Consider the following 56,537-nt stretch of genomic DNA (forward strand, 5'->3'; position numbering starts at 1 on the left):
CGAATTTAACATTAGCTGAGCCTTAAACTAACTGGACGAATGAGCCATCCCCTTGAGTAGCGTCAGATTAAGGTTAACCGATGAATGTCTAGTGGCCCTAAACAATAAGCCGTATCGACTGCTTTAGGCTGCGATGAGATCGCAATAAGAGACCCTCAATATGTGTTTGCCGTAAACGATTTTAACGGCTCACCGACATAGCGAAGTTGAATAGATTTAAGAATTTCCGATACAAATTAGCTGCTTTAAAGCAGCTAAAAAGAATCGTTATGCTTACTTGACCCAAGAAGGTTCATATGTGTTAGGTATACTTTTCCCAACAGCTATTACTTGCAATTTTTTGAGTGTGACAAGGATTATTCTTAATGAACTCTATTGTTTCAACTTTGGATTCAGGGAGAACGGGATCTGAATGATAACCGCTGCCACAGTACCTGAAGCCAGCCTCCCAAAGTAACCTTGCCGAATGCCACTTATTTTTATTAGGCTGTTTTGGTGCACGGAAATTTCGACCTAAAAAAGCCATCCTGCGACCACAATTAGGGCAATTATGTACGAGTTCTGAATCAGTTTGCCAAGCATTACCCATATTTGACTCTTCAGTTGCACGTCTTTTGAATGCCACTCTACAATCAAAACATGCAAATTTGTGCAGCAATTCCATGTATACCTAACAACTTATTAGCATAAATACCGATAAACACTCTGCCTTTATTTCATGCAGAGAAAATCAGAACTGCTAATTAATTTAATATATATTAGTAACTTAACACTTTTCCTTCAACACAACAATCATCTTTTCACACCTCATGAACCCGATAATTGACTTAACCGAGAACATATTTGACTCGTTATGTAAAATCCAAAAATTAAAAAATATAATAAATTCAACACTATTAAGACTTTACTTTTAGTTAACCGAGCGTAATCTCACTTTACATAACGAGAAGGAAAGCTGTAATGATTGAATAACCCTCTCCTTTCAGACCTCAAAAAATCACAGAGTAATTGCTTACCCTGTGATTGCCGTTTTGAGCCCAGAACTGGATACATATATAAAAGTTCAGCTCTGCTTACTCATGCTATTTACTTACTCACGCTATTTATTAACTGTTAACTGATAGCTTCCTGCGCCTGAATACGAATACACCAATATGCGGTAATAACCGCTGGCGGCATTGTAATTAATTGATTCCTGCGATGTCGGCGTTTCAGATATCGCGACTTGCTGCCAGCTGCCATTGGTCCATTTTTCAAGTTTTAAATCAAAGTCGGCGTTACTTGGGCCGGCAAGTTGTAAGCTGATGGTGCCTCCCGCATATTGAAACCAGCGGCCATCAGGGTGAACGTGCTGTTCTTTGTTTGCCAGCGTGCCTGTATACACATCACCCGTTGGGGGCGGTGTGCCTGTAACAAGCTCAAATGACATGGTGGCCGCAGCGTCTGAAATATTCTTAATCGACAAGCCAGAATCTTGGCCATTCCACCACAGTGCATTGGTGCCTTTATTGGTTAATGCATTGGGTAAAGTACTTGAAAACTCTCCTGCGGCTTTAAATAAGTCGCTATTATCACCGCGGTTAATGTTGTTTTCTGGATCTCGATTCGCGTCGGCGTGTTCCATTTGAATGTATGGTCGCCACTCATTCGAGTTACTACCTGCATTGTCTACGTGCCAAATTGCAAGCCCTGAGTCTAACTGCTCTGAATTTTGTCCTGCGCGATGAACCGCTTCAATGTAAAACGCTTCGTTTCGATTGGCTGGGTTGGTCCACTTATACGATGTGTTACTTGCCGACGTATGCGTTAACACCCCTTTAGGTGCATTGCTATTTATGGCAGGGTTTAGCTCTGTGACTGCATCCCACCCAGCAAGGTTGCGAAAGTGTGCCACCGGTGGCGTGGGTTTAAACTTATTGGTCGTGCCGATTGCGCCATAGCCCATCACGCCAAAGCTTGCGACAGAGCCTTCTGAGCTGCCATCATAGTCATACAAGTCAGGCCAATTGGTGATCAAGTGCCCTGATTCATGTACAAAGGTGCCAATCGCTAAGCTATCACGCATATCGGTGATCTGGTATCGGTCGGTACATACGCCGTCAGCACAAAATTGGGGGCTCAACCGTGCCATGTGTGGCCACAGCCCTTTTGACCAACTGCTGTCAGAATTACCCGCGTAAAAAATGTTTAAACCTTTTATTTGCTTACTGCTGTTGGTTGATAGCGTCGAAAAGTCAAAGCCTTGCTGTATTTCTAGCCAGTCTAAGGCTTCTTTTATCAGCTCTTGTGAGCGCACGGTAGAGCTATAACGGCTGTCGGCATAGTACGATTTGTTCTTTTTCGCGGTGTAGTACTGCGTAACGGTATTGGTATAATCTAACTTGCCCCCAGAGACCGACCTAAAGTACCCGCGTACCGACTGCGCATTACCAAATTCGGTGTAATTTACGTCATTTAAAAAAGACTCAATTTGGCTTTTATTGATGGTGCCTCGCTGATCAGGAAAATCAATAATGATGGTCAGGCCTTTTACATTACCCGCCGCCTCTTCGAGCGTAGTGACTTGATTTACATAGTGCGTTACATGAGGTTGGGTTTGATTGTTAACTAAAGTATGGCTGTGTAATTGTTCGGTACTTAACAACATGGCTTGCTGCGCTTGTGCTACTTTTGCACTGACAGCGGCGGGTGTTAATGTTTTCACATTTTGCACATGTTGTTGTGACGTGCTTTTTTGTGAAACGCTATCGCCTGATCCATTTTGCTGCCATTTATTCGCGGTGTCCGCCTTGGCTAACACCCCAGTCGAAATAAGCTCAGCCCCATCACTTGATACCTCAGCATAAGCTAAGCCATTTAATTGATTATCAAATATGACTAATCGCCCATCAAGTGTACGCTGATAAGCAAAGTAGTCGTTACCATCTAAGGAGATTGTCAGTACTTCTCCATTTGGCTGTGTATAATGATATTGTGCATTGTCATAGGGTATTGCCGCATTAGCAATCGTGCTCACTAAGGCTAATTTAGCCAAAAGTAATGTGTTAAACCGATACATGTTTGTTCCTCAAATAAGTTCAAGAAACATACAATTAACATTTAAAGAATAAAAAATCAACAATGCATTTAACAAATTAGGGGGGTTATTTATTCAATACGTTGATCAGTTCAGTACGTAGCGCCATTGATTGTACGGGGCTCATAGCAGCCAACCTGCCTTGCGCATCATTTGGAATATGAGTATGCTGGTCATCATTGTTAAAAATATAGTAATCAAATACGCTTTGCCAAGCCGCTTTTTCATGTGCAGGTAATTGTGCCAATGATAATAACGCATGATTTAACACATCATTGGGCATACCCAAATGTCGTGGGGCATCTCGCTATCAGCTGCGTTCATGTTATCTGAGCCTGAGGCTGCGAGGTTTAACTTATCTGCGGTGAAGATCATCATAACATTCCCAACATGGTGAACAGATGATGGTGCGATTTACCAATGTGATAATGTCCGTATCGCCTCGCAATAACGCACTCTGTCTGTGCAGTTCAAAATAAAACTCAAAAAATCAGAACCTTAAGAAAATAAACTTCTATTATGACAAGATAACACCCGTTATATATTTCAAAATACAATAAGATATAACTAAAAATATAAATTGAGTGATCTAGATAGAATAATCATCTACTTAACCCTACTTAGACACGATCTTATATTAATTTTTCATGACTGAATATTTGACTTAAATTTAAATACCATTGATATTTAGATCGTTCCAAAAGCAAACAATAAATAATCTACTTTATATTTTTATGGGTTACTAGCGTAGCCAAATATATCAAAAAATAAAAAGTGGAACGATACAACAAGTAAAGGGTATTATGATGATAAAACTTCACCAAGGTTATAAAAAGAAATACTTATTCTTAGCTATGTTAACTTGCACGAGCACAGGCTCATTCGCAACCACAGCTGCTAATGAAGACATTACACAACCCAATGCTGCAGCTATTACAGCATCGGCCCAAAATGGTACATATGAGTCGGCATATCATGCTTTTGATAACGATCAATATAGTAAATGGCTTACTTTTGACCCTCAGGGTTGGCTCAAATATACATTTTCAAAGGGTATGGTCATACAAGGTTACAGTATTACGTCAGCCAATGATGTACCAAGTAGAGACCCAAAAAGCTGGGTATTACAAGGCTCGAATGATGGGGTTAATTGGACATCTTTGAATGCCCAAAATGGTCAGAGTTTTAGTAGCCGCCATCAAACAAAAGAGTATAACTTCTTTAATAGTCAGCCATTTAACCAAATACGCTTAAATATTCAAAATAATAATGGTGCAGCTATTTTGCAATTAGCCGAGGTTCAGTTATTTGGCTACGCAAGTGGTGACAATGGTACAAACCCTCTGCCGGTCAATGAGCAACACAGGCTAACAACCGGACAATGGCAGCATTTTGGTCCGTATAATGTGGCCAATGAAGTCATCGCAACCACCTCAGGTACTGGCGATGCTGACTTATATTTAAATGTCGGTGCAGTCGCGACAACGAGTCAGCATATCTGCCAAAGTACTTCTCCTACAGCAAATGAACAATGCAGCGCCACCAGCAACGACTTATATGTTTCAGTGTATGGGTATTCAAATACGCAATTTAATATCACCATTGCAGAAAATGTGCCGACCGATCCGGGTAACGGACAATGGAAAAAGCCAGTGGTCGATTTTGTCGACCTAAACCCTGAAACGCAAGGATCGCAATTGCTTAAACGCATCATTCAAGACCCTGCGGCACATATGGCACAACGTTGCATCGACGTTGCAAAAGTTTTATATAAAGACGCGATAGAATCTAACCGCTTTAAAAAGCTCCGCTTTGAATTGCGTGCTAAAGATCATTGGGGCAAAGAATTCGTTGCGTATAAAATGGGGGAAGATGGATCAGGTGAGATGACCATTGTAGTGAGTACCACACATTTAGAAAAACTCTATCGTGAAGGCGGCAACTCAGATGCGGCTATTGCTGATGAAATTGATGGCATTTTATTTCATGAGGTGACCCATGGCTATAACAACTCCCCTTTAACGCATGATTCTTATGGTGATGGTCAAGCCTATTGGGCATTTACTGAAGGCTTAGCGGATGGTGTCCGCATTGGTGCTGGATTTCATAAAACCCGCCAACCTAATGTGAATGACCCCAAAAAATGGCTTGGTGGCTACACCACTACTGGCTTCTTTTTCCATTACGTGCAAAGCCGCCTCGATAATCAATTTATCTACAAATTTAACAAAGCCGCGAAAGACATGGGTAACTATACATGGTCATTTGACGCAGCATTCAGACAGACACTAGGTCGCGGAGTTGAAGATGTATGGAATGAATACGTTACATTCATAAATAACGGCGGACAACTAGAGTATTAGTCAGTGTAAATAACGGCGCAATAAAGCGAGTGTATTACGCTCGCTTTACGCAACGCCCTTACATTCATTGACTGCCGCTCTCATTTGAAATCAATAAAAATCAATCAAGTACAAATACACTCAAAGCCGTAAAGAAAAAACCACATTACCGACACACCTGAAACAGCTGTTGATTGAAATCTTCCAAAGCCGGTTGTGCAGCGCTAATCACATGTTTCGCATTTTTAATCGTGAGTTGTGTGCTCGTTGTGTTCACAACCGCTGAAAAAATGGGAAGTGTTCCCCAGCGCTCACATAACGCGGGGCTTTTTTTACAACCCTGCACCAGTGCGCGCTCTGCTTTGTTTATATCGTCATTAAGCATAAAGTAACTGCCAAGGATCAAATCTGATAATGCAATTTCATCATTAGGCAGTGCCAGCGCCAAAGGTTCATACTTGAGCAAATATTGTATGCGCTCATCTTGGTTATCAAAGGCTAATTGTGATTCAATCACGGCATTGGCTAACTTTATCACTGCATCTTGACTGAAGCTTGATGTCGCCTTAGTCATCAAGGATTGCGCTTGTTCTGCGTGATGTTTTTGTCCTATTGAGAGTTCAATGACCGCACTTAAAAATAGTGGTTCAAATAAACCGTTGTTTCCCAGCACACTAGAAGCATACCCTTGATACCAATTCGAATAAGTCGCTAATGTGTCAGCTGTCGCATAGTTTGCAAATGTCAGCCACGGAATACGCCAATCTCTCGCATTCACTTCATTTAACTGTGTCATCCAGCGCTCACTCCAGCGTACATCCCCTAAGGCGGAGTTCAGCATTGCTGCTGAACCGGTGAGATCATCATTGCAAGTGAGTTGATCTTGAAAACGAGTGAGTAGTGACATAGCGAGTTCAAATTTGCCATGCATGACATACCAATTGAAAAATATGTAATCGATATTGTTTGATAAATAACTTTTACTTTCTAACCACCCACTATACTGGCTCATTTGTGTATTTTGTTTGCTATACAATAGTTCTTGAAAATAAAAATAAGCATTATCTTCAAAACTTTGTTCGTGTCTAAAGACTTTTTCAAAATGGTGTAATGCGCGTTTATCTTCCCCTAACTCAAGATGAAATAGGCCTTGAATATACGTGAGAAAATGATCTTGTTCTAACTTTTCAACAAGCTGAAATGCAATATTTATTGCGCCTTGCTCAGCCAAATATAGCGCCGCGGATATGATCGAATAATTGCTTTGATGATACCGTGCAAGTAGATAATTTACGCCGGATAACAGGCGTTCATTATCAAAGTGATCTATTTGATAAAATGCCAGCAAGGTGTCGATAAACGCAAGTTTTGCTCTTTTTTGTTGCTCGTTTAAGCTATTCTCTTCAATTTCATCAAACAGTTTTTGTTTCGCCATTTCTAGCTGCTCACTGTTAGACAAAGATGCCAATGCTTTTAACTGTGTATTAGCCCTAACAAGTTCTGCAATGCCTGAATTACCCTGCTTCAACATCGGTGTCGTAACACGGCTTACTAAATTTGAAACAACTGCCTGATCAAGCTTCTCTAATGGTTGCATTTCAATATGAACTAAACGGGATGGTAACCCCATAAAAACCAGCCCCAACATCGCGTTTTTATCAGATATATACTCCAACACAATTTTTGTATCGCTACCGAGGCCGTTGATAGTCTCCAGCATATTACTATGTTCAGCGCGCTGAACTTGTGTGATGTGCAACGTTTTAGATAGATTGTCTACAAACTGACTAAACACCTCATTATTTTGTCCAGAAAACGGGTTAATAACCACTAAGTGTGCCGGTGTGTTCACCTTGAGTGCAATTTGGCTTTGGGTCTGATTAAAATATAACCATGTATAACGTGTCAGCACCATCACCGCCAAAAGCGTTACTAAAATCCCGCCTATCAACACAAATCGATTTTTTTCTCGCTCAGTTCTCGGCGCGACCGAGCGTGATACTTGTTTACTGTCATGTTGGGTTACCGGTGCGATAAGTTGATAGCCAAATCGAGGAACTGTCTTAATGTAGTCTTGTTCGTTTCCATCTTCGAGTGCCAGCCGAAGGTTACGAATGGTTTGATAAACCAAGTTATCAGTGGTAAATTCCGTTTGCCAAACCTGTTCCTTAATAGTCGCAATAGAGACCACTTTATCTTCATGTGAAATAAATAACTGTAAAAGCTTAAATGCTGTTGGACTTAACTCAACGTGTTTATCATTATTTCGAATACAGAATGTCCGTTCGTCTAATACCCACTGTCCAACCTTGAATTGCAAACTTTGCATCCTCTATTCCATTTTCTATATTCTTGCCACTAAAGCCTGTAACCAATTATAGCTGTGTCTTCTGGCCTGCAACATAAACCTTTTAAATTCGAGCTAAGGTTTATAACACAACTTTTTTTGACTATACACCTCTGCACGACAGTCTGAGTACTACTCAGACCAGCATATAAAATAGCGAGCTAAAAGAAACCGTAAATGCCGTAGTGAAGGTTACAAAAACCTCGATGATTTCTCGGAAAAAAAGCAACTTAAAAAGTCAGCCCCTTTATTTGCACAACCGTAAGAATCTCGTTAAGAAAAATTATAAGCATATACTTCAATAAATTAAAAAACGAAAACCAGTATTAAAAGGCATAAAAATAACTACTAAGAACTATTCAGAGTAAACAAAGCCAATACAGTGATAGTGTGCCCTCTTCTCAATAACGGATTGCTTACGGTTAAGTGTTTACTATCAGGTAATACCATCAGCAACATCACATGTTAGGAGTTTATACGAAATGATCAGTTCTCGCGTTTTATCTATTGCTTTACTCAGCTTAGTCAATTTGGGCTGCTCTGGTGATAATGACACAACGCCAACACAAGACAGTGGTTCAATCGCCGCGCTCATGCAAAATAGTGAAAATACAAAAACCACTAAATTCAACATTAATATTGAATTCGACAATGACGCTATATCCGCTGCCCCACAATCACTCAGCTTGAGTATAGGAGAGGTAGGTGACTTTACGCTGAATGCGCAATCTGGATACCGAGTCACCGATATCAAGGGCTGTGATGCCTCGTTTGACAAACATACACAAAAAATCCAAGTGATTGGCGGCAGTAAAGTTTGTACAATTTACGTCACGAGCAAAACAAATAGTAACTTGCTACCGATCACAAGCTCAGTCGAAGGGTATGGAAGGTTTATATCATTACCAAAGAGAGTCGAGCAAGGTAGCGACTTTAATATTGTAACCAAACCCCATACTGACCAAGTCCTCGACAGTATTCAAGGGTGCGGTGTCAAAAAAACATCTGGTGTATGGTCTGTAAAAAATGCCCAATCTCCCTGTCATATTACAGCTAAATTTAAATCTCAGTTCGACACCCCCAAAGCATTTTCCCACACCATTAGATTACCTATCGTGGTTCATGTCCTAGAAAATGAGAATTTCACTATCGATGATATTCAAATTGAAACCCAAATTGAATTGCTTAACTTACATTTCAGATCATCAGATTTGCTCGAAACTCTAAATATGTTAAGTGGTACAGCGAGGGTCGCTGTTGAGCATATCCCTTATATTGCAGATGTGGGCATTCAGTTTTACTTAGCGACACAGCAACCCAGTGGCGAAACATTTACGGGAATAAATCGTATAGCCGATCAGGGACATATAAGCACCGCAAGCATGCTAGGCTCGCTGTACCAACCGCATAAATACATCAATATTTGGGTTGGAGAAAAACCGTCTGAGCAGTCTCAGTACAGTATCACGTATCCCGCTGGAACATCAGTCGCCCCTGGGATCAGTCTTGATTATCGTGCTGTTGCAGACTATTCAAGTCGTACTTATGATCCTAAGCTAAATAAAACACTGACCCATCAACTTGGACATTTTCTAGGCTTAGTTGGCCACATAGCCGATGGCCCCAAAGGGAGTCACCATACACTATCGTGCGACGGCGTGATAAAACAAAGTCCAAGCTGCATTAATCAAGACCTACTCTTCAACTATATGCGTCACAACAATATAGCTGATGAGGACAAAAGGATGTTTTCATTGAGCCAAGCGCAAGTAATGCGCAACTGGGTAACAGCAGGCCCACTAAAACCACTCTATGATAATAATATTGACCAACAGTGATCCCATTTAGCCCTTGTTTTGCAAGGGCTGTCTAATTTTGTGAAAACCTATTTGTTAGGTCAACTCAATTAACATCACCCAAGCACCGGTGGCTTTGTTCAGCGATAAAACCATCCGTTACTTTTGACACCAATCGCATTCAGTTAGAATGATTAATCTGTTTGGCCACTCTCTAGCTCTCTCACATATGCACCAAAAACATCACGACTCATCAATTATAAGTAACTGAGGAAAGGCATGAAATATCTGACTGACATTAACGGCACTATGTGCTCTGTGTCAGCACTAAGTACATGCACAATTTGCTTCATCGAAACAATCGTAACCATGTTAGATGCTAGTGTGGGTTGTTTGACATACTAAAAGTAGGATATGTGAAATTTTCGCTATTACACAAATAAATATGATGAGTACACAAGCATATAACTTCAGAGTATATGTGAGAGACAAAATACACTTGTCTCCCACATACGTTTTATAAGTTAATGAACTTTATACTCTGGCCTATAAAATAAGTAGCCTTCTAAATTACTCTGAACCCCATTGACTGGGATAGTGTGAAGCTCAATTTGCATCGTCACTGCACCATCAGGGATGTCGATTGCACTCTCTAATAGCTCCCAATTATCAACTGTTGTCCAAAGAGACGTCGTAATTGCTTCTGCACCCCCAATAATTACTTTCTGCTCACTTTTCCCACCATCTAAATATGCTCTGCGCCTTTCGTGGGTCATACACGCGTACTTCAATTGTGCTGGGCTTAACTGAATTTCGCGTTCAGCTAACGCCGAAGATTGTGCCGAATAAAACGTGACTTTAATAGATGGTTGTTCAGAACATGTTAGAGCCTCAACGCTATCTTTAAAAGCCTCAGTCTCTAATAATCTAGCTCTGACCAGAGCTTTGACAGATACCTGATGTTTTCCAGTACCGGTGATATTTATACGTGGTGACTCTTTAGTTACACCTCTCGTTAGCTTCAACAACGGGCTATCAGGAAACAAATTGTTATCTCCTTTATAATTCGCCCCACCATTTCGAGTTGCAGATACAAATGAGTACAAAGAAGCAATATCACTTACCGATTCAATCAAATTATAACGAACGACCTTAGCGTTAAATACAGCGGCATAATCACATTGTTTGCTATCTGGCTTTTTAGCTAAATATGTTGCATAACAATAAACTAATCCACCGTTATCGTCATACGCATATGTTTTATTCCCGTTTCTAAACGATGCAGGAAACGCTGACATAATGTAATCAAAGTAATAGCTCATATCACCGTAATACCCTTTGCTTTCGTCAAGGCGACCATTAAATGACTCGTAAATATAGTTATTATGCGTTGGATTAACATGATTTGGGTTAATTAGTGATAACCCATACTCCATCGCTTGATCATTTACTTTACTTTCCCCACCGTGACGAGTGTACTCAATAAGCATTGAATATTTATCGAGCGAATCATCATGCTCTAGCTTTTGAAATATACCTTTGTTGTACCAATCTAATATTTCACGATCTACACCTTGGTAGTCTATATCCTGGCCAACTAAGGTTTCGACCTTGCGCTTTTGTGAATCAAAACGCTGTATTGCCGCATTTGGTTGTAACCAAATTTTATCAAAATGTTCTTCAAATCCTGAGGCTTTAATAGTCGTCAACTTATTTATGCATTCCCTTTGGTTATTATTTAATTGACAAGACATACTCGAGAACGTTTTATCACTTGCATATGCATAATCGTGTATTCTCGAATACGCAGACATAACCAGTTCTAGGTGCTCACTTCTATGTTTTATATGCGCCTTCACTGCGGCTAATACTTCATTCAACTCATTACCACAATACGCTATGTCTATTCTACACTTACCGGGATCTATTACTGCAGCTGACTCAGCACTCCACTTAAATCCAGCAAATCTCACATGTGTATTCGGGTTATATAAGTTAAATAAGGCAAATTGTTCTAGTGCTTCATCAATGTATATTTTTAATTCACGTATACGCGCATTCTGCTCGTTATTACATGATGTCTGACTATCACAAGATAATTTAGGCGCTTGTAAAGTCAGATAAAACCCTCTTCGTGGTGCGCTCCCTGTGTATTGACTAGCTGACTCATGTAAACCATCAAGTAGCGCACTACGTTCATTCCCTAACGGTTTAAATAAATGCCAAGTTTTAAAATCTTTTAAAGCATGGTTACTTTCACTTATTTTCAGCATTAAATGATCTTTTACACCAAATACATTATCAAAAAACTCTCTTGTACGATGGCGCTCACTGACAACCTTGAAACTATTATGCGGTTCAGGTAATACAGTATCATTCAGTGTACCATTACCTTTCACCCTAACAGCCATATCCCAAAGAGACACAGCATCAAACAACTTATGCTGATAATCTAATACATATACATCATTTTCTTTTTTGTAAGGATACATATATGCATCCATCAGTTCTGTTGCTGATAACTCATAAAAGTGAAAAGTTTCAGTATTTTGATCTGGTCTCGATTGAACTCTGTTCCTAGGCCACAGTTTATTAAAAATAAAATTCTGTGTTCCATCCACTTCGCCAGCGATAGATGCAATATGCATTGGGCTGCCTTCATAATAAGCACTTTGCTCAGGCCATGCCACATACACCAGTTTGTAAGCTCGTTGCTCTGAGATACTGCAACCATGCTCGTTACAAGGAGTCAGTTTAATACTGACACTTTGACCTGATGTTAAACTTTGATTCAAAGATGATAATTGTCCAAAATTGAACCAAACATTATTGCCATCTGAATTGCCGGCTAAATCCACTCGATGTTTTATAACACTGAGATTAGAGTGACTGCTAAGACCTGCATTTACATTCTCTGCCAACGGCTTAATTTGAACATCATAATATGAAGCACTTGCAACCGCTGAAATATTCCATATCAACTTTTCACTTGGGTTATAGTAGTTATCAACCAGTGTCGACGTATTCCTTTCCATTACTAGGCTAGCAGTGCCTGTTGGTGCATTAGGCGGTGTTACCGGATCCGTCACCTCTACAGAGAAAGTGCTGTCTGTACATGCTAACTCAGGATTACAAGCAGATATAACATATTGATATACTCCGGCTACACTAAACCCGAGCGCTTGCGTATAACTTTGCTTTGTGTCTTTTTGTAAAAGTTCACTATTGCGTTTCACTTCATACCAAGCACCTGCAATCAATCCTCCAGCTCGTTCCCAATTGATTGTGAAACCTTCATTTGTGCCCAGCTGTAAATGATTGCCCTGTAATTTTGGCGCCCCAGGAGAGGTATAAACGTAAACAGATGCTTCAGCACTCACCGATCCTTTTGAGTTTGAGGCTGCGACCGTATATTGGTATTTCCCATGGCGCGCTTTTTCAATATTGATGAGTGGTGCATTACCTACGATTTGACTTTGTACACCATATGTTTCTGTCAGCTGATATGTCGCTCCGTCCACTTGCGGCCAAAGTACACTAAATTTTTTATTCACCGGAATATAATAAGCCGCTTTCCCTTCATATTGAACTTCGATATTAGGCGGGGTTAATGGTTGCTCTTTTTTCGAAACTATTACAGTCCTATTAACACTTCCTCCGTACAAACCGTTTGGATTAACTGCCTGAATAGAATAACTATATGTACCGGCTGTGTGCAAGACATCAGAAAACGCCTTATCACTTGAAAAGGAAATAGTCTCACCGTTTTTAGTAACTTTATAACGAATACCTGGTACGCTTCCGCCTGGCGTTCCCCATGAAAAAGAAACACTACTCCCTTCTTCAATATTCGTCACCGAACTTGCCGGATTTACAATATTTGGTGTACCCGGCCCAGTGTAAATATAAAAGTCCTTTTGACTTCCGCTACTACATTGATTAAGCATGTTACAAGCTTGAACAACAAGTGATTTATTACCATATGAAGTATACGATTGTGAATAACTATTAGCGCGTACTACTGTTCCATTCACTAGGTAATGAGCCGCATAAGGGACACTATTCCACGATATAGAGTATGATTGATTTATCGGTGAATAGTATAAACCAGAGGGAGTATTTGGGTTATTAGGCACCGGCGGGTTATTTACGGTTGTACATTGTTCAGCACCAAATAAACCAAACTGGTTTGCAGTGCTATCCCAACCACGAACAATAAAGCACCATGTGCCAGTTTGAGAAGGTGAAATAGTTGTGCCTGAACCACGATAATCCGTAAAACTCCAACTGCCACCATTATGGCGTACTCCTAGCTTTGCAAACGAGAAATTTACACTAGAATACGTTGAAAGTGGTGACCAATTAACGTGTATTGATTCACCAAGATAAATATTAGAAGATACACTTAAAGAATGTGTCACTTTTCCATAGACACTCACAGCTGATGCAAAATTGGACATACACAACATCAACACATATAGGGGCATCAATACTTTGTATTTTTTAAAAAAACAAAGATTGGTTTCTGCCTTATTCATTACTCTTTCCTTACTATTATTACCAATAACAAACATATTTTTACATCAATGTAAAAAATAAAGAATTATAATACGTGAAAAACAATAAAGTTTCATCAAACCTTTTATTTAAACAAAAGTTTGTTATCAAAAAACCACAAAGTAACCAGTAGTAAAATTCGAATATGAATATATTAATAAAGAAACAACATATAAAATTATAAAGAACAATAAATAGACAATGCGTTATATAAATATTTTAGAGGTAGGCTCATGTCCTGTAACTAAAAATGACAAAAATTAACTATAAACAACCTCTTTTTATGAAAAATTAAATATTTCTTAAAACGACACCTAGATCGAGTGTATTAATAATAATCAATCAAGTGTGACAAGTAATAACTAAGATCATAAAACCACTGCTGAGACACCTAAAGACACCTAAAGGGAGCTAACGCTCCCTTGCAACCTTATACAACTGATAATTCTACAACAATATTACCACGTGTTGCGTTTGAATAAGGGCACACTTGGTGGGCTTGCTCTACCAAAGCCTCAGCATTACTTTTATCCATATTCGGAATAGATACTGCAAGCTTAGCTGCGATACCAAAGCCACCTTCAATAGGGCCAATACTAACTTGTGCGTCAATACTCGTGTCAGCGGGTAAACTTACTTTACTTTGCCCAGCCACAAACTTAAGGGCACCAATAAAACAGGCTGCATAGCCTGCTGCAAATAACTGCTCAGGGTTTGTGCCTGCGCCATCATCACCACCTAACCCTTTTGGAGTAGACAGTTTTACCTCTAAACGACCATCATCAGAGCGCGCACTTCCTTCACGTCCACCCGTAGCAGTAGCATTTGCTGTATAAGCAACAGTTTGTAATGTATTCATATTCATTCTCCGTTTATTAAACTATGTTTTTTACGTAGCAATTTAGTTTGCATGCAAACTAATATACCAATAAATTTCCTGATTGCAAATACTTTGTGTGCAAAGTAAAATAATAACCAAGGAGAGTACTATGAGCTACGAGCAATTAAAGTTAAAAAATCAGTTATGCCATCGTTTATATATGGCGTCGAATAGTGTCACAAGGCGCTACCGTCCGCATTTAGACGCGTTAGATCTAACCTACCCGCAGTATGTGGTTATGATGGCATTATGGGAACAAGACAATATAACCATTGCACAATTAAGAGAATTAACCGCCATTGATGGTGGCGCTTTAACGCTGATTTTAAAAAAGATGACGACTAAGTCTCTCATTCGCATTGTGTCAAATGAATATGATAAACGAAAAAAGCATGTAAAGCTGCTTGCCGGTGGTCTTGACCTTAAAGTGCAAGCTCAACATATTCCAGAGCAAATAAAGTGTAATTTTTCAAATGTAAACGAAGAAGAAGTCAATGATCTTATTGCACTATTAGATAAAGTGCTTGTAAATTTAGACTAACAGGGCACTGCTTAACTGCATTCGAGAGAAGTAAATTTTCATACAAAATGCATTTGGTAGTGCGCTACTATTAGCTAAGCCACTACCAAAATATTATTTATAAAAACTGCGCTGAATAGGCAAGTAATAAGCGTTCAATTCACGCGATAACTTGCTCTGTCGTGAACGTCGCCAATAAAAAAGCAACCTTTTTAATACTTTTTAGGTTTATTTTTTAGCCACGCAATAGCCGTCATTCCCGTTAGTATTACGCTAAGCACGTTAATCCCCACACTCACTTCATCTACATTGAATGCAACAGATATCATCACGCCAAAGCTCAAACCTAGGCTCAAATCACCATAGTTGATGTTAACCAACTGCACAGCAAAATAAAGTATCGCTAATGCGAGCATCTTCTGATCGCCCTCTCGGATATGCTTTACTAGAAAAAAGCCAATCCCACCCCCAATCAAATTCTCAATGAACTCCCCTACGTTCATTTCCAGTAATATTGGCATTAATATCGCTAAGCCCACAACGAGCAAGGCATAGGCAAACACGCATTGGGAAACAAGAATATTAAAACGGGTTTGTTGCTGAATTTCCATACTGAAAACGCTGTATTACATTAATTTGCTTAGCATTATCTACTATTTTATAAGTAACTATCAATTGTACTAAAGGAGGGTTTATCTCAATCAAAAAACTAAAAAAGGATACTATCGCACTCGAATGCATAGGGCTACTAACTAAGTGCTATTAATAGCCCTGTAATTTACAAAACCTAAGGCAACATAGGTAACGCAAACATCATATAACTGGTGTTTGAATCCTTCACTTTCAAATACCCGCGTTTAAACTCCATTTCTAGGCGAATGCTATCTCCTGTGCGACGATTATCCAATTCACGTATTGGTACAATACTTTGAGAGATAAATTTAACATTGTGCTTTATAACTTCTTTTACTTCTATGCTCATATCAACTCCAACAAATTCGAATACATCAATGACCATACGACTAAACTCAGTGTATAGCTGGTTGAAAATTTCAGGCGTTAGGTCATTGATCAAATCAATGATCCAAGGTAAATCTACCTCTGTTTTCACATCCGGTCTGAAATTAGATAATTGCGGGTTTAGTACCATTTGTTGAGTATGAACATTATACTTACCGGTAATTTTCACATCTGCATACTTTATCTCTACATGAAGATATATGCGTAGTCCCAATTGCGTTTTTCGCAGTTTACTTTTTGCAATAACATCAAAGCCTTCTATCGATACAGGGACATTTCCTTGGGCATCAACTTGACCATTAATTTTCAATCTCATCGAATCTTCAATATACGCACTATGACTTCGAATACTCATGTCAGATTGCGCTGCAATATTGTTTACAATATCGGTGGAGACTTCTTTAAAATTATGTTCAACCGTTGCAAATTGCCTGCGGATAATGTCGCTCACTTCGTCATACATCACTTTAGGCGCATCGGTTGAGGTTGTGCGACCTGCTGCCCAACAATTTCCTCCAGTGTAAATGACCGGTACTGCAACGGGAGTTAAATGTTCGGTGCCCGGATGTCTGTGAAATATCATCGACCGAATTGTTCGACATGAAGCTGAATTGGCGCGATACCAATCAAAATCTCCAGTGATCGCTTGAGGTGAGTTGTTTATTGCTAAATCATTGTTTTTATATTCACTTTCACTTGGTTCTAACGCAAACACGTTAATGCTCAATGCGAGTAGCCATACAGCGGTAAATTTCATACTAAATCCTTTCATCTATGTGAGCGGCTAATATAGTAAAAATGACCGTTTTTTGAAGTTACATTTGTCATAAGTTCACTATTTGTACAACCACAACATACTGCGTATAGACATCCAAGCTAAATAAATTTACCCCTATTCACTATAATTACGCCTCAATTGATCACAAAATGTGGTTATTTACAGTTTAAGTAAAGCTTTACTCGACAGCCTGTCTCTCATATCTGTATAATTCGCGACCTTGTTTAGATAGACCAACCCTGACGCTTATTGCAAACGACACAACAGATCGTTTGACTGTGGGCTCACCTTGCTTAGGAATTCATCTTGATCTCAACCGCGAATATCACCATGCAGTTTGGTGCAGAACCTTTGTTCGAAAATATTTCTGCTAAATTTGGTAACGGAAATCGTTATGGCCTAATTGGCGCTAACGGCTGCGGAAAATCAACATTCATGAAAATTTTAAGTGGTGCACTCACACCGACCTCTGGCAACGTCTCTATCACACCAGGCCTAAAAGTCGGTAACTTAAGTCAAGATCAGTTTGCTTTCGAAACATACTCGGTTGTTGATGCTGTCATTATGGGTGACACTGAGCTTTGGAAAATAAAGCAAGAGCGCGACCGTATTTACTCATTACCAGAAATGAGTGAAGAAGATGGTATGAAAGTCGCTGAACTTGAGAGCTTATTTGCGGAAATGGATGGCTATAGCGCGGAAAGCCGTGCGGGTGACATTTTGCTTAAAGCGGGTATTGAAGAAGAGTTCCATTTTGGTTTGATGTCTCAAGTTGCACCAGGCTGGAAACTGCGCGTGTTATTGGCACAAGCATTATTTGCCAATCCAGATATATTGTTACTGGATGAACCAACTAACAACCTTGATATTCATACTATTGGTTGGTTAGAAAACGAATTAAATCAGCGTAAGTGCACCATGATCATTATCTCGCACGATAGGCACTTTTTAAATGCCGTCTGTACGCATATGGCCGACATAGACTACGGTGAGCTACGTATCTATCCTGGTAACTATGAAAAGTTTGTTGAAGCATCTTCACTTATCAGGGAGCAGCTTTTAGCTGGCAATGCCAAAAAACAATCAGAAATTGATGAGTTACAAGACTTTGTCAACCGTTTTGGTGCAAACGCCTCCAAAGCTAAGCAAGCAAGCTCTCGCGCGAAGCGAATGGACAAAATTAGCTTAGACGAAGTAAAAAGTTCAAGCCGTATTGCACCGAGCTTACGCTTCGATGAAGGTAAAAAAATGCATCGCCAAGCGCTTATTCTAGAAGACTTTGGCCATGGGTTTGAAGACGAAGTGCTGTTTGAAAAAGGAGAGCTCATTTTAGAGTCAAACGCAAAGCTTGCCATTATCGGGGAAAACGGAGTAGGTAAAACCACCTTCATACGTTGCTTAGTGAACGAGCTTCAAGCCAATGAAGGTGTCGTGAAGTGGTCTGAAAACGCATCAATTGGTTACTGCCCACAAGATAGCTCTAAAGACTTTGATAATGATTTATCACTTTTTGATTGGATGTCGCAATGGCGTACAGCCAAGCATAACGATTTAATGGTACGCGGCATGTTAGGTCGGTTGCTCTTTACTGCTGATGACTCTAACAAAAAAGCCAAAAACTGCTCTGGTGGCGAGAAGAACCGATTGTTGTTTGGTAAACTCATGATGCAAGACGTGAACGTTTTAATTATGGATGAGCCCACCAACCACATGGATATGGAAGCCATTGAAGCGTTAAATAACGCCTTAAAAGAATACCAAGGTACATTGATTTTTGTTAGTCATGACCGTCAATTCGTATCGTCATTGGCAACTCGAATTATCGATATAAAAGATAAGAAAGTTGAAAACTTCCACGGTACGTTCGACGAATACCTTGCCAGCCAAGCCGAGCAAGAAGCGTTGTTAGGCGTAAGATAATACCGTGACACACGCAAAGGTTGATACAAATAAGTTATCAACCTTTGCTATACACTCTTTACAGCATCATAGTTCGAACTATTAAACCTCCCGTTTTCAAGCAATATTAAAACACCTTCGAAAAATAAACTAATCCGTTATATCTTTTATATGCACTATGTCTGTTGAGTTAATTCTATTTGTAATTTCTGTCAACCTCGACCAGCTTTGCAGCGTCATTGGCAAAACAATTGCGGCTTCAACAAACTCAAACGAATAACTCACAATAGAAAATATGACACCTGCACTCATCGCGCTATGCAATGTTGCGTACCATAAGTTAAACACAACCATACTTAACAAGACCATAAACACACTGCCATACAGTATCGCTTCTCGGTCTGAAAGCTTAATTTCTAGTTCTTTTAAATAATTGAAATGACGAACAAGTTTATATACCGAGCCAGTATTTAAAATAGTAACTTGCCGCTCTGATTGCTTATTATACGCACCATTAAGTATATAGAAATTGCCATGAAACAAAGTATAAATAAGCAACATCATAACGCCACTACACAAAGCAGCTATGGCCAACATAGGATTAAGAAAATACAACACAACCAGAGAAACGATAAATTGAATCACCGCATTTAATATCTCTGGTACGCTTTCCTCTAAGAAGTCAACGAACTCGCGTACCATGTCTAATCGCGCATTCAGCACTGAGGTACTGAGTGAGGCGTTATTTTTAACAAACTCTGCTTGTACTTTGACTCTTATTTCCCCATACGCGCGAGTATCATAAAACCGTCTAATAACACTCATCACGATTAAACTAATCAAAATTGCCACTAAAACAAACATCTCTGTTGTCTCTTTTGCCAATAAGCCGTCAATCGCAAACCCTATAAACATGGGCACCAAAGCTGTCAACGTAATCTCTACAATGGTCAAAACAGCATTGATAGTCACCTTGGTTTTGTTTGCTGTAATGATCCGATATAAAGAGATTGGGGCTATCGATGTCATAACATTAACCCCCTACCTTAGTATAAAGTAGATACATCATATGCTGGCCATCATCGTGTGTTTTCAAGGCGCTTTTACAATTATGCCGATGCATCATTCACTCTAACTGGTTTTTTAATTACAGCCTTTGCGTCTTCGGCAATTGCAATGAGCACAGGAATTAAGATCAAAGTGATCGCGGTGCCAAATATTTCACCATAGGCTAATGATATAGCAGCAGGTATCAAATATTGTGCTTGCTCTGACGTTTCCGACATCAGTGGTATCAACCCAGCAACCGTAGTCACTGTGGTCAAAAAAATCGCTTGGAAACGGCCGACACCTGAACTGATAAGCGCTGCAGATATGTCTAAGCCATTGGCGCGTTCTTGATTAAAACGCGTCATCATGACCAAAGAGTCATTCACGATAATGCCAGTGAGTGCCAACATGCCAAAAAATGACAATAAGCTAAGCGGTACATCCATAATAAGATGGCCCGCTGCGGCACCAATAAAACCAAACGGCACAACGGCCATAATAATAAAAGGCTGAAAGTAAGATTTTAAAGGGATCGCGAGCAACACGTAGATCAGTACAGAAATGACAATTAATGCGCGACTCATGCTGCCACTCAGTGCCTGTGCTTCTTGCAACTCACCGCCAACAACCACATTAATTGTTGGAAACATACCCTTGAGCTTTGGCACGATCACCTCTGTGATTTGCTGACCAACTTCCGTATTAGAAACAATTCCCTCATCTACTTGAGCTTGCACATTATTAACACGCTTACCATTTCGTCTTTCAATGTAGTCGCTGGCATAGCTCGAAGATATTTCAGCTATAGAGAGCAATGAATACCACTCCCCATTTTGGCTCCTTACTCTGGTCTGCATCAAATCTTCTAATGTGCGACTGCTTTCTTTATTGTTACTAACATAAACCTTAACTTCTTCGCCACTTCGTTGCAGTCTCTGGGCTTCAACCCCCGTAAATCGCCCGCCAATTTCAAAAGCCAAATCTTGTGCAGAAAAACCCAAATGCTTCGCTTCTGGCTTAAGAAGCAAACGTACTTCAGGCTGACCTCCTTTAATGCTATCTCTTAGATTGTAAACCCCTTGAATTGCGTTAAGCTCCTGCATTAATTCATTACTAGCCTCTTTGAGAATGGCTTCATTTTTACCAAATAAGTACAATTCCAAACCACCGCTTGTCCCTTCGTCTGACGCTGAGAATTTCAAGTTAATTGTTCCTTCTAACTCCCCAACCCGTTCACGCCATAGATTAACGATGTCAGAAGTATTGAGGGTTTTACGAGACTCTGAAGGCAACAACTCAGCATATATTTCCCCTTGAAATGCACCCGCAACTACTTTAAGCATATGGTTAATTGGTGCTGCTTCTGTTACCCCTTTTTGAATATAAAAGTCATTAATCTCATTTCCTATTTTCTCAATTTTTTCCATGTTCTCTATGGTCATTGAATAAGGTGCTCTTGGATCCATCTCCATAGTAACTCGAATAATTTGCCCAGGTACATCAGGGAAAAAAATCGATTTTATTTTACCATTTTCAATGAGCCCTATACCGAGAAGCGCAACAGAGACGAAAGTAATTAACACCGCATAACGTTGACGAATTGCCCAAATAAGCGCCGGCGCATAAATGCCATCCCTAAATCGAGATAAGGTTGTTTGCGCAAAATGCTGACACTGACTCCATAAGCGAGCCACGACAAAAGTAGACGGTTTCTTATCAATATCGACATAAGCTAGATGCGCTGGCAGGATAAATTTACTCTCAAAAAGTGAAAATAACAGCGCTAAAATCACCACACCAGAAAATGCAGAGAGTACTTTGCCAAACCCCTCTTGAATTAACATCATAGGTAAAAAAGCAGCGATTGTTGTTAATACACCAAAAACGGTTGCTGTAGCGACTTTCTTAACCCCTTGTTCAGTACCTACAATGGGATTTTTGTGCCGCCTTCTTTCAGTGAACACACTTTCCCCTACTACAACAGCATCATCGACAAGAATACCCAGCGCGATAATTAGTCCAAATGTTGTGATGTCATTCAGCGAATAATCAATCCAACTCGTCCCCATTACGGCAAGTGCCCCAGCAATACAAATAGGAATACCCATACCTACCCACAAGGCTAACTTAGTGTGTAGAAAGAGCGCTAATAAAAATACAACCAACAACAAACCTTGAATAGCACTGGTTCTTAATAGACTTAATCTGTCAGAAATATAGCTGCTCGAATCACCAAACATTGAAACACTCATTTCAGGAGGAAGCTGAGACTCAAAATCTGCAATAACACGTTTTGCCTCATCAGCAATGTGTAATACATTTTCCTTGCGACCAATTAAGACCTCCATACCAATTGCCGGTTTACCGTCAAAGCGGACAATAACATCATCATCTTGATACTGATCTTCGACCATCGCAATGTCTCGTAAAAGTATCCGCGTACCGTCTCCATTTTCTATCACTGGGATGTTTTCAAAATCCGCTTTGTAATAGGCTTGACTGTCAGCGCGAAGTGAAATATTTGCGCCCTTGGTTTTTAACATACCCGCGGTGGAAAGAAGCGATGATTTCTTAATGGCTGCTGCCACATCACTAATCGTTAACCCATACCTTTCTAACTCATCTGGGTTAGTACCAATGCGCATTTCTGGCTTTTTTTCCCCTAACAGTCTGAGTTTAGAAATTTCGGGTTGTTCAAGTAAATTTTCTTTTAGTGTCTTGGCTAATTGTTGCAATGTTTTTTGATCTATTTCCCCATCCAACATCACATACAGCGCTGGGAAATCAAAATCATTACGGGAGATCTTTGGCCGCTCAGCATCACTTGGTAACGTCGCCACGCCGTCAATGCGCAACCTAATATCATCAAGCAACCTTTGTAAGTCATGACCTGCATTTTTTTCGACTCTCACTTGTGAGCCGTTATTGTAAGAAAAAGACTTAATCGTTTTTATTCCATTGAGGCCTTCAAGTGCATCTTCAACCTTTTGCGTTATTTGTTCATCAACCTGCTCGGTGTACGCACCGTAATAAGTTGTGTCAATAATAATGGTATCGGCTGGAAGTTTAGGGAAGCCTTCTATGCGCATGCCATTGACTGTCATATAACCCATGACAAGAATAAGTAGCATAATCAAATTTGCTGCGACAGGGTTTCGAATGAACCAACTTGTTAGCATACTCATCTTAATGTAGCTCCTTCAAACGAAGGATTCACTTTTTTGCCTGCGATGAATGACGCGAGAGGATTTATTACAATATTAAAATCGCCAGCGACGCGACTAATTGGCGCTGTAATAATTAAATTATCTCCCTGATAGAAGAGTATATTACTTGGGAAATAGCGTAACCGATTATTTTCATCTATGTACCAAACTGTACTTTCACGCGTGTATGCACTGGCCGGGATCAATAATGAGTTATCTACTGCCCTACCGGGTATTTCTACATTGACAAAATCGCCTGACAGTACATTATTTCGCTCATCATTATCGATTTCTAAAAACAGTTTATGCTGACGAGTCTTCGGGTCTAGAAACCCACCACCTCGCTTAATCTTGGCGTGCGCTACCCTATCGCCTTGTTTACTTTTAATTTGAGCAGTTCGCTTTTCCCACTGAGTTGCAAGGTTTTGCCATTGAATATTGTTTAACGAAACCGTGATATCAAGATTTGTTTGATCAAGTATACTAAGCAGTGGTTCACCCACATTCACTGTTTGTCCAATACTAACAAAACGGTGCGTTACAATACCTGAAAATGGTGCGACAACTGTGGTGTAAATTTTTTTCATTTCAGCCGCTTTTATATTGGCTTTAGCGGCCGATACCGCTTTCTTAGCAATATCTAGCTGCAGCGGTATCGCTGACGATTCAGACTGAATACCTGACTTTTTTCTATCTTTTAAGGCTCTTTTAGCCCGATCTTGTTCTGTAAATAAGGTAAGATTTGCTGCTGCTAGTGCTTGTTTCGCTGACGCTAAATGAGCCTTGTAATCACTATCTTCAATTCTTATGAGGACATCTCCCTTCGCGTTATATTCACCGGCCAGTGCACTATCTTTTACCTCAATAACCTCACCATCAACATGTGCTTTGAGGGTGACTGCCCAGCGAGGTTTTATTTCGGCAAATACTCTAATAACACCTTCATGGGTACCAACACGCTTGTTAATAACACTCACCTCACGCACAGTGTTAATATTATCTTTTTCAACAATATCAATCGTGTCTTCCATATACTCAAGTGCTGTTAACACAATCACCATAAAAATAATTGAACCAATGAACCAAAACTTACGAGACATAACATTCCCCAAAACGACTTCTACGCAAAATTCAACGGATCAACAGACAAGTTGAATACCACCAATTTGCACGGTTTCTAAAGCGATGATGAATAAACCGCTGCATACTGTAATTTTTACAAAACAAGTATTAAGAAAACATTAAGGCTGTGCTCAAGGAGGTATCATTATTACGTTGAGAAAGAGATATTTTGCTGTATACGTGCACCAATTAGCGCATTAAAACAACGTTTTAGAGCAGGTTATTACATATTAAAGCCCTGTAAAAAATGACCATTACAATGGTATATTACGCGTCATTAAAGTACTTCAATCACCTTAATACCATGTTAATAACGACACTGTCACAATACAGGCCTACAGCGCAAGTCTGCGCTACTTAAAAATATATTACTCATCATGCAATGCAATTTTGACCAAATGATTAATGTGCTATCAGCTATGATGTATAAATAACGAAATAGAGAGTATTAAATTGAAAGTATTAATCGTCGAAGATGATAAAGACCTGTCGCTCGCTATATCCGATTACCTGGAAATGCATGGCGCTGAATGTGACTTTGCATATGATGGAAAAATGGGTGTAGAGCTTAGTATTAACAACCCATTTGACTGCATTATTCTTGATCTCATGCTGCCAAAAATACATGGTTTTGATGTATGTAAAACTCTCAGAGACCAAGGATGTTTGACCCCTATACTCATGCTTACAGCGTGCGATACAGACGAAGAACAACTAATGGGATTTGCAGCCGGATTAGATGATTATGTGACTAAACCTTGTCATATGTCATTACTATGGGCGCGGCTTCAAGCGCTTCACCGCCGTAATAATCCAATATTAGCCAGTTTTATCGTCGGTGATTTGTCTATTTTCCCCAAAGAACACAGAGCAATGAGAGCTGATACTGAACTCAAACTCACACCTACTGGCTGGAAAATCCTGGAGTTTCTCGCTAGAAATAGCCCTCAAGTGGTTACAAAAACACAGTTGGAGGAGCATATTTGGCCACATGAAGATATTGAAACTGGTACGCTCAACGTACACCTTCATCAGCTGAGGAAAGTAGTTGATAAACCATTTCCTGCCACGCTTATTCACACACATGTGGGTGTTGGGTTATCACTTAGAGAAGCAACTACTTGATGACAGAGCATATTACAAAACAAGCAGCCCAGAGTATCGCTGAACGCACTAAACGACAACTCATATCTATTGCCATAGTACTGTTTATAACATGTCTTGCTTTTGTCATTATATTCGTTATTTATGTCGTAGACGCAACAACAGATAGCTACTTGCGTTTAGAAGCAAACAGCGTGATAAATCAGATTAATGTGAATAAAAATATTAAATTGCCTCAGCGTAAAGAGTTTAGTGCTTACCGTTCCTGGCAACAAATCCCCATTGATATAAGGCAACTATTTGATAAAAATAAACTTAAGCTTATGTCTCCTGTGACAATCGAACGTACTTCTGAATTAGGCCAAAGAGACTATGTTTATATCTTATATAGTAAAGTCAAAGACTACGGAGACATCTACTTTACGGGTGTTGAAGACGCGAAAAATGCTGACCAGTTTCTAACCCCGCTATTTACCAACGCTTTCATTCATGCCTTAATTTTAACTGTTATATTATTCTCTGCTCTGTATTTTGTTATATCTTGGATTTTAAGGCGCGCGTTGGAGCCATTAACAGCCCTTGTAGCTTGGTCTAAAAAAATTCAAGATAATCCCAAAGAAGACATCTACTTAGACTTTTCAATTAGTGAATTAAATCAAATTGCAGACCAGTTAATGACTAACATCAAACAAATGAATGCGCTTAACGAACGTGAACGTCTGTTTCTAAAACATGCCAGTCATGAGCTAAGAACTCCCTTAGCTACGATACAAGCATCGTTAGATACCATCAATTTGAGAATAAAAGTTTCCGACGCAAACCATCCATCATTAACGAGAGCGCTCAGAGCCAGCAATAATATGATCAATTTGTCTGATACCTTGCTTTGGCTGGCACGTGAGTCCAATAAAAAAATACCAAAAAAGCAAATTTCAATTCGTCAATGCTGTAAAGAAATCATTCAATTTCAAAGCTATTTACTCAAAGGTAAACCCGTCACTACTGAATTATCCCAAACTGATCACACCGTCGATATAGAAGACGAACTGTTGCGTATCATACTTTCCAATGTAATTCGAAATGCTTTTCAACATAGTTTTGCTGGCACCGTTTCTATTAACCTGTATGAAGATCATATCATCATTAGCAATCTGGTAAATACTAACGAAGAATCAGATACACAGTGTTTCGGACTGGGGTTACAGTTAGTAGAAAAAATAGCCTTAAAAATAAATTGGCATTTTAATTTTGCCATTAAAAACAACATCGCTACCGTCATAATAAATTGGCAAACTCGCCAATAACAATACCACTAATTATTTATCCCGTTAGGAGTCATATATGAAGAAAGTGATTGCAGATAAATTCAACGCTTATCCTGACGATATTTGTTTGAAGCTCACTTATCTACGTCGTTTAATTGTCAACACGGCCACTGAACTCAGTGCAGGTGTTCTGGAGGAAACGCTAAAATGGGGCGAACCTAGCTTTAAGGTTAAATCAGGAACCGCTATTCGCCTTGATTGGAAAAATACATCTCCAGATAGCTATTTTCTGTTCTTTAATTGTAATACCAAGCTCGTCGATACATTTCGGCAACTATACCCTAATGAACTACAATACCAAGGCAATCGAGCAATTGTGTTAAATCGTTCACAAGCCATTCCTGAACAGGCTATTACACACTGTATAAAACTGGCGTTAACCTACCACAAGATAAAACACCTTCCCTTGCTAGGCGCATGATAATTAGCCCTTAATCCAAGCCTCAACTCTGTATTTGTACGCTAATCTGGATATGAATCCATTATATGTGTCACTTTATCAATGTTCTCGATGAATAGGTCGACTAACTTTGGATCAAAATGCCCACCTTTTTCTTCTTTCAACAACGCGACAACCTCCTCTAATGGCCATGCTTCCTTGTAACATCGAGAATGCGATAACGCATCAAATACATCAACCAGCGCAACGATACGACCAAATATATGAATATCTTCGCCAGCAAGACCATTAGGATACCCTTTCCCGTTATACTTTTCATGATGTTGACCTGCAACAATCGCGGCCGCTTTCAGCACTGGTCGTTTAGAGCGTGCGAAAATATCATGGCCAATCGAAACATGGCTTTTCATTATTTCCCATTCAGATGCATCAAGCTTACCTGGCTTTAATAACACCGAATCAGGAATCGCCACTTTTCCTACATCGTGCATTGGCGATGCCATAAATAGTTGATTGGCTTCATCTTCAGCTAGCCCCGCCCATTCAGCCAGTGCTTTTGATAAGTGGGATACACGCCTAACATGATTTGCAGCTTCTTTTGAGCGACTTTCAACAACTTCACCCAACGTGTCGATGATCTCTGACTGCGTATCAAAGATTTCTTTATCAAGGGCCAAGTTTTCAAATGCAACGGATATATTATGAGAAAACAATTCTAGTAATTGCCTGTCTAACGCGTCAATCTGGCCTACTCGCTCTAGGTAAATTAAGTTAATACCTGTATTCGTCGTTGGAAAATACCCAACAAATGCACCGGCATTCAGTATACTTTTCTGCTCAGCGCAAGCTCGGTTAAATAACGCAATAATGTTTTCTGGCAGATCGGGAGTAACGCCCACTGTGGGTTGTAACACTCCTGTCGCGGCGATTATTTCAAAGCTATCGTTAACCTTTTTTACAGCACAATTACTGGTTTCTCCACATAACGTGTTTTTATCTACATGAAGTAAAGATGCCAGTTGCACCAACAGCCCATTAGCGAACTTATCTAGAGAGCGGATCCTAAACAAACTTGCAGTAGAATCAATGACCTTTTCAAGCCCCACTCTGTGGTTTTCTAACATAGCACGGGCATTCTCAATCGACAAAATATCACGATACCCCCGCAGGCCGGTATACATCACAGTAAACAATTTATCACTGCTTAGGTTTGTTTTTTCTTTGTAATCGTTAATATCATAATTAACGATTATTTCTCTTTCTGGAGCTTGTCCGGGTTGGCCTGTTCTTAAAATAATACGTACAAAAGTATTTTTTAATTCTTCTCTTATATACTGTGCAACCAACAAACCCGCGTCGTCAGACTCCATCACTACATCTAAAAATACCAATGCAATATCTGAGTGTGCCGCCAAAATTTCTTTTGCTTGAGATCCACTATAGGCACTTAAGAATTCAATTTTTTTATCGTCAAATTCAAACCGACCTAGTGTTATTTTCGTGACTGTATGAATATCTGGCTCATCATCCACAATGAGTACTTTCCATGATTCTTTCGGCTTGCTATCCGATTTAGACTTTTTTTTAAACATATTGCTGCCTATCTACTTATCAGATAATGTTCGTGGCGTAGAAATTAAGAATGTACTGCCCCCGTCAAGTTCACTTTTAACTGAAATAGAGCCATGTAATTTTTGCGTCACTATATTATAAATAATATTCATACCTAACCCTGATCCCCCATTTGAACGATTAGTCGTGAAGAAGGGATCAAATATTCTCTCAATTGTGTCAACACTCATCCCTTTGCCATTGTCTTTAAACTCGAAAAGCAGTTGCTGTGCCTCTAATTGAAAAGTTAATGTCACCGTACCTTGTTGACCCTTGTCATACGCATGAATTAAGGTATTCTGAATCAAATTTGTGAAGATTTGTGCCCACGCACCTGGGTAACTTGTCATCATCAGTACTTGTTGTTCACACTGCACATTAAAATGCACAGCGCTTTGTTTTAATTGGCTGTGCATGCTCGTCATGGTTTCTTTTAAATAATCTAAAATATCAAACTGACGAATTTCTTCTGATGATTGGTCCACTGCCACTTGTTTAAAGCTTTTCACCAAGTTTGCCGCTCTGGCCAAACTGACATGAATTGTTTTCGCCAGCTCTGCTGAATCTTTTGTAAAACGCACAAAGTCATCTTCTTCTAATTCTCCTGCTTTAAACTGCTTATTAATATCTTCAACCATGTGTTCAAAATGAGAAATGCCAGTCAAACTTAACCCCACAGGAGTATTTATTTCATGCGCTACCCCTGCAACTAACCCACCCAATGACGCCAGTTTTTCAGATTCAATTAACTTCCCTTGTGCAAGTTTCAAATCTTCGAGAGACTGCGCCAATGCAGCTTCTCGTTGTTGACGTATCGCAACTTCTTCTTTAAGCGCTCCGCGTTCTACATCAAGTTGAGTTACCGTTCGGTTTAATTTTTCGGTGCGTTCAATCACTCTTTCTTCAAGCTCTTGATTTACTGTGTCTAACTTTTTGATTGTCTCTACTGTTTTATCCATCATGCTATTGAGTGCATTTTGAACAACCCCGAGTTCATCATTGTTATTTTTTGCAATGCTAATACGTTTAAATACAGCATGGTCAGGGTCAATCGAATTTGCATGCTGTGCTAACATACCAAGTGGCACCGTCAGTAATTTTCTAAACACGATGGTGACTAGTACCACCAACGCCATCGTTTTAATAACAGCATTTATCGCAAGCGTATAAACACCTGACTTAATGCTGTTAATAATGACACTTCGATCTGAATATAACCGCACCTGACCTAAGTCAGTGCCCTCATCATTCATTGTTTTGATCAACGAAAATTCATGCCAAAATAACCCCTCTTTTTCAGCTGTGCGCTCAAGCGTGTTACCACTAGAGAACAGAACTTTTTTGTCGGCGCCCATCACTTCAACACCTGTAATGTCTGGCAACCCTTTTATACTTTCCGCAGTAATGTTTAATTGCTCAAGATCATAGTTCCACAGATCGGTCGCCAATATGTCATGAAATGTTTGCTCTGATGCTTCAAGCACATTTTGTACTTCATTTTTGGCATCTTGGTATTCCACAGCAATGTGTATACCTGTCACGAGCAAGGTTAAGAGGAAATAAATAGACAATACGGAGCTTAGTAACCTCATCGAAATAGAGTTTTTAATCGACTTAGTATCAAGTGCTAACAATTCAACCATTTCAAACAACCTGTACAACATGTCTATAAAACTTAGTCGCTATTTACAAAAGTGGGTAGCCATTTTGTTTTATATCACCGTATAAGTGGTTCACTTGCCTAACAGAAGCGGCACTCTATACTTAAAATACAGCTACTATAATGAGCTTAAATACGATGCATCATGTTTTAATACTGATTTTTGGTTTGATTTTTATACTGCCTAGCTATGGTCAAACATTAAAGGTAAGAGGCGCTCAATCAGAATTTGATAGTACACATGACTACTATATTGGGTTAATAAAGCTTGCGTATGAAAAGATCGACAAGCCAGTCGATATCACATTCGCACCTTATATGGTGCAACAACGGGCTCTGAATGAGCTCAAAGCTGGTCGACTTATTGATATTTATTGGGCTGGAACTGACTCTGAACGAGAAAGTGCCCTTGGCTTTGTCCCCATTCCTTTAGTTAAGGGGTTACTCGGTTATAGAGTTTTTACTGCGCATAAACGTGCCATTGAAAAACTCAAAAAAATATCAACGTTAGAACAACTCAAGCAGCATCGGCTATGTCAAGGCTCCCATTGGCCCGATACCGATATTATGATTGCTGCGGGGTTAAATGTTATGCCAAATACCATCTATGAGAACATGTTTAAACAAGCGTATTCTGGACGATGCTTTGCTTTTCCAAGAGGAATTAATGAAGCACATTCCGAAGTAATATCTAGAAATCAGACTATGCCTGACCTCATTGTATATGATAAATTAATTCTCAAATACCCATTTCCAATGTACTTTTTTACTCGTGAAAACAACCATGAACTCATAACGAACCTCGCAAATGGACTCAACAAAGCGATTGAGGATGGCAGCTTTGATAAATATATGAAGACCCATAGCTCTACTAAACACTTATTTCCACTTTCAAAATGGCAGTCGAGTTCAGTTATTCATATTGATAACCCTTTTCTGGATCCCAGCAGAGATATTACTGATCCAAAATACTGGGTGAGTTTAGGCATTAAAAATTAAAGTAATTTATAATTCGTGATTTGAATCTGTGCCTTTATCAGTAAAGTTTTCTATGTTCATTGAAACTTACGTAGAACACAACCTCCCTCATTTATTTGATATTGGGTAAAATGGACTCTTTCCAATATTATGATAGAGCTGACAATCCATACAAAAAAGTACGGCTTACACACCGTGCTATTAAATGACAATAAGGCGTTGTAAACAAATTAAAGCATTCGTTATACGTGCCACCACAGATTCAATTTCACAGTCTATTTTAAATTTGTCTCTTTACCCTATCACGGGCCTTCCGCCAGGGTTACGACTATACTAGGGTTTTAATTTTGCAAAGTACATGCAGCCCCAATACAACTCACTCCTGCATCATATTTAAGTGAACTCAGCTGCGTGTTTAACACAACATCTAGATTCGTTAAATTATTTCTAAGTAAATTAACACTTTCTAACTGCACACTTTTACTTAAATCAATACTCGCTAGTGAATTACGCTCTAACTCCAACTGCTTCAACATGGATGCATTGCTTAAATCTATATCGGAGAGCTGATTAAAATTGAGATTAAGCTCAAGCAATGCGGTATTTTTTGATAGATCCAGCGTCAAAAAATCATTACTGTATAGCCTTAGTGAAGTTAACGCAACATTGTTACTTACATCGATATTTGTCAGTTGATTACTACCTAAACTCAACTCCACTAATTGAATATTCTCAGTGAGATCAATACTGGAAATTTCATTATCATATGCTTTTAAACTTGTTAGTTTAATATTTTTCGATACATCTAAGGTGGCCAAGTTATTTCGATAAATATTAAAATCAACAAGTGCAACATTGTTAGTGGTATCGACAACAGTTAATGCATTATCAGCCAACTGAAGTTGTTCAAGCGCTATATTTTTACGCACATCAATGTTGGATAAGCTATTCTCATACACACTTAGTATTTTCAGTTCTACGTTAGTGCCTACATCAATTTGAGATAACTCGTTTCTATAAACTTCTAACGCCTGTAATTTTACATTTTTAGACACATCTAAAAAGCCAAGCTTATTGTTACTTAAATCAATAACGCTTAAGCTGGGGTTGTTTGTCAGATCAATGCTCGAGAAGTTGTTATTGTTTAAATTTAATTCTTGTAACAGAGGCAGTAGTACAATATCAATAGCTGATAATTGATTCCCATACAAACTTACTTTAGATAGTTTTAAATTATTAGACAGGTCAACATCTATAAAATTATTGTTGTAAGCGCTAAACTCAACTAATTCCAAATTTTTAGATACATCTATGCTGTTCAAGACATTCCCTCCAACATTGAGTATTGAAAGTACAGTATTTTCATTCACATTAATATCCGCAAGCTTATTTCCATATAGCTTCAAGCTTGATAATGACATGTTTTTAGAAACATCTATCACCTCTAACTTATTATCACCAACACTGAGTTCTTTTAATAAAGTATTACGCGAGACATCTATTCCTGAAATTTCATTACTATATAAACTTAAAACCAGTAATTTTGAATTTGCAGATACATCAATTTCTGACAGTTGATTTTCATACGCTCTCAACTGCAACAGATTGGTGTGACTCGTAACATCTATACTCGTAATTTTGTTTGCTCCAACACTCAAAAGTTTCAACTCTTTATTATTTTCAATATCAATTTCGGTCAATTTGTTCTCGAACAAGCTCACTGTTACCAACTTTGGATTGAAAGATAAATCAATTTCAGTAAGTTGGTTTTGTGCGGCATGAAATTCGGTAAGCGCAATATTATTTGCAACATCGAGTTGTGATAAATTATTACCATCAACACTAAAATCCAACAGTGCAGTGTTTGAATTGATATCTATACGCACTAAATTATTATTATCAACACTCAATTTCAATAAGTTCAAGTTATTGTCGACATTTAGTTCCAATAGTTTGTTTTGATCAAGCGATAAGTTTATTAGGTCACGGTTGAATGACACATCTAATACTGTTATTTGATTATTATCTAAGTCTAGCGTTTTTAAAAACGTATTTTTTGTGATATCTACACTTGTCAGCGCATTTCCATCTAATGATAAAGATGTTAATAACAAGTTCGACGTAACATCAATACTTTCCAGCTGACTATCATTTAAACTAAGTGATGTAAGTGCAGCATTATTGAGCACATTAAGCGAGGTTAATTTATTATTAGTTAAATTAAAAAAGACTAATTTGGCATTATTTTCAAGATTTATGCCTGTTAAATTATTATTTTCTAAACTAAGAGATGTCAACTGCCCATTATTACTCACATTTATATTTCCCAGTAAGTTATTGTCTGCACTCAATGTCTCTAAAATAAAATTACGGCTTATGTCTAGGGTAATTACCTGATTACTGTCCAGTTCCAGAATTTGTAGTGCAATGTTATTAGTCACATCAATCTTACTAAGTTGATTTCCATTCAACCCCAATCGAACCAACAGAACATTTTTAGAAATATCAATATCGGTCAGTAAATTACTATCAAGGTCTAATCTTGTTAGAGATAAATTTTGACTAACATCAATCGTAGTTAGTTGGTTATTATCTAAACTTAATATACTAAGTGCGGGGTTGTCAGTGATGTTTATCGCTGTTAATTTATTATCATCTAGATGCAACGTATCAAGTAACTGATTACTAGTAACATTAATACTATTGAGCTGATTACTATCAAGGTCCAGCCGAGTCAAAGCGGTATTATGACTGACATCAATAGCACTCAGCTGATTGTTATTCAGCCCCAATGTTTCCAGTAAAGTGTTGTTCGATACATCAATGCTGCTAAACTGATTTGCATCTAAACCTAATGAAGTTAGTTGCGTATTTGCACTCACATCGATGTTAGTCAACTGGTTACTATCAAGATCGAGTCGCGTTAAACGCGTGTTACTAGCAACATCAATCGTGCTCAATTGATTGTTATTCAGCCCCAATGTTTCCAGTAAAGTGTTGTTCGATACATCAATGCTGCTGAGCTGATTTGAATCTAAACCCAATAAGGTTAGTTGCGTATTTACACTCACCTCAATATCAGTCAACTGGTTATTATCAAGGTTTAACAATGTTAAAGCTGTATTACGAGTTGTATCAATCGAGTTCAATAGGTTAGTGTTTAAATCAAGCACAACTAACGCTGTATTTTTTGAAACATCTATGTGTAATAACTGATTTTTATATAACCGTAATTCCTTTAGCCGAACGTTGCTCGAGATATCAATTTCATCAAGTTTGTTTCCCCCAAGACTCACATCTTTTAATAACTTATTATTGGATAAGTTTATTGTAGATAACTGATTATCATATGCTTTAAAGTTCGTTAAGGATTTATTATTATTTAAGTTAATACTCTCTAGCGCATTTTCATAAACTCTCAGCTCAATTAACTGGCTGTTGTGCGTCAAATCAATGTTCGTTAGCTTATTATTACCTAAGCTTAAATCCGTCAGTTTACTATTATTAGACACATCGATTGTATTCAATTGATTATTAGAAAGCTGTAACTTTGTAAGATCAAGGTTCTTAGTGACTGATAAACTTGATAAGCTATTGTTTCTTAGGTCTAGCTCTTTCAAATCGGATAGTGCTGAAACATCGAGTTCGGTCAGTAAGTTACCATTTAAACTTAACGAAACTAACCCTGTATTTTTAGAAAGGTCGATTGTAGTTAGCTGGCTATTGTCTAACTTAATGCGCGTCAATTTAATTAACTGCGAAATGCCCACCATTGAGTCTATCGCATAGCCATCACAACTTAACGATGTAACTTCATGAATAAAATTATTGCCGCTATCTGACATACATTTTAGTAACTGTGGGTCAGCAATAACACTTGATACACTTACTTTCGGTTTAAATACGACAGAAACAGTACAATTAGTCTGAATTAATCCCGTTGTATAGGTTGTTCCTGACAAATTACCGCTGCACCCAGTGACGCTATCTAAAAAGTATCCCTCACCGGCGAGCAGATTAACCACAGCCGATTTGCCAAATTCAACATCTATACTTTCTCGGCTACTGGTTCCTTGTCCCTCAATATCAATAGACACACGATACGTCTGCGCAAATGGTTTATCATTTCCTTTATCTGAGCCTCCCCCACATCCACACAAAAATACCAGTAGGAAAAATGTACTCAAGCTCAGTTTCATTATTTTCATTAGTCAGTCTTCTATAAATATGCACAAATGCTGATTCACAGAAACAGTAAATAGACTTATTTACCGTCCTTATCTCACCCAACAATCTAAATAACTTTGTATGTGGGAAATGATTAATACAAAGCCATTACTTAGTATGAACTACATAAGTAAGTTTAACGGCTAAAGGCAATGATGAATAGTTATTATAGTACTATCATACTAGATTTATAGTGATAGGAGACAGGTAAAGACTCAAGCAGTCTCACCTGACTAATAGAGGTTTAGTTATTCATCACACGGTGTAAATGCTCGCAACATACTTTTCCATTGCAATATTAGGGTCAGCAATGGGTGTAAAACCGAACTGTTGATATAAACCATGTGCATCTTTAGTTGCTAACGTAAAGCGCCTCAGAGTCTGTAAATCTGGATGAGTCATAACGGCATCGATGAGCTTCTTCCCCAAACCCTGACCTCGGTATTGCTCTAATACAAACACATCAAGTAAATTCGCAAAAGTTGCATGGTCGGTAACAACACGCCCAAATGCCAATAATTGCTTACCATCAACAAGTGCAAAGCATAAAGAATGTTGTAACGCCCTCTTGAGCAAAGACTTATCGATTCCTTTGCTCCAATAACTGCGTTGAGCCAAATACCGATATACTTCATCAAATTGTGTAGCAGACAAGGTATGTATAAGTTGCATAATTTGCCCTTCCTTAAATAAAAATTAATGGTAAGCACGCGACCAACAGCAATGCCATCACGATATTAAAACGACTGCGCTGCTTTGGTTTGTGTAGATAGCGATTAATATATTTGCCAGCAAATACCCAAAAAACAGCACAACATATTCCAACCAAATTAAAAACAACCAATCCTAAAATCGCAGAGTCCCAAAATAGCTCTCCAGGAATGGTCAATGCACTACAAAGCGACAGTAACATGCTAATAGACTTAGGATTAATTAACTGAAAAACAGCCGCTTGATTGACACTCATGGGTTGCAATAGCACTTGGCTGTTTACTTGCGCCCCTGATTGAATAATTTTACTGGCTAAATACAAAATGTATCCGCATGCGATAGCTTGTAATGCAACATGCAAAATAGGCAACATACTGAACAAGCTCCCGAGTCCACACAGCATTACAATGTGCATTACCGTCATGCCAACACGGATCCCAAAAATATGCGGAATTGTGCGCTTTACACCAAACTTTGCCCCTGACAAAGTCAGTAAAATATTATTAGGCCCTGGGGTGAAAGCTGCTGTGAAGCAAAATAAAACCAGTGCAGGAATTAACGCTATTAACTCTTCATTGAACACTCTACCCCTCTTTAATTGTATTGATACAATATTTATTTTCAACTAGGACTATTTATTGGCATAATGATACAAAGACATCAATAAATTTATTGTTATGAATACAATTTGGCAGCCAGAATTATCACAGTTCACATCTTTATCAACACATCAGCCCAAATACCGCGCATTGGCGGAATTGGTTGAGCAAGCAATTGATGATCAACAGTTGGTTTTTGGTTGTAAACTACCACCACAAAGGCAATTGGCTGATCGCCTTTGTATAACGCATGGCACAGTAACCCGCGCTTATGCATTGCTAGAGCAACGAGGACTAGTTAATGCCAAGCTTGGAGCTGGCACATTTATCGCAGTTAGAGAGCAAACTTTAGATACTGCACTTGAAACAGACTTTGCTTCAAGTATGCAGCCTATGCTGGGGCAACAACAAGTTCTTGGTGCTGCAATGCAATCATTGGCAGAAGAGCCTGCTATGCTGCAAGAAGTTATGGTTTACAAACTTAACGGACTTGCACGTCATCAACAATTTTTTAAACAGTGGCTCAAAGACAAGGGGATTCATTGTGAACAGCAAGAAATTATATTTTGCCAAGGCGCACAACAGGCGATTTACGCAACATTAGCTACACTATGTCAACCTGGCGAATTGGTGTTGCATGAAGCTATGACATATCCAGGGTTTTATAACGCCTGCCAATCACTCAACTTGAAAACACAAGGCATTGAGCTTGGCAACGACGGAATAAACCTAGATGAGCTAGAAAGGCTATGTCAAAGTAGCGATATTAAAGCCATATACATCACACCAAATTGCCAAAATCCCACTAATTTACAATACAGTGAAGAAAACCTAGCGCAACTATTAGCACTGAGCCGACGTTACAATTTTTTTATTCTGGAGGACGACGTAAACTACTGTCTACCACAAAATTGGCGCCTTCCTTTGTGGCAAAAAGCGCCTGATAGAGTATTTTATTTGGCCAGCTTATCTAAATATTTTGCTGGCGGTTTACGTGTCGGTTATTTGTTAGCACCGATATTATGGCAAAAGTCTGTATTACAGCAACTCCATGCCCAGTGCTGGGCCGTTTCTATGATGAATTTTGAATTGCTAATGCGCGTAATGAAAAACCCTGATTTTGCCCACAATCAAGAAAAGCTAGCAAAAGAGTTAACCTACCGTATCGACACACTTAAAATGATAATGACTAAACATCAACTGCCAGCATCCTTTGCTGGGCTTAATGTATATTTACCTTTGCCATTGCATCTTAATATGCACTCTTTAACAAGTCAGCTAAAAGCAAATAAAGTCTTGGTGCGCGCCATAGACGTGTTTGTTAATCCCCATAGTGAACAAACTACACAACCAGTCAATGGTATTCGACTCACCCTTGGCGGACCAAACAACCGTGCTGAGTTTGATTTAGGGATCACCCGAATTGATGAAGTACTCTCACAACTTCCTCATACCCATGATGTCGTGATTTAAGTGGTTTAACATCAAAATATGCATTACGGTGAGTATATCTTTCATTCAATTAAGTTCATAAAAAATATACTCAAAAATCAAGCCCAAACACATAGTCTATAAAACATTAAGTCTTAATTAAAAATAGTAAGTCTGCTATAAAGTCATAATTTGCTGTTAAATATAGGTATTAACCTTAGGCTTATCGGTTAATAATACAGCTGCTTTTTCTTTATACAATTCAAATGTATCATCTAATATAAACTTTTCGACCGTATTGCGTATTTCCTTCATATACGAAGCTGAAATACTATAATCGTCTCGATCTGGTGCTGCTTTTGCTTGCGCAGTGGTAAGTTCCGCCTGATTAGAAAAATACGCAGCAACATCAATTTTCTCATTGGGGTCAACACGGCCACCGCCAAAAGAAAGTACCTCTAACGTCCCCTCTAAATCAAGGAGCGCTTCTCTCTCTTTAGATATGATCGGCGTGCCAAATCTACCAATCCTCGTAGGTTCATCATTACCGTGCTCTTTTGCATACTCTCTATGCATTGCGTTTACATCTTGAACAAGACTGTATAATTCATTGAGACTCATATTAGAGAAATCAAGATCTTCTTTATTAAAAATCTGCTCATAAGCACTGCCTTTGACTAAAGTTAAATCAAAATCGCTCTGTGTCTCATTTGTATCGGTATCAACCGTGCTGCTTTCATTGCCCACATCTGGGGCTGCCTGATTCTTTACTTGTTCACCCGTTACAGGCTCCAAAAAAGAAGCTTTATTGCCAATCTGGGTATGAAGTGAATTAATATTAATTTTCATAAAGATCCTTTTAAACTAGGTTACTTCACTTTATCGGCTTTGCCTTACAAAACTTAAAAATTACATTCAATTAACTTTTATGAGAGACGATTTATGAAACTGTTCTCATAAACCGCCTCTGGTAGGGTTAATTAGCCCCCAGATCTTACTTCATATGTCATACCGCCATATGTTTTAGAGCCTGTCGTTGTTCTATTCTCTACTTGCCAATAGTACTTACCAGCTTGGAATATTGACGTAGAAACAGCCACACTGTAACCACCAGCGACTTTTTTACCATCACTATCAACCAGTGTTACTTTAAAGTCATGCCCATCATAATTTCTCATAATACCGAAACTATACCTACGACAATTACCTCCATCATGCGTAAAGCTTGCAATCGTTCGGTTGTCACCCATTCTGACACTTGTGTATCGAGTATATACTGTCGGGCGACAGCGTTCATAAGCTTCTGCTGATTGACCGCCTTTATCTGCATTTTCAAATTCTATTATAGAATTAAACGCAGCCTCTTGATCATGTACTATTGGTGTATTTTCTAATGGTGTATTTAAAACTATATCAGGAGCACTCATTACATTAAATGAACAACTTGATGCAGCTAGTATTGCTACTGGGAGTAGATATGTGAACTTCATAACTTATATTCCTTATGAGCTATTGTTATTACGCCATAAAAACTATGACTTTATTAAAGTACTTTATTTTTTCATGTAAAACCACACTAAGTTCAATATTTTTTAAAATATAAAACTAAGCTATAACAACAACAAACTCGGTTATTAAAAGTACAGAAGGGGAAATTCACACTTTAAATTTAAAGATCAATAAACATATATTAATAACTAATAAAATTACTGGATAGTGTTCATTGTAAATGGTAGTGACAACTTTACTATATTAAAACCTGAAAAAACGGGTAACTATTTTATAGCATGCCTGCTTATTTCACTCATAAACATATTTATGGTTGGCTTTCACATACTAGTCTATGCACTTACCAGATTGACCATCACCAAGAGATAAAGGTAGCTTGGGATCTGCAATATGATAATACATTGATAAAATTTGCCACTTATCAGTTGCACGGTATAACTGAATACTATTTACACCCACAAAATCAGCGGCTATTTGCGCTTTATTCGAGCGTGTTTCAACAATGCTGTAAACATGAGCGAATCTATCATACTCTTCTACTGTTCTTGCTATTTCACATTCATAAAACCCAGTACTAGAAGGTTTATTCACCGCTTCGATAAACTCTGTGCCCAACATAGTCGAAAATACAGGTTGTTGTCCTTTAACTTGTGAGCCATAAACCGTCGATTTTGGATGTAATAACGTCTTTAACTTCGCAATATTAGGCTTTTCTTCTGGTGCATGTGACAACGCTTGCCACAATTGGCTCAAAGTTGTTTCAGGCGTACTATTAGCCATACAAGGTGCTGTCCCAAACAAGCAAAATAATATTATTATGAGTGAGCCGTTTTTCAATTTATCATGTCCTTTCCTATCACAGATTCATCTTTTTGGAGTATTGCTCAATATTCCGAATATGTTCTCTTTCATCAAATTACAAGTAAACTACTCTGCCCATTACACTAAACATAGCCTTGTAAGATTTGAGTCACACCATAATGCTTTTTAACCCGATACTCTATGTCACCGTTCTTGTGGTTTTATCTTTTTGACAGCTTGAGAGAACCGCTTAAGTTCCTCAATCTTATATTTGGTATGCACTCGCTTAGTTGACGCTGGCTGGTCAACAATGCTTAAGCCTGCACGTCTGGCAATTTTCGGCCGAATAGGCCGTGAAGTAAAGCCTCCGCCGCAGTTTGGACAGACATTTTCAAGTATTTCATCAACACACTTAACGCAAAAAGTACACTCATAAGTGCAGATCATTGCTTCTGTAGAGTCTGGTAATAAATCCTTATCACAGCACTCACAATTAGGACGTATCTCTAGCATACACAATCCTCAATCACTTGTTTTTCATCATACTGATATACTACCAATAGGAAACGAATTAGATACACTTTACCAATTAAATAACCTCCATTAATTCATAAAAAGTCTTTTCTGCTTAAGGGGTAGCCCCAATTTATTTGGCTTGATTAGTTTACTTACCATATCAAACTTAAAAACCACTGTGCTAAATAGAGGTTTTTATTAACACCTTTAATCAATACCTTATTCATATTAACCAATAAGATAAAGACAATTTTGCGCTGAGGAGACAGTGTGTTTCTAAAGTTATTGTAGTAAAGCTTGCTAAACGCTCGAATAAAGCAAATAATGACGCCCCAAAATCTGGGTAGTTACATAAATACTAGACATAGCTTTTATTTGAATCTATAAGGGATAGTTAATGCGCTTTATATTCACTTTGTTGGTAGTGGTACTTTTGGTGGGCTGTGAAGCAACACCTATTAATAATGCTGCAAACATCAAAACCAAACAAAAACTTAACTCTAATCTCTCTCTTCCTATTGCATTACCTATCGCATTTCACGTAGATAGAACTGTTCCGGAAAAGAAAGTAAACTTCATAGGAAAACTAGAAGAAGCAGCTCAACTGGTTACATCAGATTTCTTTATCTCGTCTGAAAAACTAAACAGCACTACAAAGTTTGCGTATTTAGTAAAATTAAAAGCTATTAGTGACTGGGATTATGCTTGGGGTGGGTGGAATTCAAATTTTCATATGACCATGCTAGATCACGAAGGAAATATTATTTTCCAAAAAAATATTAAGGCAAATGCCAGTGGCACTGGTGGTCTATACGATTTCAACGCTGTGTATAACGCTTTTGCAAAAGCTACAAAAGAGCTACTTATAGAGTTCTTAAATCAAAACTATGCGCAGATAGATAAGTATGTCAGTAGCCAATCATCTATTCTTAAAGCAAGAAAACCTATCAAAACATTCTTCCATGACCTCAAGCCAATCAACTCCGGTACAGGCTTTTATATCAATAAAAGTGGAGAGCTCATTACTGCCGCTCATGTAATTGATGAATGTATCTATTATGAAACACAATTTAAAGGCCAGCGCTTTGATGCTGAATTAGTTAGCAAAAGCAACTTACTAGATGTAGCAGTTCTCAAAACTAAACACAATAACTCTCACAGTGCTACATTTAATGTTGAAGACCAAATAAGCTTGGGAAAACAGGTCTTTACCACCGGCTACCCATTAGCTGGGATCTTAGCTGATTATCCATCTCTTACTATGGGAAATATTAGCTCACTAGGAGGCTTAAAAGGCGCGCAAGGCTATTTCCAATACTCTATTCCCATTCAACCAGGTAATAGTGGAGGTGCCATTATCGACTTCAAAGGTAACCTTGCGGGAATGGTAACAAGTAGTCTCAACCAAGTTATGATGCTGAAGAACTCAGGTACAACATCGCAAAACGTCAATTTTGGCATTCGCGCAAACTTATTAAAGCGCTACCTGAATAAAAACAATGTTACGTATGAAGTCAGTGAAAATAGTGCTCAATTTGAAAAAGCATCTGCTGATGCCACTGAATATTCAACACAAGTATTATGCTATAAATAAGAGGCTTAAATGAAATTAATCAAAAAAGCAGCGATTGCAGTCAGTTACATAGGTGTACTTTCTTTTGGTGCGTTAGCGCAAAATGATCTTAAAACGGAGATCTCAAATACGACAAAAACTGCACTAATCGAATATGATCACTCATCACCTGTTTACCCTCCAGTATTCTTTGTTAGCAATGTCGAAAACGAGTTGTTTTTAGATAAATTTAATAAATATCAAGCTTTTGAAACACTTGATAAAGAAGCTGTAGGGTTACCAATAGGTGTCCGGGTACTCAAAGGCCATAAAACAAAACAAGACTCAACACAGTTTTCATCTATGATGCTATCTGCTTCAACCTTAGGGCTCATCCCTTTGGTGTCGAATACTGAGTTTAAAGTTCGATATGATGTGTTTGTACAAGGAAAATCCATAGCGCATTTCGAGTACTCTATGGATTCAAAAGATATCAATAATATGTGGACCGCAGCATATAAGGATCATAAAACAAAGCCTTCGGAGATACTGTTTTTACAAGATACATTACCAAAGTTTCTAACCGAATTAAAAGGGGATCCTAAAGTACAAGCCGCTTTTTCTGAATATCGTGAATATTTCAACTAATAGTATAATTGGACAACATAGCTTTCCATATGGTAGCTATGTTGTTTAAAAGTTCACGATATAGAGTTGCTCATACTTTATATCCATTTCCGTTACTTTCGTGAATACCCAAAGCAATGCGGTGGATAGCATTTCTATTCACCCTCTCGATAAATTGGCACATTTATAGAGCTGTTGTTATGCCATTTGATCTGCAGTGGCTCTTTTGCATCACTTATATTTTCGTCACTCACATCTTTACCGGTGCCATAATTTATCTGTGCAAACGAGTTTTTATTAATATTCAGTGTCACCAGTAAGCGACTCCCTTTACTTAACTTACGGCTCACCATCCTGGTTTTATCAAATGGAATTGACGTTACCTTGTAAGGCGTAAGCAAGCTTCTTTTACTCATGTCTTTTGCATAACTCGCTCGGCCTAAAAAATAAGACAAGTGAAATAACGCCCCATTTGGCATCACCTCATACAACACCACCCCGATATCCATATCTTTTTTATTGATAGTGGCTTTTATCTCCCCAGAGAATGTACCCGAAACTTCAATTTCAGTGTCAAATGGCGCACTTATAAATGAATAGCCATTGGATAAATCGGGCTTTTTACCAACGATTGGGTAAGGGTAATAATCATTATTGGAGGTTTTCCTATCTGAAAAATCTACTTCTTGATACAAAAAACCTGATTCTGAGGGATAAGCCGAAGTTAATTGATTTTTATCTCCACTTTTGAGGTTACTCAAATAGAGCGTCAGTACTTCATTACTTTGTTTTTCAATCGATGGAGCATGCTTCCATTCGTTGCTCCCCATTACTTGATAATTTATTTTATCTTTTAGCAGGCTCGGTTTTTGCGCCCCATAAAATATATGATCCATCCATTGATAAGTAATTTCTGACGTATCAAAATGCGCTACAGGGTCTATCGTATAACTTCTTAACGTCGATGACTTTTTCACCGCCTGCGCACCAAAATGGTCATAGGGACCTATTAGTAAATAATGTTCCGCATTAGAGTTATACTTGTAGTGCTCTTTCAGATAATGCAAAGCTGACTGTTGGCCATCGTCATAATACCCAGTGATAGTTAACACTGGAATGTTAACCTTAGCGAATTCATCTTTATAAGGGACCATGTTCTGCCAATACTTATCGTAACTTGGATGTAATAACCAACGCTGTAGCCACTTATTTTCTAGACCATCGACACTATCTACTTCACGATAAGACTTACCGCTTTGATACCACTTTTCATTTAATTCATTCCAACGTTTATGGTCTGAGTAAATCTCATTATCGAGCGTTTTGTTATTCGTCGTATAAAAAGGCCATGCATAATTCACGAATAGAAAAATATTGTTCTCCATCGGTAAGCCATCACCGGGATTATTAGCCACATAGGGTACAATTGTTTTTAATGCTGGTGGCAAATGCTTTAGTGCGGCCCATTGTGTGAAACCATCGTAGCTACCGCCAAACATACCAACTCGACCATCACTCCACCTTTGTTTACTGAGCCAATTAATAACATTGCTGGCATCTTCTCCATCATGTTCATACGGGATGGGTATATCAGGGCTATGACCTTTCCCGCGTGTGTAAGCGACGGCCCCCGCATAACCACGCGCTGCAGACTCTCTTATTTTGGAAAATTCCTTTTCTGCATTATGATAGATAGTAAAATTCAGTAAGGTCGGTAGTGTTTTCTTGTTGTTTTTTGGTCGAACGATCATTGCCGCTACGTGTGCGCCGTCGGGCATTTTTATCAGTACATTCTTGTCGATAATATAACGTTTATCATCATCCTCAGCGATTAATGACCCGACAAATGGCGCCCAAAGTTGATGGGCTTGATAATGTTGGAAATGTCGTAGTAACTCAATCGCTGCTACCCGTGATATTTTTGTTTTATGTTTATGCTTTTCAAGTACTAAATCAAAGGCTTGATGGGTCTCTTTTACGTCACGTTTAAACCACTGTATTGCTTTACTCGCACGCTTATTATCGAGACTCGCAAAGACAGTACGAAAAGCCTGTGAAAACACGCGCTTCAGGCTCGGTTCATTCGACCACAACCCATTTTGGACCTGAGCCACGACATAAAACGGTACTAGCGATGCGATTAACTCGCCGTTATCATCTCCTTTGATTTTTTTTAGCTGCTCAAGTGTAAGCAATGCTTTCCCATGTAAACCTGCCGCACTTTGCACTCTAAATAGCATGTCATTGTCTAAATGACATGCCGACTGCTCACATAGCGTTAATACTTGCTTAGCCAGTTGCTGCATCGAAGCGGCAAGTGCCGTGTCGTCTTTCGTCATACTCTCTGGCAGGACTAATTCAGTTGCAACTACACTCGTATGCGTTGCTACACAAATAAGTAGCAAAAATAAGAAGTTTTTCATGTCATTTTCCCTAATGTATTTCCGTTAATCATGCGGCTAAATAAAGATAATACGAAGCGGCATTGATATTTTTACTATAACTATTCAATTGAATTTTTAGTTTTTCTTTTCACGTTTAAATGAGGTTTGATCATGTAGGATTTTTAACTACTACCACGATTTCCTTTAAGCTTTAAATTAACAGCTATCGTGGCCCACTATCATTTATAGTAGGTAGGTATAATATCGAGTATAAAGGTAAACTTTTACACAAATTGCTAATAGTTAAGACGCTTGCATACTACTTATATGAAACGCCTTTGTCATTTTTAAAATCTCACAGCTTTTATTTTAGAGTTGCGCTTTAACAAATTTTAAGGTCATGCGATCAGACTCACCAATGGTGATATATTTCTTTTGGTCTTTTTCCTTCAACGCTAGGCTCGGAGGTAATGTCCAAACACCTTTATCATAGTTCTTCGTATCTTTCGGGTTTGCATTTATTTCAGAGCTGGCGACTAATTTAAACCCGAACGACTCAACCACATTCACAAGATCTGTTTGCTTCCAACGGCCACGCTTTGATGCAGATACCCGATCTCCTTTATAATTTTCATTTTCCCTATGCTGCACAATGGCCAACGTCCCTCCCTCTTTTAATAGTTGCCTTGCCTGCTTTAAACCATTGTCTAATCGCGCTTGATTTTGCCAGTTATGCATTGTACGCGTAATGAAAACAACATCTAACGACCCTTGCTCTACTGCGGAGCCTTTGGTTACAGGAAGAAAAGCCCCAATTGCATTGGTGCCATATAAATCAGGATTGTTTTTAATTTCATCTGGGTAAGCAGCCAATTTTTTAGCCCATTTAGGCCACTTACCGTAGTATTCAGGGTTGTGCTGCAAACCAACATAACGGCCTTTGTCTTTTAGTAAAGGAGCCAGAATATGGGTATACCAGTTTCCACCAGGGGCAACTTCACCTACTGCTGAAGTGTCTTTAATACCCATAAATCGCAGTACCTGCTCAGGATTGCGATATTGGTCTCGTTCAATCTCTTTTGTTGTTCTGTGTGGGTTTTCATGCACTGCGCGCCATATCGCATCCTTATCTTCAGGGCCAGCAAGCGCACTGCTGGTGTATAAACTGGATAATACGAACATCGTTCCAACAAGTAATTTTTCTATACACATAATCCTTTCCCTTATCGTTGATTTTATATGGTTATATTTCACAACACTTAAAGATAATAATATTTATTATCTGTGGTTTTATTAACTACAGCCTGATACTAATTAAAACAACAATAACATATTAACCTGAGCCATTATTATTGTTTGATATTGGCAAGATTTATGAGATTTCATTTTTATGCGTTTCATACTCCGTTGAACTAAAGAGATTTTTAAATGTAAAGGCATATGGCGTATCGCCATTTTTACGAAGGTACATTAATTTATCTACGGCCTCCTCAACGGTTGGTATATGACCAGTCGGTATCCACCACAGTACATAACTTTGTTCTGGAAGCTGATGAAACCATTCTTTTTTACGGCTTAAAAAGCTTTTGTGATGCGTTTTAAACATAAAGTGCTTAAGTGCATCTGTTGATGCCCAAACCGACATGTTTAGTATAATTTTAGGGTCTGAGAAAGCCTTAATCTGCGTCGCATCGCCAGTTTCATCTTGCAAACGCCAGATGAACCCCTCACTTAAATCGGCAAGATGATTGACCGGTTCCAAATTATCTACAAAGTCTGCCATATTTTCAGACTCTAAAGCATATTTCGCTTTGGCTATATTCAATTGAGCAAGATGCATAATTTCCTTCTTCAATCTCCAGTGCCTAAAAGTATGGCCATGTTAAACTGATTGTAATGTAACCCGAAATAGGCACATTTTGCAAAAAATGCCGTACTACCCAATTACTTTATATCATTTAACATCCTTTTCTGCCGCTTGTCGGGATAAAACTTGTTGTTCTGCGTAAAGCTTGCGTAAGTACACTATTCAGCTACTTCATTATCAGAATTTCCCGCTCCCCACTTCCTTGCCTGATCAAAGTTACTCCTAGCTCCCTCATGCTAAATGACTATCATCTCCATACAAAAAAGCACGGTGTACACACCGTGCTATCAAAGGACTGTAAAACGTTGCAAACAAATCACTTAAAGCATTCCTAGCAACACTCCGTTGTTAGTTAACCTCAGCTCTAGATAAGCGAATTTGCCCAATAAAGCTATTTTTCTCACTCTCTGCGTTGCTTTCATTTGTAATAACCCGCTATTACTGCATAAAAGCGCCTTGATATTGAACAAAATAGCATCATTGGATTGTAAGTAAGCTTATTTTCAAAACATTTTCTATTCCAAAACCCTTATCCAAACCTGAGGTTAATTACATAACATACAATATTAATCAGGCAGATTATCCGTGATAATATTAACACCTGCGCCGTTTAAAATGCCTGAGCAATTTGGACAAGCGACAAAGTCAGCGCCAGTTTTAGCTTGCTCTTTAGAGACTCGAACCGTTGCAATTGTAATCTTTTTTAACTCTTGCTCAGTCAGGGTAACACCTTCATTTTCAGCCAGATTTACTATCCTATTAAACGCTTGTACTTCGGCATGCATTCCTGGCAAGCCACTCACTTCGTTTAACAAGAGGTCACCACCGCCAGCCTCATTGGCCTGTAAATACTCCGTAATATATTTTCTTGTTGTGTCGTTCAATGTGTTCCCTACTTTTGCATATTCCGCTTCTACTTTTTTCATATATTTTTGAATGTTATCTATGCGGTAATTTGCTTCTCCTGGCGCCTCAGAACTCACTGTCGTGATCCAACTTTCATTTTTCACCTGAGCATATTTAACATTAATATTAATGTTTCCATCAGTTTGTAACAGTTCATCGTTAACACTCATTTTAGCTCTGGCGTATGCGGCCGCATTCTGCGTTCTTTTGCCACTAAGTTGCCCAATCTCGCCGCCGCCTCGCCTTTCCGACCAATACTGGCCTTCTAGTGACACCGCTTTTTTAAATTTTTCATCTTCATTAAGTTCAGTGTTACCGGTAATACCTTGTTCTGCTATTTCTTCACCGGCATTGGGCAGTGCACATGCACCTTCCCCACCTGCAGCAAAGGCTGCAAAAGACATTAAGTAAAAGAAAGCAACTAAAAATAATCTTACATACATAATAAAAACCTCAATAATCAAATGGCTAAATAGAGCAAACTTGGCTAAAACGCGTTTCAGATAACTCTTCACCCAACTCCGTTGCTGCAGACCCTTCTTCTGTAACTTCTGCGCTCTCTTCACTTCCAACCGTGTCTAACTCGATTTCGCTTGCATCCGTTGTTCCAAGCTCCTCAAGCAATCCATCAAACTCTTCACCAAATAGTGAGCCTGTAAATACATAGTCCAACAATGGTCCACTGATCAAAGGCAATAATATTTCATCCCATCCGCCTGAGATATGCGTTTTTTCTACGCGCATAAAGCGTGCGATTTGGCGTTTTTTTATCTCTGCGATATCACTTTCTTCTTGATGTAGTTGAACTAAGCCACAATCAGCCAATGTATCTTCCGTCAATATGGCTTTTTTGCTTGCATCATCTAACTCGCAAAAAGACTGCAACACTTCATTTGGAGCGCTATACGAACGTTGCGCATACTCATAAGCTGCGTGATAAATTATTGATTCTCTTCTTAACGGTCTATCGTTAGCGGGGATCCACTTTTGACCATACTGATTCAGTATTAAAGAAGAGGCTTTATACAATTTGTGATAATTTTGACCGTTTTTCGCATAAAAGCTATGCGCAGCATCTCGCCCTTGCAATTTTTCTATTGTTTGCAATGCCGCCGCCATAGTGCCAAAAATCACCAACGGTGCATCATAAGCGGGCAGCATTGAATAAGGTGAGGCGGTATAGTTGGCGTGTTCAGGCATCGTTGCAAAAGCCTCAAACGCGAAGGTGCTCAAATATGGCTTGTAAATCCCATCAGACAAAAGATAATGACGAGATTCAATTTCTTTAAACCAATCGGTACCTTGCACATACTGATTTAGATATACATTATGTACCAAAGAAAAACTTTGTGCGGCTGGGCGCATAGCAGCTAATGCATTCGTGTCTAAGGTGTCAGAAAGGTATGTGCGAAACTGCTGTTTCTCTTCGCTTGATAACCCTACAGTCGCCAAGTAACCTAGGTATTCAATGGCATCTAAGTCCATTTTTCGTTGTAAGAACTTATCTGACAACAGATAATTTTGAGCTTGTTTATAGACGGCTGAAGCAGCTGAAACCATGCGCTTATGGCTAAAATTTTGCACTTTGTCTGCGGTGACACGTGTTGGTAACTTAGCCACTATAAAGCGCGGCGTAAGTGCATTAGTTTGTAAATCACTAAAATCAGCGGCATAAGAAATACAGCTATCAGTCTGCTTCACATATGAAATGTTACCCGTTGTTTTACAGCGTGTATCTGCTAAATAAGTTAAGTGATCTTTGTCTATGTAAGTAGGTAATACCATAGAACTTAAATCCGTCACGGAACCTGGTTCTCTATTGCCAGTCGCTGACACGGCGAGATTTTTAAGCTGTTCCCACTCGGCAGGTGTCATAAAGCGTTTATCATATATTTGAAACTGGTCCCCCTTCTTGTTCTCAACGGTAATTACCGACTGCATCGGATAAACATAGTCAGCGCCAATTATTTTGCTTTGATACTTAATTTTATCAAGCATAATGCGAACATCTTGATGGCTCAGCGCTAAAAATACCGAGCTTGTATCGTCAAAATAGCTCTGCGTTTGCGCCATATCAGGTACTTCATTGATCCTAAACGTCAAGTTTTCAGGGTAGTCTTGTTCTTTTAAAGGCGCGTGAAACGATTCAAAATCAGCAACGGTTGCTTTTTGTGCGAGTTGTAAGCTCTCTGGATCTTTGCCATCAATACTTGGTACATTCCCAATACCACTGAGGTGCCCTAAGGTTGATATAGTGAGTGCGGTATGAGCATCGCTATCTAGCCACAATGAGTGATTACGGTTGCTTTGCAATAACGATGCGCCATTATCGGCAATGAGCTGTATACCTGTGTTTTCTTTCGCGTCATTGAAAAAATCAATTTTGAATACCGATTGTTCACCGCTAGGCGCTGTTGTTGGTGAAACAGTTAACTTACCCGCAACGCGAGTGAGGTATTTATCAGACAAGCTACCAATATTATGTCGTAATCTCAGTCGCACCTTATCATACTGAGGATCAACAACTTCGATCTCAAATTGTGCTAGCTCGTCAGTCTGAGCATTCTGGTGTCCAAAGTATAGATACTTTGAGCCGCTGGGGTAAATAGTCGCCACCTCTTTTGGGTCTGAAGCTTTGCTGAACACAATCGTGTCTTTATCAGTATAAGCATAACCACCTACCCTGATATGCTTTTCTCCCCCGAGTTTTTTGGCTGCTTCACTATAAACGACCTGACCTACGCCACCACACTTACCATCACCAGCCAACAAAATAGCATAAGGCACACCTTTCAAGTGCTCAAGCGCTACCCAATAATTGCAATTTATATTTGGTTTCTCTGTAACTACAGTACTCAGTCCATTGATTGTAATAGAAAAATATTGGCCATGATTGGTATATGGCAAGTATCTTCCATCGATCCAATTTCCTATACTACTTTTTAAACTGCTTTGGGTTATGCCAAAACGTTCTATCACCGCATCATCTATTTTGATACTGGCACTGTATGCTGCTGTGGAAAAAGCCGATGCCACTGCAATTAAGCAGCATCGTTTACTAAATAAACTATTGATCATATTAGCAATTCCTGTTGTAGGCTCACATAATATTTTTCTGTGTGCAAACCTAGTAAATAAAACATTCTCGCTCTGCTTTGATCTATACTGCTGCGACCTGTGTGTCGTGGCCGTGTAAGCGCATATATCAAGCTGACAAAAATGGAGATGATTAAGCAAAAAATGATCGTAAGCCGACCGTTCTGTGCAAAAACACCGACAAGCTAACACCGCAATAACCAAAGTCATTGTGAATTATCCTTAGTAAATCTTAAACCATCTTAAAAAATAATAAGCTTTAAAATCAATGGTATGAAAACTTATATTTGACAAGAACAGTAGAACTTCCATGAGAAAAGTGTTAAATGATAGAAAAGTTGAACAGTAAACATGAAGAAAAGTTAGACCTAAACACACTAAGGCACTTTATAAAAAGGTTATTCCTGCCGCTTACCCTATTTCTCACTCGTACAAAGGTCCTTTACGACAAAAACGTATACGTACCTTTCCTGCTCAGTAAATTAATATCAGTAAGTTACCAGTGTAAATAACCTCAGCTCTGGATAAACGAATTTGCCCAATAAAGCTATTTTTCTCACGCTCGGCGTTGCTTTTGTCCTGAGTATTCAGCCAAAAACACGATCCTGTAAAGTATGAAAGGCATTGGCAAAATTGCTGCTGCCTCCATCATCAGTAACTTACCTGAACTTGGCTATATGTCGAACAAAGAAGCGAGTTCTTTATTAGGTGTTGCACCAATGAATCGCGAAAGTGGACGCTATAAAGGGCTCCGTAAAATCCAAGCTGGCGCACCGTTTTATACATGGCAATGATGTCAGCCATCCAATCTAACCCTGTTTTTAAATCAACCTATCAGCGATTAGTTGCTGCTGGGAAACCGAAAAAAGTAGCGCTTATTGCATATGTCAGGAAGATGATTGTGATCCTAAATTCGATGCTCAGAGACGGTGTTATGTGGGAAGCGCCAAAAACTTAAAATTAGCTATTGACGCCATAGTCTCTTGTTATGCCTACAAATTCGGTGTTAAGAATAAAGAGTAATTCCCAAAGCGAATTTCGGCAGTTTCTTTATGTTTAGTTTGAACACTTGGAGAAGATATTAACACTTCTTTCCCATCAGATAAGTCATATAGTTTTGTACTAACTAGCACGGTTCCATCGCTCTTTTTAGTTGAAGTGAATGTGATTTTTAAAACATCAGAAATTCTCATTTCACTTTCCGAGTTTTCTTCATTCAGTATTTGAACGTTTGCTAACTCTTCGTTGTTTTCAGTTAATTCTAAATCAACCATAATTGATTGCGCTGTCGCAGGCAGCATTACCAAACCTGACAAAATGATACCTACAGCACCAAATAAAGTAACTAATTTCGACTTTAAAGAATAGGCAGGTTTGTTTAAACACTCTTGGATATCTTTAATGTCTATTTCAAGTACCGAAGCAAGTGATTTTACCGATTCTAATGAAGCGACACCTGTCTTTTCAATTCTCTGAATTGTCCTTAAACTCAACCCTGACACTTCAGCAAGTTGAGTTTGACTCCAAGCTCTAGTACTTCTTTGGGTTTTTATTACATCTATATTTACTTGCATTTCCATTGTTCAAATCCTCTTAATTAAAGTTGCCAATAATATGGAGAGAATTTACCTTTTTGTATACGTTAAGAATGTGACATTTATATGCCAAGCCTACGCCATGTAGGCATAACCCCCTAATAATGGACAAAAAATTGTTTGCTAAAATGCTGAGGGACGAAAACAGCCAACTATTTTTTGTCCTTATTAATTAGCTTGATACTCATTGAGCCTCCTCCCTAGCACCGCGATTATTCGCTACGCTAAACAGGCAACCAAACCTACAGGAGAAAGCTCAATGAACTTTTACAATAACATGCATCCATATTATTGTGGAATCGATTTACACGCCAGACTTCTTTTCGTCTGTATTATTGATAATACGGGACTTACCCTCGTTCATAAGAAGATTAAAGATGACCCAGAAGCACTACTAAAATTACTTCAACCCTACATCGGCGATATTGTTGTTGGCGTAGAATGCATGCATTGTTGGTATTGGGTCGCTGATTTTTGTAAAAACCATAATATCCACTTTATTCTCGGCCATGCCCTCTACATGAAGGCTATACATGGTGGCAAAGCTAAAAACGATAAAATAGACTCCTATAAAATCGCTAAGCTTATGCGGGGTGGCAACTTCCCTCTTGCCTATGTTTACCACAAAGACATGCGTGCTACGCGTGACTTATTACGTCGCAGAACCAAAATTGTTCGCCACGGCGCCGATTTAAAAGCCCATGTCTCCAACACTGCAAGCCAATACAATTTACCCGCTCATAATGTTAATTTGAAAAATGTCTGTGACAGAGAAAAAATGCGTTATTACTTCCCCGACCCTGTCGTACAACGTTCTATTAATCTCGATATGGGCATACTTGATTGCTATCAAAAAGAGCTAAAGCCTTTAGAGCATTACATTGAACAAATGGCCAAACAACATAACCCCGTTCACCTTAGTATATTGCAAACCATTAATGGCATAGGCCGTATTCTAGCACTCACCATTATTTATGAAATTGGTGATATCAATCGCTTTCCAAGCGTGCAAAAGTTTGCTTCTTATAGCCGGCTTGTTAAATGCAAAGCTGAGTCAGCAGGTAAAACCTATGGCACACAGGGCAATAAAATTGGTAATGCACATTTAAAATGGGCTTTCTCTGAAGCCGCTGTATTGTTATTACGCCATAACTATAATGCCACTCAATACCTTGAAAAATTACAAAAAAGAATGAGCAAAGCCAAAGCATTGTCAGCGCTGGCGCATAAGCTGGGTCGATGTGTTTACTATATGCTTAAAAAAGAGACTGTGTTCGATGAAACCCGATTCTTAAAGCGTTAGTCACGGTACTGAGTGAGCTGAACGTCTAACTGGATAAAAGGCTGAGCATCAATCAATTGGGTGAGTAAATAGCCATTAAGCTATAACCTGATCATATGCCTAACGACCAAAGTCATTTGGCTTGATTAGACGCTCAGTACGCGTGCATTAATATAATAAGCAAAGTCGCTTACACCTGACTTGAGCCTGAAACTAACTGGATCACAATGATGAAACCAGCCGCCTTGAATAGTGCCATGATGAGGTTAACCGATGAATGTCTCGGCTCTGGCGTCCTGCTTCGCTCTACTGCCTAAATCCTTTTAGGCATAGTGCCCCTGCGAACCCATAAGGAAATGGAAAAAAGTAGGCAGCGATGAGATCGCAATAAGAGAGCCTCACTATGTGTTTGCCGTAAGCAACTTGCTTAACAGCCACATCGACAGACGAAATAAACGGATTTGTTTATTGATTTAGAGTTGGCCGTCACTTATAAAAACGGCCAAAAAGAACACTAATGCTTATTGACAGAGTTAAGGCTCATATGTGTTATATCTTCACACTCTCACAATGCCAGAGCCAGGAGTTCTTAGCTCATTAAGCCAAGACTTGATGTTATCCCCATTAACTTCTTCAATAGGATAACTTCTAGCTGACACCGTTTTTCTAGCTCCAGGACTAAACTCCGAAGATGTTACCAATATCCCTAGCTCACTACCTTCATGCATGGTATCTGCATATAACCCTTTAACTGTAACTTTATCAATTTTTGATTTGGTTCTTTTACACTGAACAATATATTTAGGAGATCCTTTATCCGCGTCATTCCATACTCTTACATCGACACCGTCGTCATTACTTCCGGGACCGAGTTCAACGGTATAACCGAATTTTGCAAAGCATTCAGCTGTTAATTCTTCAAATTTTCGCCAATGAATTTGACCAATTTTTTCACTATTTACTGATAGATAATCTATAAAGCGCTGATCTAGAAAAGTACCTTGAGAAACAACGGGGCTGTATTCTTTGAATAAATCTTCGAGATTTAGTACGTCTTTAAATTGATTAAAACGTAGTGCTGTATTAGGACTATGCTCCATTAGTTCAGCATAACCTTTAATTAGTTTCATTATTGAATCGAAACCACGCTTCCCAAATTTTTTGTGGGCTTCTTCTATCATTAAGGTCGGGTCTAATGATTTTTTATTTTCTTTCGCTGCACGTTCCATCTCTAAAGAAATATTTCGTTGATATATTTCTTGTATGTCTTGGGCAAATTTCATTCCCCCTATTTTTTCGATCTCCCTTGAAATCTGAAATATCTCAAACATTCCTCCATACGGTTGTTTAGTTACACCAACCTTGTGTAGAAGCTCATAGTATAGAGAATCATATTCTTCTGACCGAATACGCAGTCCATACTTTTCTGAGTTTGATATATCATCGTCATAGCCTGTCCCGCTTAAAAGATCACACATGTGCTCTATTGACGCTGCTATACCAGATTTATAGCCGATGATTTCATGTAAATGATCAGCGAATCGCCCTTTTTCAAATGTGATAGAACCCACGGAATCTCCTGAAGATATAACTATTTAGTATTTATGCAGCACGTGGTTTGTGCTGCATAATCGCTTGTTGGACTGAGCCGCTACCTGCTCGGTGTGTCAGAGTTGGTGTTATTTATGCTATGGGAATTTGTTTTTATACCAATCTGCATAAAGGTTAAGTCAATTTTACCCAATCTCTTGAGCACATCTTTC

At 38.8% G+C, this 56,537-nt stretch carries 39 protein-coding genes and 1 pseudogene; 13 read left to right on the forward strand and 27 right to left on the reverse strand.

Annotated features, from left to right (window positions below; genetic code table 11):
• Window positions 1–301: 301 nt before the first annotated feature.
• The 3 genes from J8L98_RS20885 to J8L98_RS20895 all read right to left on the reverse strand — a co-directional run bounded on the left by J8L98_RS20885 (window position 302) and on the right by J8L98_RS20895 (window position 3,359).
• Window positions 302–664, reverse strand: coding sequence for a hypothetical protein (locus J8L98_RS20885; protein WP_210998033.1), 363 nt, complete (start codon window positions 662–664; stop codon window positions 302–304).
• A gap of 435 nt (window positions 665–1,099) precedes the next feature.
• Entirely contained in the window at window positions 1,100–3,058 is a 1,959-nt protein-coding gene (locus tag J8L98_RS20890; protein ID WP_210998034.1) for a M6 family metalloprotease domain-containing protein, read from the reverse strand.
• 85 nt (window positions 3,059–3,143) lie between these two features.
• On the reverse strand, window positions 3,144–3,359 hold the full coding sequence (locus J8L98_RS20895) for a hypothetical protein (protein WP_210998035.1): 216 nt from the start codon (window positions 3,357–3,359) through the stop codon (window positions 3,144–3,146).
• Between the two features lie 520 nt (window positions 3,360–3,879).
• Here J8L98_RS20895 and J8L98_RS20900 point away from each other — a divergent pair.
• Window positions 3,880–5,439 (forward strand): basic secretory protein-like protein, encoded by a 1,560-nt coding sequence (locus tag J8L98_RS20900; protein WP_247682650.1) that lies wholly within the window; start codon window positions 3,880–3,882, stop codon window positions 5,437–5,439.
• Window positions 5,440–5,584: 145 nt separating this feature from the next.
• On the opposite strand, the gene J8L98_RS20905 is transcribed toward J8L98_RS20900, so the two are convergent.
• The gene (locus J8L98_RS20905; RefSeq protein WP_210998036.1) at window positions 5,585–7,747 is read right to left on the reverse strand and encodes a winged helix-turn-helix domain-containing protein; all 2,163 of its coding nucleotides are present in this window, start codon (window positions 7,745–7,747) and stop codon (window positions 5,585–5,587) included.
• Window positions 7,748–8,247: 500 nt separating this feature from the next.
• On the opposite strand from J8L98_RS20905, the gene J8L98_RS20910 reads away from it, so the two are divergent.
• Window positions 8,248–9,603 (forward strand): M43 family zinc metalloprotease, encoded by a 1,356-nt coding sequence (locus J8L98_RS20910; RefSeq protein WP_210998037.1) that lies wholly within the window; start codon window positions 8,248–8,250, stop codon window positions 9,601–9,603.
• Window positions 9,604–10,085: 482 nt separating this feature from the next.
• Here J8L98_RS20910 and J8L98_RS20915 read toward each other — a convergent pair whose 3' ends face one another.
• Both J8L98_RS20915 and J8L98_RS20920 read right to left on the reverse strand, forming a co-directional pair.
• Window positions 10,086–14,099 carry a hypothetical protein gene (locus J8L98_RS20915; protein ID WP_210998038.1) on the reverse strand — a complete coding sequence of 1,338 codons (4,014 nt, stop codon included), beginning with the start codon at window positions 14,097–14,099 and terminating at the stop codon, window positions 10,086–10,088.
• A gap of 449 nt (window positions 14,100–14,548) precedes the next feature.
• The gene (locus tag J8L98_RS20920) at window positions 14,549–14,977 is read right to left on the reverse strand and encodes an organic hydroperoxide resistance protein (RefSeq protein ID WP_210998039.1); all 429 of its coding nucleotides are present in this window, start codon (window positions 14,975–14,977) and stop codon (window positions 14,549–14,551) included.
• Between the two features lie 130 nt (window positions 14,978–15,107).
• Between J8L98_RS20920 and J8L98_RS20925 the strand changes: the two genes are divergently transcribed.
• Window positions 15,108–15,539, forward strand: a complete 432-nt coding sequence (locus J8L98_RS20925) for a MarR family transcriptional regulator (protein ID WP_210998040.1) — start codon at window positions 15,108–15,110, stop codon at window positions 15,537–15,539.
• A gap of 191 nt (window positions 15,540–15,730) precedes the next feature.
• On the opposite strand, the gene J8L98_RS20930 is transcribed toward J8L98_RS20925, so the two are convergent.
• Together J8L98_RS20930 and J8L98_RS20935 are read right to left on the reverse strand one after the other, a co-directional pair.
• On the reverse strand, window positions 15,731–16,129 hold the full coding sequence (locus tag J8L98_RS20930; RefSeq protein ID WP_210998041.1) for a hypothetical protein: 399 nt from the start codon (window positions 16,127–16,129) through the stop codon (window positions 15,731–15,733).
• A gap of 176 nt (window positions 16,130–16,305) precedes the next feature.
• On the reverse strand, window positions 16,306–17,295 hold the full coding sequence (locus tag J8L98_RS20935) for a hypothetical protein (protein ID WP_210998042.1): 990 nt from the start codon (window positions 17,293–17,295) through the stop codon (window positions 16,306–16,308).
• A gap of 327 nt (window positions 17,296–17,622) precedes the next feature.
• Here J8L98_RS20935 and J8L98_RS20940 point away from each other — a divergent pair, with 327 nt between their 5' ends.
• Window positions 17,623–19,236: an ABC-F family ATPase gene (locus tag J8L98_RS20940; protein ID WP_210998043.1), complete on the forward strand. Its 1,614-nt coding sequence runs from the start codon at window positions 17,623–17,625 to the stop codon at window positions 19,234–19,236.
• 129 nt (window positions 19,237–19,365) lie between these two features.
• On the opposite strand, the gene J8L98_RS20945 is transcribed toward J8L98_RS20940, so the two are convergent.
• The 3 genes from J8L98_RS20945 to J8L98_RS20955 all read right to left on the reverse strand — a co-directional run bounded on the left by J8L98_RS20945 (window position 19,366) and on the right by J8L98_RS20955 (window position 24,571).
• The gene (locus tag J8L98_RS20945; RefSeq protein ID WP_210998044.1) at window positions 19,366–20,244 is read right to left on the reverse strand and encodes an ABC transporter six-transmembrane domain-containing protein; all 879 of its coding nucleotides are present in this window, start codon (window positions 20,242–20,244) and stop codon (window positions 19,366–19,368) included.
• A gap of 80 nt (window positions 20,245–20,324) precedes the next feature.
• The gene (locus J8L98_RS20950) at window positions 20,325–23,450 is read right to left on the reverse strand and encodes an efflux RND transporter permease subunit (protein WP_210998045.1); all 3,126 of its coding nucleotides are present in this window, start codon (window positions 23,448–23,450) and stop codon (window positions 20,325–20,327) included.
• The gene (locus tag J8L98_RS20955; RefSeq protein ID WP_210998046.1) at window positions 23,447–24,571 is read right to left on the reverse strand and encodes an efflux RND transporter periplasmic adaptor subunit; all 1,125 of its coding nucleotides are present in this window, start codon (window positions 24,569–24,571) and stop codon (window positions 23,447–23,449) included. Before J8L98_RS20955 ends, J8L98_RS20950 begins: the two co-directional genes overlap by 4 nt.
• A gap of 475 nt (window positions 24,572–25,046) precedes the next feature.
• Here J8L98_RS20955 and J8L98_RS20960 point away from each other — a divergent pair, with 475 nt between their 5' ends.
• From J8L98_RS20960 to J8L98_RS20970, 3 genes are read left to right on the forward strand one after another with little or no spacing between them, the layout of a single operon-like run.
• A complete protein-coding gene (locus tag J8L98_RS20960) occupies window positions 25,047–25,718 on the forward strand; it encodes a response regulator transcription factor (protein ID WP_210998047.1) in 672 nt (223 codons plus the stop codon).
• Window positions 25,718–27,001 (forward strand): HAMP domain-containing sensor histidine kinase, encoded by a 1,284-nt coding sequence (locus J8L98_RS20965; protein ID WP_210998048.1) that lies wholly within the window; start codon window positions 25,718–25,720, stop codon window positions 26,999–27,001. Before J8L98_RS20960 ends, J8L98_RS20965 begins: the two co-directional genes overlap by 1 nt.
• A gap of 37 nt (window positions 27,002–27,038) precedes the next feature.
• Complete coding sequence (locus J8L98_RS20970) at window positions 27,039–27,443, forward strand: DUF1801 domain-containing protein (RefSeq protein WP_210998049.1); 405 nt, start codon at window positions 27,039–27,041, stop codon at window positions 27,441–27,443.
• Window positions 27,444–27,484: 41 nt separating this feature from the next.
• Here J8L98_RS20970 and J8L98_RS20975 read toward each other — a convergent pair whose 3' ends face one another.
• Both J8L98_RS20975 and J8L98_RS20980 read right to left on the reverse strand, forming a co-directional pair.
• The gene (locus J8L98_RS20975; RefSeq protein WP_210998050.1) at window positions 27,485–29,014 is read right to left on the reverse strand and encodes a DUF3369 domain-containing protein; all 1,530 of its coding nucleotides are present in this window, start codon (window positions 29,012–29,014) and stop codon (window positions 27,485–27,487) included.
• A 12-nt stretch (window positions 29,015–29,026) separates the two neighbouring features.
• The gene (locus tag J8L98_RS20980) at window positions 29,027–30,676 is read right to left on the reverse strand and encodes an ATP-binding protein (RefSeq protein ID WP_210998051.1); all 1,650 of its coding nucleotides are present in this window, start codon (window positions 30,674–30,676) and stop codon (window positions 29,027–29,029) included.
• Between the two features lie 140 nt (window positions 30,677–30,816).
• On the opposite strand from J8L98_RS20980, the gene J8L98_RS20985 reads away from it, so the two are divergent.
• Complete coding sequence (locus J8L98_RS20985) at window positions 30,817–31,692, forward strand: hypothetical protein (protein ID WP_210998052.1); 876 nt, start codon at window positions 30,817–30,819, stop codon at window positions 31,690–31,692.
• Window positions 31,693–32,012: 320 nt separating this feature from the next.
• On the opposite strand, the gene J8L98_RS20990 is transcribed toward J8L98_RS20985, so the two are convergent.
• The 3 genes from J8L98_RS20990 to J8L98_RS21000 all read right to left on the reverse strand — a co-directional run bounded on the left by J8L98_RS20990 (window position 32,013) and on the right by J8L98_RS21000 (window position 37,192).
• Window positions 32,013–35,879: a hypothetical protein gene (locus tag J8L98_RS20990; protein WP_210998053.1), complete on the reverse strand. Its 3,867-nt coding sequence runs from the start codon at window positions 35,877–35,879 to the stop codon at window positions 32,013–32,015.
• Between the two features lie 274 nt (window positions 35,880–36,153).
• Window positions 36,154–36,570, reverse strand: a complete 417-nt coding sequence (locus J8L98_RS20995; RefSeq protein WP_210998054.1) for a GNAT family N-acetyltransferase — start codon at window positions 36,568–36,570, stop codon at window positions 36,154–36,156.
• Window positions 36,571–36,583: 13 nt separating this feature from the next.
• A complete protein-coding gene (locus J8L98_RS21000) occupies window positions 36,584–37,192 on the reverse strand; it encodes a LysE family translocator (RefSeq protein WP_210998055.1) in 609 nt (202 codons plus the stop codon).
• A 94-nt stretch (window positions 37,193–37,286) separates the two neighbouring features.
• On the opposite strand from J8L98_RS21000, the gene J8L98_RS21005 reads away from it, so the two are divergent.
• Entirely contained in the window at window positions 37,287–38,681 is a 1,395-nt protein-coding gene (locus J8L98_RS21005) for a PLP-dependent aminotransferase family protein (RefSeq protein ID WP_210998056.1), read from the forward strand.
• A 156-nt stretch (window positions 38,682–38,837) separates the two neighbouring features.
• Here the strand turns inward: J8L98_RS21005 and J8L98_RS21010 are convergent, their stop codons facing one another.
• From J8L98_RS21010 to J8L98_RS21025, 4 genes are all read right to left on the reverse strand, one after another.
• Window positions 38,838–39,488 carry a hypothetical protein gene (locus tag J8L98_RS21010; RefSeq protein WP_210998057.1) on the reverse strand — a complete coding sequence of 217 codons (651 nt, stop codon included), beginning with the start codon at window positions 39,486–39,488 and terminating at the stop codon, window positions 38,838–38,840.
• Between the two features lie 131 nt (window positions 39,489–39,619).
• A complete protein-coding gene (locus tag J8L98_RS21015) occupies window positions 39,620–40,129 on the reverse strand; it encodes a hypothetical protein (RefSeq protein WP_210998058.1) in 510 nt (169 codons plus the stop codon).
• A 346-nt stretch (window positions 40,130–40,475) separates the two neighbouring features.
• On the reverse strand, window positions 40,476–40,928 hold the full coding sequence (locus J8L98_RS21020; RefSeq protein WP_210998059.1) for a hypothetical protein: 453 nt from the start codon (window positions 40,926–40,928) through the stop codon (window positions 40,476–40,478).
• 225 nt (window positions 40,929–41,153) lie between these two features.
• The gene (locus J8L98_RS21025; protein WP_210998060.1) at window positions 41,154–41,462 is read right to left on the reverse strand and encodes a DUF1272 domain-containing protein; all 309 of its coding nucleotides are present in this window, start codon (window positions 41,460–41,462) and stop codon (window positions 41,154–41,156) included.
• Window positions 41,463–41,862: 400 nt separating this feature from the next.
• Here J8L98_RS21025 and J8L98_RS21030 point away from each other — a divergent pair, with 400 nt between their 5' ends.
• Both J8L98_RS21030 and J8L98_RS21035 read left to right on the forward strand, forming a co-directional pair.
• On the forward strand, window positions 41,863–43,059 hold the full coding sequence (locus J8L98_RS21030) for a serine protease (RefSeq protein ID WP_210998061.1): 1,197 nt from the start codon (window positions 41,863–41,865) through the stop codon (window positions 43,057–43,059).
• Between the two features lie 9 nt (window positions 43,060–43,068).
• Window positions 43,069–43,665 carry a hypothetical protein gene (locus J8L98_RS21035; RefSeq protein ID WP_210998062.1) on the forward strand — a complete coding sequence of 199 codons (597 nt, stop codon included), beginning with the start codon at window positions 43,069–43,071 and terminating at the stop codon, window positions 43,663–43,665.
• Between the two features lie 134 nt (window positions 43,666–43,799).
• Here J8L98_RS21035 and J8L98_RS21040 read toward each other — a convergent pair whose 3' ends face one another.
• From J8L98_RS21040 to J8L98_RS21060, 5 genes are all read right to left on the reverse strand, one after another.
• Window positions 43,800–46,067 carry a CocE/NonD family hydrolase gene (locus tag J8L98_RS21040; RefSeq protein ID WP_210998063.1) on the reverse strand — a complete coding sequence of 756 codons (2,268 nt, stop codon included), beginning with the start codon at window positions 46,065–46,067 and terminating at the stop codon, window positions 43,800–43,802.
• A gap of 330 nt (window positions 46,068–46,397) precedes the next feature.
• Window positions 46,398–47,240: a class I SAM-dependent methyltransferase gene (locus J8L98_RS21045; RefSeq protein WP_210998064.1), complete on the reverse strand. Its 843-nt coding sequence runs from the start codon at window positions 47,238–47,240 to the stop codon at window positions 46,398–46,400.
• A 160-nt stretch (window positions 47,241–47,400) separates the two neighbouring features.
• Window positions 47,401–47,868, reverse strand: coding sequence for a DUF3291 domain-containing protein (locus tag J8L98_RS21050; protein ID WP_210998065.1), 468 nt, complete (start codon window positions 47,866–47,868; stop codon window positions 47,401–47,403).
• Between the two features lie 593 nt (window positions 47,869–48,461).
• Window positions 48,462–49,244, reverse strand: a complete 783-nt coding sequence (locus J8L98_RS21055) for a YwqJ-related putative deaminase (protein ID WP_210998066.1) — start codon at window positions 49,242–49,244, stop codon at window positions 48,462–48,464.
• A gap of 25 nt (window positions 49,245–49,269) precedes the next feature.
• Window positions 49,270–51,879 carry a hypothetical protein gene (locus J8L98_RS21060; protein ID WP_210998067.1) on the reverse strand — a complete coding sequence of 870 codons (2,610 nt, stop codon included), beginning with the start codon at window positions 51,877–51,879 and terminating at the stop codon, window positions 49,270–49,272.
• A 593-nt stretch (window positions 51,880–52,472) separates the two neighbouring features.
• Between J8L98_RS21060 and J8L98_RS21065 the strand changes: the two are divergent.
• Window positions 52,473–52,855: pseudogene (locus J8L98_RS21065) on the forward strand (transposase); the annotation flags it as partial.
• A 34-nt stretch (window positions 52,856–52,889) separates the two neighbouring features.
• On the opposite strand, the gene J8L98_RS21070 reads toward J8L98_RS21065, so the two are convergent.
• Window positions 52,890–53,477, reverse strand: coding sequence for a helix-turn-helix domain-containing protein (locus J8L98_RS21070; RefSeq protein ID WP_247682651.1), 588 nt, complete (start codon window positions 53,475–53,477; stop codon window positions 52,890–52,892).
• Window positions 53,478–53,751: 274 nt separating this feature from the next.
• Between J8L98_RS21070 and J8L98_RS21075 the strand changes: the two genes are divergently transcribed.
• Window positions 53,752–54,795 (forward strand): IS110 family transposase, encoded by a 1,044-nt coding sequence (locus J8L98_RS21075; RefSeq protein ID WP_210998068.1) that lies wholly within the window; start codon window positions 53,752–53,754, stop codon window positions 54,793–54,795.
• A gap of 536 nt (window positions 54,796–55,331) precedes the next feature.
• Here the strand turns inward: J8L98_RS21075 and J8L98_RS25210 are convergent.
• A complete protein-coding gene (locus tag J8L98_RS25210) occupies window positions 55,332–56,345 on the reverse strand; it encodes a restriction endonuclease (RefSeq protein ID WP_210998069.1) in 1,014 nt (337 codons plus the stop codon).
• Between the last annotated feature and the right edge of the window lie 192 nt (window positions 56,346–56,537).

It is taken from the genome of Pseudoalteromonas sp. MMG013 (assembly GCF_018100885.1).
Lineage (GTDB): Bacteria > Pseudomonadota > Gammaproteobacteria > Enterobacterales > Alteromonadaceae > Pseudoalteromonas > Pseudoalteromonas aurantia.

Bases quoted from the DNA above. Each gene is read 5' to 3' on its own strand.
- J8L98_RS20885 (WP_210998033.1), bottom strand. From the start codon at position 664: ATGGAATTGCTGCACAAATTTGCATGTTTTGATTGTAGAGTGGCATTC.
- J8L98_RS20890 (WP_210998034.1), bottom strand. From the start codon at position 3,058: ATGTATCGGTTTAACACATTACTTTTGGCTAAATTAGCCTTAGTGAGC.
- J8L98_RS20895 (WP_210998035.1), bottom strand. From the start codon at position 3,359: ATGCCCAATGATGTGTTAAATCATGCGTTATTATCATTGGCACAATTA.
- J8L98_RS20900 (WP_247682650.1), top strand. From the start codon at position 3,880: ATGATGATAAAACTTCACCAAGGTTATAAAAAGAAATACTTATTCTTA.
- J8L98_RS20905 (WP_210998036.1), bottom strand. From the start codon at position 7,747: ATGCAAAGTTTGCAATTCAAGGTTGGACAGTGGGTATTAGACGAACGG.
- J8L98_RS20910 (WP_210998037.1), top strand. From the start codon at position 8,248: ATGATCAGTTCTCGCGTTTTATCTATTGCTTTACTCAGCTTAGTCAAT.
- J8L98_RS20915 (WP_210998038.1), bottom strand. From the start codon at position 14,099: ATGAATAAGGCAGAAACCAATCTTTGTTTTTTTAAAAAATACAAAGTA.
- J8L98_RS20920 (WP_210998039.1), bottom strand. From the start codon at position 14,977: ATGAATACATTACAAACTGTTGCTTATACAGCAAATGCTACTGCTACG.
- J8L98_RS20925 (WP_210998040.1), top strand. From the start codon at position 15,108: ATGAGCTACGAGCAATTAAAGTTAAAAAATCAGTTATGCCATCGTTTA.
- J8L98_RS20930 (WP_210998041.1), bottom strand. From the start codon at position 16,129: ATGGAAATTCAGCAACAAACCCGTTTTAATATTCTTGTTTCCCAATGC.
- J8L98_RS20935 (WP_210998042.1), bottom strand. From the start codon at position 17,295: ATGAAATTTACCGCTGTATGGCTACTCGCATTGAGCATTAACGTGTTT.
- J8L98_RS20945 (WP_210998044.1), bottom strand. From the start codon at position 20,244: ATGACATCGATAGCCCCAATCTCTTTATATCGGATCATTACAGCAAAC.
- J8L98_RS20950 (WP_210998045.1), bottom strand. From the start codon at position 23,450: ATGAGTATGCTAACAAGTTGGTTCATTCGAAACCCTGTCGCAGCAAAT.
- J8L98_RS20955 (WP_210998046.1), bottom strand. From the start codon at position 24,571: ATGTCTCGTAAGTTTTGGTTCATTGGTTCAATTATTTTTATGGTGATT.
- J8L98_RS20965 (WP_210998048.1), top strand. From the start codon at position 25,718: ATGACAGAGCATATTACAAAACAAGCAGCCCAGAGTATCGCTGAACGC.
- J8L98_RS20970 (WP_210998049.1), top strand. From the start codon at position 27,039: ATGAAGAAAGTGATTGCAGATAAATTCAACGCTTATCCTGACGATATT.
- J8L98_RS20975 (WP_210998050.1), bottom strand. From the start codon at position 29,014: ATGTTTAAAAAAAAGTCTAAATCGGATAGCAAGCCGAAAGAATCATGG.
- J8L98_RS20980 (WP_210998051.1), bottom strand. From the start codon at position 30,676: ATGGTTGAATTGTTAGCACTTGATACTAAGTCGATTAAAAACTCTATT.
- J8L98_RS20985 (WP_210998052.1), top strand. From the start codon at position 30,817: ATGAGCTTAAATACGATGCATCATGTTTTAATACTGATTTTTGGTTTG.
- J8L98_RS20990 (WP_210998053.1), bottom strand. From the start codon at position 35,879: ATGAAAATAATGAAACTGAGCTTGAGTACATTTTTCCTACTGGTATTT.
- J8L98_RS20995 (WP_210998054.1), bottom strand. From the start codon at position 36,570: ATGCAACTTATACATACCTTGTCTGCTACACAATTTGATGAAGTATAT.
- J8L98_RS21005 (WP_210998056.1), top strand. From the start codon at position 37,287: ATGAATACAATTTGGCAGCCAGAATTATCACAGTTCACATCTTTATCA.
- J8L98_RS21010 (WP_210998057.1), bottom strand. From the start codon at position 39,488: ATGAAAATTAATATTAATTCACTTCATACCCAGATTGGCAATAAAGCT.
- J8L98_RS21015 (WP_210998058.1), bottom strand. From the start codon at position 40,129: ATGAAGTTCACATATCTACTCCCAGTAGCAATACTAGCTGCATCAAGT.
- J8L98_RS21020 (WP_210998059.1), bottom strand. From the start codon at position 40,928: ATGGCTAATAGTACGCCTGAAACAACTTTGAGCCAATTGTGGCAAGCG.
- J8L98_RS21025 (WP_210998060.1), bottom strand. From the start codon at position 41,462: ATGCTAGAGATACGTCCTAATTGTGAGTGCTGTGATAAGGATTTATTA.
- J8L98_RS21030 (WP_210998061.1), top strand. From the start codon at position 41,863: ATGCGCTTTATATTCACTTTGTTGGTAGTGGTACTTTTGGTGGGCTGT.
- J8L98_RS21035 (WP_210998062.1), top strand. From the start codon at position 43,069: ATGAAATTAATCAAAAAAGCAGCGATTGCAGTCAGTTACATAGGTGTA.
- J8L98_RS21040 (WP_210998063.1), bottom strand. From the start codon at position 46,067: ATGAAAAACTTCTTATTTTTGCTACTTATTTGTGTAGCAACGCATACG.
- J8L98_RS21045 (WP_210998064.1), bottom strand. From the start codon at position 47,240: ATGTGTATAGAAAAATTACTTGTTGGAACGATGTTCGTATTATCCAGT.
- J8L98_RS21050 (WP_210998065.1), bottom strand. From the start codon at position 47,868: ATGCATCTTGCTCAATTGAATATAGCCAAAGCGAAATATGCTTTAGAG.
- J8L98_RS21055 (WP_210998066.1), bottom strand. From the start codon at position 49,244: ATGTATGTAAGATTATTTTTAGTTGCTTTCTTTTACTTAATGTCTTTT.
- J8L98_RS21060 (WP_210998067.1), bottom strand. From the start codon at position 51,879: ATGATCAATAGTTTATTTAGTAAACGATGCTGCTTAATTGCAGTGGCA.
- J8L98_RS21070 (WP_247682651.1), bottom strand. From the start codon at position 53,477: ATGGAAATGCAAGTAAATATAGATGTAATAAAAACCCAAAGAAGTACT.
- J8L98_RS21075 (WP_210998068.1), top strand. From the start codon at position 53,752: ATGAACTTTTACAATAACATGCATCCATATTATTGTGGAATCGATTTA.